General features: G+C 71.7%; 50 protein-coding genes, 3 pseudogenes and 1 riboswitch (1 of these 54 cut by a window edge). Of the genes and pseudogenes, 21 read left to right on the top strand and 32 right to left on the bottom strand.

Annotated features, from left to right (window positions below):
• The 3 genes from ACFY3J_RS09375 to ACFY3J_RS09365 form a co-directional block, all read right to left on the bottom strand.
• On the bottom strand, window positions 1-253 hold the beginning of the coding sequence (locus tag ACFY3J_RS09375; RefSeq protein ID WP_384182348.1) for a methionine synthase. 755 nt of this gene lie to the left of the window's left edge; the window shows 253 of its 1,008 coding nt (coding positions 1-253); it begins with the start codon at window positions 251-253; its stop codon lies off the left edge, out of view.
• 79 nt (window positions 254-332) lie between these two features.
• Entirely contained in the window at window positions 333-1,031 is a 699-nt protein-coding gene (locus ACFY3J_RS09370; RefSeq protein WP_384182346.1) for an SDR family oxidoreductase, read from the bottom strand.
• Between the two features lie 15 nt (window positions 1,032-1,046).
• Window positions 1,047-1,586 (bottom strand): TIGR00730 family Rossman fold protein, encoded by a 540-nt coding sequence (locus ACFY3J_RS09365; protein WP_384182344.1) that lies wholly within the window; start codon window positions 1,584-1,586, stop codon window positions 1,047-1,049.
• A gap of 74 nt (window positions 1,587-1,660) precedes the next feature.
• Here ACFY3J_RS09365 and ACFY3J_RS09360 point away from each other — a divergent pair, with 74 nt between their 5' ends.
• The 4 genes from ACFY3J_RS09360 to ACFY3J_RS09345 all read left to right on the top strand — a co-directional run bounded on the left by ACFY3J_RS09360 (window position 1,661) and on the right by ACFY3J_RS09345 (window position 4,680).
• A complete protein-coding gene (locus ACFY3J_RS09360; protein ID WP_384182341.1) occupies window positions 1,661-1,984 on the top strand; it encodes a DUF427 domain-containing protein in 324 nt (107 codons plus the stop codon).
• Window positions 1,985-2,031: 47 nt separating this feature from the next.
• The gene (locus tag ACFY3J_RS09355; protein WP_384182338.1) at window positions 2,032-2,811 is read left to right on the top strand and encodes an alpha/beta fold hydrolase; all 780 of its coding nucleotides are present in this window, start codon (window positions 2,032-2,034) and stop codon (window positions 2,809-2,811) included.
• A 309-nt stretch (window positions 2,812-3,120) separates the two neighbouring features.
• Complete coding sequence (locus ACFY3J_RS09350; RefSeq protein ID WP_390840650.1) at window positions 3,121-4,059, top strand: ketopantoate reductase family protein; 939 nt, start codon at window positions 3,121-3,123, stop codon at window positions 4,057-4,059.
• A gap of 87 nt (window positions 4,060-4,146) precedes the next feature.
• Window positions 4,147-4,680, top strand: a complete 534-nt coding sequence (locus ACFY3J_RS09345) for an SRPBCC family protein (RefSeq protein ID WP_384182333.1) — start codon at window positions 4,147-4,149, stop codon at window positions 4,678-4,680.
• Window positions 4,681-4,721: 41 nt separating this feature from the next.
• Here the strand turns inward: ACFY3J_RS09345 and mnmA are convergent, their stop codons facing one another.
• Complete coding sequence (gene mnmA, locus ACFY3J_RS09340) at window positions 4,722-5,858, bottom strand: tRNA 2-thiouridine(34) synthase MnmA (protein WP_390840649.1); 1,137 nt, start codon at window positions 5,856-5,858, stop codon at window positions 4,722-4,724.
• Window positions 5,859-5,917: 59 nt separating this feature from the next.
• Here mnmA and ACFY3J_RS09335 point away from each other — a divergent pair, with 59 nt between their 5' ends.
• Entirely contained in the window at window positions 5,918-6,598 is a 681-nt protein-coding gene (locus tag ACFY3J_RS09335) for an N-acetylmuramoyl-L-alanine amidase (RefSeq protein WP_384182327.1), read from the top strand.
• A gap of 440 nt (window positions 6,599-7,038) precedes the next feature.
• Here ACFY3J_RS09335 and ACFY3J_RS09330 read toward each other — a convergent pair whose 3' ends face one another.
• Genes ACFY3J_RS09330 through ACFY3J_RS09320 form a run of 3 tightly spaced genes read right to left on the bottom strand, consistent with a single transcriptional unit; the run spans window position 7,039 to window position 8,747 of the window.
• On the bottom strand, window positions 7,039-8,208 hold the full coding sequence (locus tag ACFY3J_RS09330) for a cysteine desulfurase family protein (RefSeq protein WP_384182324.1): 1,170 nt from the start codon (window positions 8,206-8,208) through the stop codon (window positions 7,039-7,041).
• A gap of 58 nt (window positions 8,209-8,266) precedes the next feature.
• Window positions 8,267-8,533 carry a DUF4190 domain-containing protein gene (locus tag ACFY3J_RS09325; protein ID WP_390840648.1) on the bottom strand — a complete coding sequence of 89 codons (267 nt, stop codon included), beginning with the start codon at window positions 8,531-8,533 and terminating at the stop codon, window positions 8,267-8,269.
• 49 nt (window positions 8,534-8,582) lie between these two features.
• Complete coding sequence (locus ACFY3J_RS09320; RefSeq protein WP_361423655.1) at window positions 8,583-8,747, bottom strand: hypothetical protein; 165 nt, start codon at window positions 8,745-8,747, stop codon at window positions 8,583-8,585.
• Window positions 8,748-8,860: 113 nt separating this feature from the next.
• On the opposite strand from ACFY3J_RS09320, the gene ACFY3J_RS09315 reads away from it, so the two are divergent.
• Window positions 8,861-9,487, top strand: coding sequence for a TetR family transcriptional regulator (locus ACFY3J_RS09315; protein ID WP_390840647.1), 627 nt, complete (start codon window positions 8,861-8,863; stop codon window positions 9,485-9,487).
• Between the two features lie 33 nt (window positions 9,488-9,520).
• Here ACFY3J_RS09315 and ACFY3J_RS09310 read toward each other — a convergent pair whose 3' ends face one another.
• Window positions 9,521-10,390, bottom strand: coding sequence for a thioesterase family protein (locus ACFY3J_RS09310; protein ID WP_384182314.1), 870 nt, complete (start codon window positions 10,388-10,390; stop codon window positions 9,521-9,523).
• A 152-nt stretch (window positions 10,391-10,542) separates the two neighbouring features.
• Here ACFY3J_RS09310 and ACFY3J_RS09305 point away from each other — a divergent pair, with 152 nt between their 5' ends.
• Window positions 10,543-11,781 (top strand): alpha/beta hydrolase, encoded by a 1,239-nt coding sequence (locus ACFY3J_RS09305; RefSeq protein WP_384182311.1) that lies wholly within the window; start codon window positions 10,543-10,545, stop codon window positions 11,779-11,781.
• Here ACFY3J_RS09305 and ACFY3J_RS09300 read toward each other — a convergent pair.
• From ACFY3J_RS09300 to ACFY3J_RS09260, 9 genes are all read right to left on the bottom strand, one after another.
• Window positions 11,690-12,346 carry a trimeric intracellular cation channel family protein gene (locus ACFY3J_RS09300; protein WP_384182308.1) on the bottom strand — a complete coding sequence of 219 codons (657 nt, stop codon included), beginning with the start codon at window positions 12,344-12,346 and terminating at the stop codon, window positions 11,690-11,692. The two genes, ACFY3J_RS09305 and ACFY3J_RS09300, sit on opposite strands and share 92 nt — an antisense overlap.
• Before the next feature lie 125 nt (window positions 12,347-12,471).
• Entirely contained in the window at window positions 12,472-13,983 is a 1,512-nt protein-coding gene (locus ACFY3J_RS09295; protein WP_384182306.1) for an ABC transporter ATP-binding protein, read from the bottom strand.
• Between the two features lie 23 nt (window positions 13,984-14,006).
• Window positions 14,007-15,104, bottom strand: a complete 1,098-nt coding sequence (locus tag ACFY3J_RS09290; RefSeq protein WP_384182303.1) for an ABC transporter ATP-binding protein — start codon at window positions 15,102-15,104, stop codon at window positions 14,007-14,009.
• On the bottom strand, window positions 15,101-16,099 hold the full coding sequence (locus tag ACFY3J_RS09285) for an ABC transporter permease (protein WP_384182300.1): 999 nt from the start codon (window positions 16,097-16,099) through the stop codon (window positions 15,101-15,103). The genes ACFY3J_RS09290 and ACFY3J_RS09285 overlap by 4 nt, the downstream gene beginning before the upstream one ends.
• Before the next feature lie 110 nt (window positions 16,100-16,209).
• Complete coding sequence (locus ACFY3J_RS09280; protein ID WP_384182298.1) at window positions 16,210-18,015, bottom strand: ABC transporter substrate-binding protein; 1,806 nt, start codon at window positions 18,013-18,015, stop codon at window positions 16,210-16,212.
• Window positions 18,016-18,082: 67 nt separating this feature from the next.
• Window positions 18,083-19,090: an ABC transporter permease gene (locus tag ACFY3J_RS09275; RefSeq protein WP_384182295.1), complete on the bottom strand. Its 1,008-nt coding sequence runs from the start codon at window positions 19,088-19,090 to the stop codon at window positions 18,083-18,085.
• 319 nt (window positions 19,091-19,409) lie between these two features.
• Window positions 19,410-20,204, bottom strand: a complete 795-nt coding sequence (locus ACFY3J_RS09270; RefSeq protein ID WP_384182292.1) for an enhanced serine sensitivity protein SseB C-terminal domain-containing protein — start codon at window positions 20,202-20,204, stop codon at window positions 19,410-19,412.
• A gap of 198 nt (window positions 20,205-20,402) precedes the next feature.
• Window positions 20,403-21,194: an enhanced serine sensitivity protein SseB gene (locus tag ACFY3J_RS09265; protein WP_384182289.1), complete on the bottom strand. Its 792-nt coding sequence runs from the start codon at window positions 21,192-21,194 to the stop codon at window positions 20,403-20,405.
• 710 nt (window positions 21,195-21,904) lie between these two features.
• A complete protein-coding gene (locus tag ACFY3J_RS09260) occupies window positions 21,905-22,525 on the bottom strand; it encodes an AAA family ATPase (RefSeq protein WP_384182286.1) in 621 nt (206 codons plus the stop codon).
• A 148-nt stretch (window positions 22,526-22,673) separates the two neighbouring features.
• Window positions 22,674-22,770, top strand: a riboswitch (glycine riboswitch).
• Window positions 22,771-22,927: 157 nt separating this feature from the next.
• Between ACFY3J_RS09260 and gcvT the strand changes: the two genes are divergently transcribed.
• The 4 genes from gcvT (at window position 22,928) to ACFY3J_RS09240 (ending at window position 27,293) form a co-directional block, all read left to right on the top strand.
• Complete coding sequence (gene gcvT, locus ACFY3J_RS09255; protein WP_390840646.1) at window positions 22,928-24,055, top strand: glycine cleavage system aminomethyltransferase GcvT; 1,128 nt, start codon at window positions 22,928-22,930, stop codon at window positions 24,053-24,055.
• A gap of 111 nt (window positions 24,056-24,166) precedes the next feature.
• Window positions 24,167-24,544, top strand: coding sequence for a glycine cleavage system protein GcvH (gcvH, locus tag ACFY3J_RS09250; RefSeq protein WP_225079556.1), 378 nt, complete (start codon window positions 24,167-24,169; stop codon window positions 24,542-24,544).
• A 17-nt stretch (window positions 24,545-24,561) separates the two neighbouring features.
• Complete coding sequence (gene glyA, locus ACFY3J_RS09245) at window positions 24,562-25,824, top strand: serine hydroxymethyltransferase (protein WP_384182280.1); 1,263 nt, start codon at window positions 24,562-24,564, stop codon at window positions 25,822-25,824.
• Window positions 25,825-25,925: 101 nt separating this feature from the next.
• On the top strand, window positions 25,926-27,293 hold the full coding sequence (locus ACFY3J_RS09240; protein ID WP_376549197.1) for an L-serine ammonia-lyase: 1,368 nt from the start codon (window positions 25,926-25,928) through the stop codon (window positions 27,291-27,293).
• Between the two features lie 31 nt (window positions 27,294-27,324).
• On the opposite strand, the gene ACFY3J_RS09235 is transcribed toward ACFY3J_RS09240, so the two are convergent.
• Window positions 27,325-28,425 carry a hypothetical protein gene (locus ACFY3J_RS09235; RefSeq protein ID WP_384182277.1) on the bottom strand — a complete coding sequence of 367 codons (1,101 nt, stop codon included), beginning with the start codon at window positions 28,423-28,425 and terminating at the stop codon, window positions 27,325-27,327.
• Window positions 28,426-28,444: 19 nt separating this feature from the next.
• Window positions 28,445-29,548, bottom strand: a complete 1,104-nt coding sequence (locus ACFY3J_RS09230; RefSeq protein ID WP_390840645.1) for an SPFH domain-containing protein — start codon at window positions 29,546-29,548, stop codon at window positions 28,445-28,447.
• A gap of 183 nt (window positions 29,549-29,731) precedes the next feature.
• On the opposite strand from ACFY3J_RS09230, the pseudogene ACFY3J_RS09225 reads away from it, so the two are divergent.
• Window positions 29,732-30,762, top strand: a pseudogene (locus ACFY3J_RS09225) (phosphatidylinositol-specific phospholipase C domain-containing protein).
• Between the two features lie 92 nt (window positions 30,763-30,854).
• A complete protein-coding gene (locus tag ACFY3J_RS09220; RefSeq protein WP_390840644.1) occupies window positions 30,855-31,409 on the top strand; it encodes a glycoside hydrolase family 25 protein in 555 nt (184 codons plus the stop codon).
• A gap of 34 nt (window positions 31,410-31,443) precedes the next feature.
• On the opposite strand, the gene ACFY3J_RS09215 is transcribed toward ACFY3J_RS09220, so the two are convergent.
• From ACFY3J_RS09215 to ACFY3J_RS09180, 8 genes are all read right to left on the bottom strand, one after another.
• Window positions 31,444-32,106 carry an NADPH-dependent F420 reductase gene (locus tag ACFY3J_RS09215; protein WP_390840643.1) on the bottom strand — a complete coding sequence of 221 codons (663 nt, stop codon included), beginning with the start codon at window positions 32,104-32,106 and terminating at the stop codon, window positions 31,444-31,446.
• Window positions 32,107-32,219: 113 nt separating this feature from the next.
• Window positions 32,220-33,140, bottom strand: coding sequence for a MerR family transcriptional regulator (locus ACFY3J_RS09210; RefSeq protein WP_384182263.1), 921 nt, complete (start codon window positions 33,138-33,140; stop codon window positions 32,220-32,222).
• A gap of 57 nt (window positions 33,141-33,197) precedes the next feature.
• The gene (locus tag ACFY3J_RS09205) at window positions 33,198-33,437 is read right to left on the bottom strand and encodes a hypothetical protein (protein ID WP_384182260.1); all 240 of its coding nucleotides are present in this window, start codon (window positions 33,435-33,437) and stop codon (window positions 33,198-33,200) included.
• Window positions 33,438-33,534: 97 nt separating this feature from the next.
• Complete coding sequence (locus ACFY3J_RS09200; RefSeq protein ID WP_384182257.1) at window positions 33,535-34,719, bottom strand: hypothetical protein; 1,185 nt, start codon at window positions 34,717-34,719, stop codon at window positions 33,535-33,537.
• On the bottom strand, window positions 34,719-35,513 hold the full coding sequence (locus tag ACFY3J_RS09195; protein ID WP_390840642.1) for a polysaccharide deacetylase family protein: 795 nt from the start codon (window positions 35,511-35,513) through the stop codon (window positions 34,719-34,721). Before ACFY3J_RS09195 ends, ACFY3J_RS09200 begins: the two co-directional genes overlap by 1 nt.
• A gap of 83 nt (window positions 35,514-35,596) precedes the next feature.
• Window positions 35,597-36,100, bottom strand: a complete 504-nt coding sequence (locus ACFY3J_RS09190) for an ATP-binding protein (RefSeq protein WP_172632834.1) — start codon at window positions 36,098-36,100, stop codon at window positions 35,597-35,599.
• Window positions 36,101-36,372: 272 nt separating this feature from the next.
• Window positions 36,373-37,140: an enoyl-CoA hydratase/isomerase family protein gene (locus tag ACFY3J_RS09185; protein ID WP_390840641.1), complete on the bottom strand. Its 768-nt coding sequence runs from the start codon at window positions 37,138-37,140 to the stop codon at window positions 36,373-36,375.
• 88 nt (window positions 37,141-37,228) lie between these two features.
• On the bottom strand, window positions 37,229-38,473 hold the full coding sequence (locus ACFY3J_RS09180) for an Ig-like domain-containing protein (RefSeq protein WP_384182249.1): 1,245 nt from the start codon (window positions 38,471-38,473) through the stop codon (window positions 37,229-37,231).
• A 553-nt stretch (window positions 38,474-39,026) separates the two neighbouring features.
• Here ACFY3J_RS09180 and glgX point away from each other — a divergent pair.
• Window positions 39,027-41,288 (top strand): glycogen debranching protein GlgX, encoded by a 2,262-nt coding sequence (gene glgX, locus ACFY3J_RS09175; protein WP_390840640.1) that lies wholly within the window; start codon window positions 39,027-39,029, stop codon window positions 41,286-41,288.
• Here glgX and ACFY3J_RS09170 read toward each other — a convergent pair.
• From ACFY3J_RS09170 to ACFY3J_RS09155, 4 genes are read right to left on the bottom strand one after another with little or no spacing between them, the layout of a single operon-like run.
• Window positions 41,272-41,937: a response regulator gene (locus tag ACFY3J_RS09170; RefSeq protein ID WP_384182245.1), complete on the bottom strand. Its 666-nt coding sequence runs from the start codon at window positions 41,935-41,937 to the stop codon at window positions 41,272-41,274. The genes glgX and ACFY3J_RS09170 overlap by 17 nt on opposite strands.
• Window positions 41,927-43,177: a sensor histidine kinase gene (locus ACFY3J_RS09165; RefSeq protein ID WP_390840639.1), complete on the bottom strand. Its 1,251-nt coding sequence runs from the start codon at window positions 43,175-43,177 to the stop codon at window positions 41,927-41,929. Before ACFY3J_RS09165 ends, ACFY3J_RS09170 begins: the two co-directional genes overlap by 11 nt.
• 25 nt (window positions 43,178-43,202) lie before the next feature.
• Entirely contained in the window at window positions 43,203-43,952 is a 750-nt protein-coding gene (locus ACFY3J_RS09160; RefSeq protein ID WP_390840638.1) for an ABC transporter permease, read from the bottom strand.
• Window positions 43,949-44,851, bottom strand: coding sequence for an ABC transporter ATP-binding protein (locus ACFY3J_RS09155; protein ID WP_390840637.1), 903 nt, complete (start codon window positions 44,849-44,851; stop codon window positions 43,949-43,951). The genes ACFY3J_RS09160 and ACFY3J_RS09155 overlap by 4 nt, the downstream gene beginning before the upstream one ends.
• 208 nt (window positions 44,852-45,059) lie before the next feature.
• Here ACFY3J_RS09155 and ACFY3J_RS09150 point away from each other — a divergent pair, with 208 nt between their 5' ends.
• From ACFY3J_RS09150 to ACFY3J_RS09125, 6 genes and pseudogenes are all read left to right on the top strand, one after another.
• Window positions 45,060-47,012 carry an ABC transporter ATP-binding protein gene (locus ACFY3J_RS09150; protein WP_390840636.1) on the top strand — a complete coding sequence of 651 codons (1,953 nt, stop codon included), beginning with the start codon at window positions 45,060-45,062 and terminating at the stop codon, window positions 47,010-47,012.
• Window positions 47,009-48,868 (top strand): ABC transporter ATP-binding protein, encoded by a 1,860-nt coding sequence (locus ACFY3J_RS09145; protein ID WP_390840635.1) that lies wholly within the window; start codon window positions 47,009-47,011, stop codon window positions 48,866-48,868. The genes ACFY3J_RS09150 and ACFY3J_RS09145 overlap by 4 nt, the downstream gene beginning before the upstream one ends.
• Before the next feature lie 21 nt (window positions 48,869-48,889).
• Window positions 48,890-49,236, top strand: a pseudogene (locus ACFY3J_RS09140) (ABC transporter ATP-binding protein); the annotation flags it as partial.
• 31 nt (window positions 49,237-49,267) lie between these two features.
• Window positions 49,268-49,648 (top strand): annotated as a pseudogene (locus ACFY3J_RS09135) (ABC transporter ATP-binding protein); the annotation flags it as partial.
• Window positions 49,649-50,027: 379 nt separating this feature from the next.
• A complete protein-coding gene (locus ACFY3J_RS09130; RefSeq protein ID WP_384182228.1) occupies window positions 50,028-51,686 on the top strand; it encodes a M4 family metallopeptidase in 1,659 nt (552 codons plus the stop codon).
• Window positions 51,687-51,758: 72 nt separating this feature from the next.
• Window positions 51,759-52,277: a DUF1990 family protein gene (locus ACFY3J_RS09125; protein WP_384182225.1), complete on the top strand. Its 519-nt coding sequence runs from the start codon at window positions 51,759-51,761 to the stop codon at window positions 52,275-52,277.
• A 124-nt stretch (window positions 52,278-52,401) separates the two neighbouring features.
• Here ACFY3J_RS09125 and ACFY3J_RS09120 read toward each other — a convergent pair whose 3' ends face one another.
• Window positions 52,402-55,020, bottom strand: a complete 2,619-nt coding sequence (locus ACFY3J_RS09120; protein ID WP_384182222.1) for a glycosyltransferase family 1 protein — start codon at window positions 55,018-55,020, stop codon at window positions 52,402-52,404.
• 346 nt (window positions 55,021-55,366) lie between these two features.
• Here ACFY3J_RS09120 and ACFY3J_RS09115 point away from each other — a divergent pair.
• The coding region (locus ACFY3J_RS09115; RefSeq protein ID WP_390840634.1) for a maltotransferase domain-containing protein at window positions 55,367-56,089 on the top strand (723 nt) is incomplete at its 3' end.

The raw sequence follows: 56,089 nt of genomic DNA, 5'->3' as shown, positions 1-56,089 counted from the left end.
CCCGCCTGGTGTCCCGGCCCGGGCGGTCCCCGAGCCGCCAGCCGCTGGGCTCCACGCGCGCGTACAGCTCGACGAGCATCCCCGCGGTGCGCCCGATCATGTCGGCACCGGGGCCGCGTGCGGGCAGCTCGGGCAGGAAGGGGAAGTCCTCGAAGGTGCCCGTGACGGTCTTGGCGGCCTCCCGGGCGTCCCCACCGGGCATGGACCCGACGCCGGTGGCGGCACCGAACCTGAACTGGCTGTTCTCGCTCACCCGGGAAGACTACGCAACCCCGCGGGGACAGGACCGCCTCAGGGGGCGGCAGCCTTCGGGGACCGCCCCCGGCCGTCCGTCACAGGCCCGGGCGGACCGTCAGGTCGTTGACCTCCGCGTCGCGCGGCAGGTCGAGCGCCATGACGATGGTCGTGGCGACGGAGTCGGGGGCGATCCACTTCCCGGGGTCGTACTCCTTGCCCTCCTGCTGGTGCACCTTGGCCTGCATACGGCTGGCGGTGCGGCCCGGGTAGACCGAGGTGACCCGGACGCCGTTGGCGTGCTCCTCGTGGCGCAGCGAGTCCGCCAGCGCCTTCAGGCCGTGCTTGGAGGCGGCGTACGCGGACCAGTCGGCGTGGGCGCTCAGGCCCGCGCCCGAGTTGACGAACACCACGTGGCCGCGCGAGGCGCGCAGTTGGGGCAGGAAGTGGCGGGTCAGTTCGGCGGGGGCGATCAGGTTGACGTCGAGCTGGTGGCGCCAGGTCTTCGGGGTGAGCTCGCCGACCGGGCCGAGGTCGACCACGCCCGCGATGTGGAGCAGGGAGTCCACCTGGTCGGGCAGCGTCTGGTGCGAGAACGCCCAGCTCAGCCGGTCGGGGTCGGCGAGGTCGCCGACGAGCGTCCGGGCGCCGGGGAACGCGGCGGCCAGTTCCTTGGCCCGCCCGGCGTCGCGCGCGTGCAGCACGAGCTCGTCCCCGCGCGCGTGCAGGCGGCGGGCGACGGCCGCGCCGATGCCGGAGCCGGCCCCGGTGATCACATGAGTAGCCATGCCCGCCATGCTCGCACCACCGGCTCAGCTGCCGTCGAGCGCCTCGTCCAGATACGCCATCGCGCCCGCGGGCTCCTCGGCGAAGAACACCAGCTCGGCCAGCGGCCGGGGCAGGAACCCGTCCTCCTCCATGCGGCGGAACTGCTGCTCGAGACCGTCGTAGAAGCCGTCGGTGTTCAGCAGCACCACCGGCTTGCCGGTCCGGCCGTGCTTCTTCAGCTCCAGGATCTCGGTGGCCTCGTCGAGCGTCCCGGTGCCGCCCACCATGATCACGACCGCGTCGGCCTTCTCCAGGAGCAGCTTCTTGCGCTCGGCGAGGTCCCGGGCGATCACCATCTCGTCCGCGCCGGGCCGCGCCTTCGCCGACAGGAAGTCGACCGACACGCCGACGAGCCGGCCGCCCGCCTCCTGCACACCGTCCGCGACCACCTTCATCAGCCCGGTGTCGGATCCGCCCCAGACCAGGCTGTGCCCGCCCTTGCCGATCAGCCGGGCGAAGTCCCGCGCGGGGCGGGTGTAGCGGTCGTCGAGGTCGGCGGCGGAGAGGAAGACGCAGATGTTCATGCGCCCACGGTACGCGGCGGGGCAACCGGCCCCGTGGACGGGAAGAAGCGGGGGCCGGCGGGTGCTGTACCGGTATGACCCAAGGACACACGATCACGATCGACAAGAGCGACGAGCACGTGCGTGTGGTGCGCGGCGGCCAGGTGCTCGCGGAGAGCGACCGCGCACTGGTACTGCGCGAGACGGGGTGCCCCCCGCGCTACTACCTGCCGCCCGAGGACGTGCGCCTCGACCTCCTGACGGCGTCCGACACGCACACGTACTGCCCCTTCAAGGGCACGGCGTCCTACTGGTCCCTGCCTGACGCGGCGGACCTGGTGTGGGCCTACCCCGCCCCGAAGCAGGACGTCGCCGAGATCAAGGACCATCTGTGCTTCTACGAAGTGGAAGTGTTGTGACCCGATGAGGCCGCCGCGGCGTGGCAGTCTTCACTGGCATGACTGGCATGGACAAGAAGACCGTCTCGCGTGACGGCACACCCCTCGTCTACCGCGGTACCGGACAGGGCCCGGTGGTCGTCCTCGTCAGCGGTGCGATGTCGACGGGTGCCACGCTGGCGCCGCTGGCGGCGGCGTTGCCGGACCGCTTCGACGCCGTCGTCTACGACCGCCGGGGCCGCGGCGGAAGCGGGGACACGGCGCCCTACGCGGTGGAACGCGAGGTCGAGGACCTGGCCGCACTGATCGACGCGGTGGGCGGCGAGGCGGCGCTGTACGGCGTCTCCTCCGGCGGCGCGCTGGCCCTCAGGGCGGCGGCGGGCGGACTGCCGGTCCGTCAGGTCGCCGTGTACGAGCCGCCGTTCGCCGTGTACGAGGGCGGCGAGCAGGAGCGCGCCGAGTACACCGGCAAGCTGACCGCGGCGCTCGCCGAGGACCGGCGCGGGGACGCGGTGGAGCTGTTCCTGCTCCTGACCGGGCTGGCCCCGCAGATGATCGCCAGCGCCCGCCAGTCCCCCATGTGGGCGGGCATGGAGGCGATCGCGCCCACGCTCGCCCACGACGACGCGGTGATGGGGGACGGACTGGTCCCCCGCGACCTGCTGGCCTCGGTGACCGTGCCGGTCCTGGCCGTGGCCGGCAGCGCGAGCCCGGCCTGGCTGCGCGAGGCGGCCAGGGCGGTCGCGGAGGCCGCGCCCCGGGGCACGTACCGGGTCCTGGAGGGCCAGACCCACGCGGTGGAACCGGAGGCACTGGCACCGGTGCTGGCGGAGTTCTTCGCGTCCTGAACAGGACGCTTCCTGAACTGCACAGGACGTTGCCAGAGGTCCTCACGCCCGCCGTCCTCCCGAGCCGTCGCGGCCGTGCGGTGTTCTCGCACCGGACAGCCGGGCGCCGGCCAGGACGGCCGTGTCCCCGGTCGCGGCCGGCCTCCGCGTCCGCGCGGCCCGGCCCGCTCACGGTCCCGGCGCGGTCCCCCGCCGGCGGCGCGATGGGCCGGGGCCGGAAATGCGCCGGGCCCCGTCTTTGTTGGCGCCCACCGAGACGGCGGCCCGCCCGACGGGTGCCGCCCCGCGACCGGAAGGGATGTCCCAACCATGCCCAGCACCACTCCCGACATCACCGAAGCCGCTTCCGCTCCGGATGCTCCCCGCCCCTGGACCGTGGCCGTGCTCGGCCCCGGCGGCGTCGGCGGGCTGCTCGCCGCGCTGCTGTCCCGGGCGGGTCACCGAGTGATCTGCCTGGCCGGGGACGCGACGGCGCGGTCCCTGCGCGAGGGCGGGGTACGGGTGCACAGCGGTCAGTTCGGGGACTTCACCGCCAAGGTCGAGGCGGACACCGAGCTGCGGGAACCGGTCGACCTGTGCGTGGTGGCCGTCAAGCACACCAGCCTGGACGCCGCGCTGGACCGGGTCCCGCCGGCCATGCTCGGCGCGGACGCCCTCGTCCTGCCGCTCCTCAACGGCGTCGAGCACCCCGAGACCCTGCGCCGCCGCTACGGCGACGACCGGGTGGCCGCGGGCGTCATCCGCGTCGAGTCGACCCGCGTCGCGCCCGGTGTCATCGAGCACGGCAGCCCGTTCACCGAGATCGATCTGGCCGGGACGACCGCGCGCCCGCTCAGCGACCTGGCCGCCGTGCTGGAGTCCGCCGGGGTGCGGACCCGCGTGGCCGAGTCCGAGACCGCCGTCCTCTGGGCGAAGCTGGCCTTCCTCGCCCCCTTCGCCCTCCTCACCACCCGCTACGACGCCCCCATCGGCACGGTCCGCACCGGCCACCGCGAAGAGCTGGTCGCCCTCGTCGACGAGATCACCGCCGTCGGCCGCGCCACCGGGGCGCCGCTCGACGCGGACCGGACCCTGGCGATGTACGACGCGTTTCCGGCCGGGATGAAGTCCTCGATGCAGCGCGACGCCGAGGCGGGCCGCGCCCTGGAGCTCGACGCGATCGGCGGTGCCGTGCTGCGCGCCGCCGAGCGGCACGGCGTTCCGGCGCCGACGGCGGCCCGGCTGGTGTCCGAACTGGCACCCCTGTGACCGACTCAACATCTTTCAGGGGGAGTTGGCGACTCTAGACTCCCCGTGCGGGAGCGGCGAACGACCGCGCCCGCACGGGGAGCAGCCATGCGCTACGCCGATCAGCCCGGCACGGACCGCGAGGTGCACATCGCGGCGGAACCCTCGCGGGTCTGGGAAGTCGTCACCGACGTCGAGGCCATGGCCGGGTTCAGCCCCGAGCTGGTGCGCGTGGAGTGGCAGGGCGGTGCCGACCGGCCGGCGCCGGGAGCCCGTTACCTCGGGCACAACCAGAATCCGTTCGTGGGCGAGTGGCGGACCCTCTCCCACATCACGGAGGCCGCCCCGGAGCGCACCCTCACCTGGTGCGTGCTGGACCCGGACGGACGGTACGGCAAGGCCTCCGAGGACCCGGCGGACCGGATGGCCACCTGGTCCTTCGCGCTCTCCCCGGCGCCGGAGGGGGGCACCGTGCTGCGCCAGTCGGTCACGGTCGGCCCCGGCCGCTCCGGCCTGAGCGCGTACATCGACCGTGCCCCCGACCAGGAGGAGGCGATCATCGCCTACCGCCTCGACGAACTCGGCAAGGGCATGGACGCCACCCTGACCGGCATCAAGGAGACGGCGGAACGCCGGTCCTAGCCGGGCGACCGGCGCCGCCCGCACCGTCGGCGGTCCGTGCGTCAGACCGCCGTGGTCGGCTCCTTCGCCCGGACCGTCGCGGCGATGGTCGCCGAGCCCACCACGCGCGTCCCGTCGTACAGCACGACCGCCTGGCCGGGGGCCACGCCGCGGACCGGCTCGGTGAAGGTCACCCGGAGTTCGTCGCCGACGAGTTCGGCGGTCACCTCGGTCTCGCCGCCGTGGGCGCGCAGTTGGGCGGTGTAGGTGCCGGGGCCGGACGGGGCCGTGCCGCACCAGCGGGGCTTGATCGCGGTGAGGCCGGTGACGTCCAGGGCGGAGGCCGGGCCGACCGTCACCGTGTTGGTCACCGGGGAGATGTCCAGGACGTAGCGCGGCTTGCCGTCGGGTGCCGGGGTGCCGATGCGCAGGCCCTTGCGCTGGCCGATGGTGAAGCCGTACGCGCCCTCGTGGCTGCCGACGACCGCTCCCGACTCGTCGACGATGTCGCCCTCGGCCTTGCCCAGGCGGCGGGCCAGGAAGCCCTGGGTGTCGCCGTCGGCGATGAAGCAGATGTCGTGCGAGTCGGGCTTCTTGGCGACGGCCAGGCCCCGGCGCTCGGCCTCCGCGCGGATCTCGTCCTTGGTGGTGAGCGTGTCCCCGAGCGGGAACATGGCGTGTGCGAGCTGCTTGTCGTCGAGGACGCCTAGGACGTACGACTGGTCCTTGGCCATGTCGGAGGCGCGGTGCAGCTCGCGGGTGCCGTCCTCGTTCACGATCACCTTGGCGTAGTGGCCGGTGCAGACCGCGTCGAAGCCGAGGGCGAGCGCCTTGTCCAGCAGCGCGGCGAACTTGATCTTCTCGTTGCAGCGCAGGCACGGGTTCGGGGTGCGGCCGGCCTCGTACTCGGCGACGAAGTCCTCCACGACGTCCTCGCGGAAGCGCTCGGCGAGGTCCCACACGTAGAAGGGGATGCCGATGACGTCCGCGGCACGGCGGGCGTCGCGCGAGTCCTCGATGGTGCAGCAGCCCCGCGCGCCCGTACGGAAGGACTGCGGGTTCGCGGAGAGCGCGAGGTGGACGCCGGTGACGTCGTGGCCGGCTTCCGCGGCGCGCGCGGCGGCGACGGCGGAGTCGACCCCGCCCGACATGGCGGCGAGGACGCGGAGGGGGCGGGAGCGCTGCGGGGTGTCAGTCATAGCCCTTCCAGGGTACGGGGCGCGGGAACCGGGGCCGCCCGACGTGCGTTGAAGATCGCATGGGGGCGAAGAAGACGAACGCGACGGGCGCGACGGATGCGCGGGGGCGGCGGCTGGGACGGCGGGCCCTGCTGATCGGCGGGGCCGCGGTGGTGGTGGGCGGGGCCGCGCTGGAGCGCAGTGGGCTGGCCCGGCTGTGGTGGCGGCTGCCCGGCGCGCAGAAGCCGCGGGTGGCGGGCGCGGTCGACTTCGTGGACGCGCGGTGGGTGGCGGCCTCCCCGGCGAACTACCGGCCGGCGGACCGCCCGGACGACTACCGGATAGACCGGGTCGTCATCCACGTCACGCAGGGCAGCTACGCGAGCGCGGTGAAGGTCTTCCAGGACCCGGGGCACGGGGCCGCCGCGCACTACATCGTCGGCGCGGACGGGCATGTCACGCAGATGATCCGGGAGCTGGACGTGGCCTTCCACGCGGGCAACCGGACGTACAACGAGCGGAGCGTCGGCATCGAGCACGAGGGCTTCGTCGACGACGCCTCGTCGTTCACCGACGCGATGTACGCCGCCTCGGCGCGGCTGACGGCCGGGATCTGCGACCGCTACGGCATATCGGTCGACCGGGAGCACATCATCGGCCACGTGGAGGTTCCGGGCGCCGACCACACGGACCCGGGCCCCCACTGGGACTGGGACCGCTACATACGCCTGGTCCGCGCAGCCCGGACCTCCCGGGCCTGAACCACCGCACCTGCCCGCCGCACGGACCCGAAGCACGGGCCCCGCCCCGCCGCACGGACCCGAACCGCTGGGGCCCGGTCATCGCACGGCCCCGAAGCACAAGGGTTCGCCCGGCCGCACGGACCCGTAGCTCTGGGCCCGCCCACCGCACCAACGCGAAGTGCCGGGCCCGGCCCGCCGCCCGAAGAACCGGGACTCGCCCCGCCGCAGGGACCGGCACCACTGGGGCCCGCCCCGCCGCACCGACCGCAGCCGCTGGGGACAACCCGCCGCACGAACCCGAAGCACTGGGCTTCGGCCCGCCGCACCGACCCCGAACCACTGGACCGCTCCCGCGCGAACCTGAACTCCCGGGGCCCGCCCGGCCGCACGGACCCGAGGTAGCGGGCCCGCCCGCCGCACCGACCCGAACCTGGGGCCCGTCCCGTGGTCCCGTCGCGCTACGTCAGGCCGGCCGCGCGGGCCCTTTCCACCGCCGGGCCGATGGCCTTCGCGACCGCGTCGATGTCGGACTGGGTGGAGGTGTGGCCGAGGGAGAAACGGAGGGTGCCGCGGGCCAGGTCCGGGTCGGTGCCGGTGGCCAGCAGTACGTGGCTGGGCTGGGCGACGCCCGCCGTGCAGGCGGAGCCGGTCGAGCACTCGATGCCCTGGGCGTCCAGCAGGAGCAGCAGGGAGTCGCCCTCGCAGCCGGGGAAGGTGAAGTGGGCGTTGGCCGGGAGGCGGCCCTCCGGTGCCGGGTCGCCGCCGAGGATCGCGTCCGGGACGGCCGACCGCACGGCGGTGATCAACTCGTCGCGCAGCGCCCCGATCTCGCGGGCGAACCACTCGCGCCGCTCGGCGGCGAGCCGGCCGGCCACGGCGAAGGAGGCGATCGCGGGCACGTCGAGGGTGCCGGAGCGGACGTGCCGTTCCTGGCCGCCGCCGTGCAGCACGGGCACGGGGGTGTACTCGCGGCCCAGGATGAGCGCGCCGACGCCGTACGGGCCGCCGATCTTGTGGCCGGAGACCGTCATCGCGGCCAGTCCGGAGGCGGCGAAGTCGACCGGGACCTGCCCGAGGGCCTGCACCGCGTCGGCATGCAGCGGGACACCGAACTCGGCGGCCACGGTGGCCAGTTCGCGCACCGGCAGCAGCGTGCCGATCTCGTTGTTGGCCCACATGACGGTGGCCAGGGCCACGTCGTCGGGATTGCGGGCGACGGCCTCGCGCAGCGCCTCGGGGTGGACGCGGCCGTAGGAGTCGACCGGAAGGTACTCGACGGTGGCGCCCTCGTGCTCGCCGAGCCAGTGCACGGCGTCGAGGACGGCATGGTGCTCGACGGGACTGGAGAGGATGCGCGTGCGGGCCGGGTCGGCGGCACGGCGGGACCAGTACAGGCCCTTGACGGCGAGGTTGTCCGCCTCGGTGCCACCGGAGGTGAAGACGACCTCGCTGGGACGGGCGCCGAGAGCCTCGGCGAGGGTTTCGCGGGCCTCCTCGACCCTGCGGCGGGCCGCGCGCCCGGACGCGTGGAGGGAGGAGGCGTTGCCGGTGACACCCAGTGCCGCGGTCAGCGCCTCTGCCGCCTCCGGGAGCATCGGGGTGGTCGCGGCGTGGTCGAGGTAAGCCATGGTGAGGCCGATTCTACGGGCGCCCGCGGCCGGGCCGGAGATCAGGATGGGCCAGGTGTCACAAGCTCCAGGACAGCGTGTTGTCCGCCTGCACGAAGGCCAGCAGGACCACGAGGTCGGCGATGCCCAGGGTCAGGCCGAGCCAGGCGCGGCCGCGGCGGTCGGTGCCGCGCCACAGGGCGACGCCGGCCAGGACGATGGCGACGGGGCCGAGGAACAGGTTGAGGACGAGCAGGCCGAGCAGGCCGAGGACGAAGGACGCGACGGCCATGCCGTCGGCGTCCTGCGTACCGGTGCGGTGTGCGGCCGGTGCGGTGAGTTGCATGGCGGATCTGCTCCAGACGGTCGTGGGAACGGGCCGGGCGGGTGAGGCGTCAGCGGGACGTGCCGCGCCTGCGGCCGTGACGCTCGCGGAGCGCGAAGACGCCGAGCCAGACGGCGATCACCACGGCCGCGGCGACCGTGAAGTCGAGCGGCGCGTGGGCCACCGTGCCCAGGACGACGCCGAGCAGCAGCAGTGCGGCGACGAGGAACAGCATGAGATCGGATCCCCCTTGTCGGTGAACGTTTGTAGTTACACTTGTTCACTGACTGCTCAGTCTAGCGCGCCTCCGGCTTGGACAATCCGGAGAACACTTGTTGACTGAATGGCATGAGTCACACTCCCGGCGCCCGGCAGGCCCAGAAGCAGCGGACCCGACAGGCCCTGATGGACGCGGCGTTGGGGCTGCTGGAGGAGCAGAGCCTGAGCAGCCTCGGCCTGCGCGAGGTCACACGCGCCGCCGGTGTCGCCCCGACCGCCTTCTACCGCCACTTCCACTCCACCGCGGATCTCGGCGTGGCCCTGGTCGAGGAGGCGCTGAGCAGCCTGCACCCGATGATCCGGTCGACGGTGTCCCAGGCGGACGACAGCGAGCAACGCATCACGCGCGCGGTCGGATTGATCGCGCGTCATGTCGAGGCGTACCCCGCCCACGTCCGCTTCATCGCCCGGGAGCGCCACGGCGGGGTGCAGCAGGTCCGGGAGGTGGTCGGCGAGCAACTGGCCAGGTTCGCAAGCGAGGTGAGGGACGAACTGGCCAAGGACCCCCAGTCCGCGGGGTGGAGCGAGGACGACCTGCTCATGCTCGCCCATCTGTACGTCGATCAGATGCTGATCACCGGCTCGCTGTTCCTGGAGGCGCTCGACGCCCCCGAGGAGGAGCGCGAGCGCGTCACCCGGGTCGCGACCCGGCAGCTGCGTCTGATCAGCATCGGCCGCCGGCACTGGCTGGACTGACGGCGCGGCCCGTCGCGCCGGTGCGGCACTCCCTCAGTCCAGCCTGACCCGTGCGAGCTGCCGGGACTGCGCCACCAGCCGGTCGGCGCCGTCCCAGACCTCGGCGTCCTCCTCCAGGAAGCCGCCGGCCAGGTTGCGGGTGGTGATGGACACGCGCAGCGGGCCCGGCGCGGGACGGCAGCGGACGTGCACCGTCAGCTCGACGGTCGGCACCCAGCCCTTGATGCCCAGCTCGAACGCGGTCGGGGGCAGTGCGTCCACCGCGAGCAGCAGGGACAGCGGGTCGTGGTCCCGGCCGTCGGCGAGGCCGAACCAGGCGCGCATCTCCCCGTTCCCGGAGGGCGAGCCGAGCGCCCAGCCGAGGGTGGCGGGGTCCAGCTTCAGCATCAGGCGGTCGGTGATGGCCGAGCTGCCGGGTACGGGCGCGGGGACGCCGGCCGCGTCCTGGGGGCCGAAGCACTGCTCCATGGGTGGGATCGCGGGCGGCTTCGCCGAGGTGCGCACGTCGTCGGGCAGGGTGCCGAGGTCGCCGTAGGAGGCCAGGACGCGGATGCGCTCCACCTCGCGGCCGTCGTCGTCGCACTGGAAGAGGGAGGCCTGGCCGGTCGACAGGGTGCGGCCGGTGCGGACCACGTCCGTGCGGACGACGGCGGGACCGGGCCGGGACGCGGTCAGGTAGTGGGCCGAGATCGTGAACGGGTCCGGGTGCGGCAGGGCGTCCGCGAGCGCGCGGCCGAGGACGGCCAGCAGATAGCCGCCGTTGACGGCGTTGATGATCGTCCAGCCGGCGGAGAGGTCGATGCCGTAGACGCCGGGCTCGCTCCGGGTGACCGCGGTGTCCCGGTCGAACTCGCTGTCGCCGATCGTGGCCCGCGCGGCCGCGGCGGTGGCTGCTTCTGACATGTGTGAACGGTACATCAGGGCACTACTAAGCGGTAGCTTTCGTCCGTTGTGTTCGTATGACGAGCATTCCGCGGGGTGAGACGCAGGCAATTTCTTGGTAAGTGTCCGCACTTGCCCGTAACCCCGGGGCCCCGTTCCCCCTCTATCGGGACATGAGCCTCACCGGGACTCCGTTCCTGTACACCGCCATCGTGCTGGCCGTGGTCGCCCTGGCCCTGCCGTTCGTCCTGTGGACACGACTCAGGGGCCCCAGGTCGCTGCGTGCCGCCCTCCGGGCACTGATGCTGCTGTTCGCCCAGGTCACGGCCATCACCCTGGTCTTCGTGCTGGTGAACAACGCCAACAACCTGTACGACAACTGGGCCGACCTGCTCGGCACGGGCAACCACGTGCAGCAGGCCGCCAACCTGGGCGCCGACGGCACCGGGGGCATCGCCTACCGGAAGCTGCCCAGGGTCGTGCAGAAGTTCACCCCGGCCGACGGGCCCGGGATGCACGCGGCCGGCGGGGTCAGGGTCACCCAGCTCAGGGGCCGGGTCTCGGGGGTGAACGCGGAGGTCTACGTATGGCTGCCGCCGCAGTACGACGACCCCGCCTACAAGAACAGGAAGTTCCCGGTGGTCGAGCTGCTGTCGGGCTACCCGGGCTCGGCGAAGGCCTGGTTCGGCTCTCTGAAGGTGCACCAGCAACTGGAGCCGCTGATGCGGAGCGGACGGGTCGCGCCGTTCATACTGGTGGCGCCGCGCACGAACCTGATCGCCAAGATCGACACGGGCTGCGCCAACATCCCGGGCACCGTGAACGCGGACACCTGGCTGAGCATCGACGTACCGAAGATGGTCACGGACAACTTCCGTGCCGCGACCGGCCCGAACGGCTGGGCCACCGCCGGCTACTCGGCCGGGGCGCACTGCGCGACCAAGCTCGCCGTCGCCCACCCCGACCGCTACCGGGCCGCGGTGAGCCTGTCCGGGTACAACGACCCGATCGGCGAGCGCAATTCGCTCGCCAGCCAGAACCTCCGGCTGCGGCGCGCGAACAACCCCTACATCCTGCTGAAGAACTACCGCACGCCGCCGCCCGTCGCGCTCTACCTCTCGGGCCAGACCGGCGACGGGTACCAGGCGGGCGTCGCCCTGGAGCAGATCGCGAAGCCTCCGACCACCGTGCACGTGGTCTTCGTGCCGCGCAGCGCGGGCGGCCACAGCATGGCGCTGTGGCGCCCCCAGGTCCCGACGGCGTTCCGCTGGCTGACCAGGGTGATGGGGCAGAGGCCGCCCCACCGCCTGCGGACGGCCCTCACTCCTCCTGTACCGTCGACCGGCGGTTCCAGGCCCGCGGAGCTCGCCAGTGGTACCGCATCGCGAGCAGCCGCAGGACGAAGGCAGTGACCACCGCCAGCCCGGTGGTGAACGGGTTCAGCGCGTCGTAGTGGATGCACAGCACCACCATGGTGGCGCCGACGATCGCCGGGACCGCGTACAGGTCGCGGTCCCAGCGCAGCAGCGACGGCACCTCGTTGGCGAGCACGTCCCGCAGCACACCGCCGCCCACGGCGGTGGCCATGCCCAGCGTCGCCGACGCGGTGAGGTTCAGCCCGTAGGCGTACGCCTTCGTGGTGCCGGCCACGCAGAACAGGCCGAGGCCGGCCGCGTCGAACACGTACACCGCGGTCTGGATGCGCTCCATGTGCGGGTGCAGGAAGAAGACCACGAGCGCGGCGAGCAGGGGGGTGAGGAAGTACCCGAGGTCGGTGAAGGCGGCCGGGGGCACGGCCCCGATGACGATGTCACGGAACAGCCCTCCGCCCAGCGCGGTGACCTCGGCGAGGACGGCGATGCCGAAGACGTCGAAGTTCTTGCGGACGGCCAGCAGCGCGCCGGAGATGGCGAAGACGAAGATGCCGACCACGTCGAGCGTGTGCTGGACGGAGGGGCTGAACAGTTGCTGAAGCACGCCACATTGTTACTCGGGGCCGGTTCGCCCCCGAACACGACGGAGCGGGAGAGTGCGACCGCCGGGGCCGCCGGCTCCGCACTCTCCCGCTCCATCACGCGCGCGGCTTCACCGAGCCGCCCCGCCTACTTCTCGGTCGGCTCCTGGCTGCCGGAGCCGTCGGTGCCGGACTCCGAGGACTCCGAGGTCTCGGCGGACCCGGCGGACCCGGAGGTCTCCGCGGTCTCGGCGGACCCGGCGGACCCGGAGGTCTCCGCGGTCTCGGCGGACCCGGAGGTCTCGGAGGTCTCCGCGGTCTCGGCGGACCCGGAGGTCTCGGCGGACCCGGCGGACTCGGAGGTCTCCGAGGCCTCGGCGGACCCGGCGGACTCCGAGGCCTCGGCGGACCCGGACGACTCGGAGGTCTCCGCCTCGGCGGACTCCGAGGCCTCGGCGGACCCGGACGGCTTCGCCGTCTCGCCGACCTCGGCGGCCACCGCCGCCGACGTAGCCGCCGACTCCGCGAGGACCTCGTCGGCCACGAGCTCCGCGGCCTCCTTGGCGGCCGTGAGCAGCACGGTGTCCTGCGGGGCCTGGTCCTCGAAGTTCTCCGGGTGGTGGCAGGCCACCTGCTGACCGGGCTTCAGCTCCTTGAGCGGAGGCTCGGTCGTACGGCAGATCTCCGTCGCCTTCCAGCACCGGGTGTGGAAGCGGCAGCCGCTCGGCGGGGCGATCGGCGAGGGCACGTCGCCCTTGAGCAGGATGCGCTCGCTCTTGGCGCTCTTGCGGCTGGGGTCCGGGATCGGGACGGCCGACATGAGCGCCTTGGTGTACGGATGCATCGGCGCCTTGTAGAGCGACTCGCGGTCGGCCAGCTCCACGATCTTGCCGAGGTACATCACCGCGATCCGGTCCGAGACGTGCCGGACGACCGACAGGTCGTGCGCGATGATCACGTACGTCAGGCCGAGCTCCTGCTGGAGGTCGTCGAGCAGGTTGACGACCTGCGCCTGGATCGACACGTCGAGCGCGGAGACCGGCTCGTCGGCCACGACGAGCTTCGGGTTGAGCGCGAGCGCCCGGGCGATGCCGATGCGCTGGCGCTGACCGCCGGAGAACTCGTGCGGATAGCGGTTGTAGTGCTCGGGGTTGAGACCGACCACCGACAGCAGCCGCTGCACTTCCTTCTTGATCCCGCCCTCGGGCTCGACGCCCTGGAGCCGGAAGGGAGCGCCGACGATCGTGCCGATGGTGTGGCGCGGGTTCAGCGACGAGTACGGGTCCTGGAAGATCATCTGCACATCACGGCGCAGCGGGCGCATGCCGCTCACCCCGAGGTGCGTGATGTCCGTGCCCTCGAACTCGATGCTGCCCGCGGTCGGTTCGAGCAGCCGGGTGATCAGCCGGCCCATCGTCGACTTGCCGCAGCCGGACTCGCCCACGACACCGAGGGTCTCGCCGGAGCGGACCTCGAAGTCGAGACCGTCGACCGCGCGCACCGCTCCGACCTGGCGCTGGAGCAGGCCCTTCCGGATGGGGAAGTGCTTCTGCAGGCCGGTCACCTTGAGCAGGACCTCGCCCGGGGCGGCGTCCTTGGTGAGGGTGGCCGTGCCGGAGGCCTTGTCCTCGGCGCCGTCGCTCTGTGCAGGGATGCTCACTGCCTTGTCCTCTGCGTTCTCACTCACAGCTTCGGCGCAATCTCTTCGGTCCAGATCCGCTCCCGCTGCTCCTGCGTCATGTGGCAGGCGGCCCAGTGCTGGCTGCCGACCTCGGTCAGCTCGGGGCGGACCGTGCGGGTGACGTTGTCCTTCGGGACGTCGGCGTACGGGCAGCGCGGGTTGAACGCGCAGCCGGACGGAACGTTGATCAGGGAGGGCGGGGACCCCTTGACCGGGATGAGCCGGTCCTGCTGGTCGCGGTCCAGACGCGGCATCGAGCCGAGCAGGCCCCAGGTGTAGGGGTGCCGGGGCTCGTAGAACACCTTCTCGGCCGGTCCGCGCTCGACGCAGCGGCCGCCGTACATCACCAGGAGGTCGTCGGCCAGTTCGGCGACGACGCCCAGGTCGTGGGTGATGATGATGACCGCGGAGCCGAACTCCTTCTGCAGATCGCGGATCAGGTCGAGGATCTGCGCCTGGACGGTGACGTCCAGGGCGGTGGTCGGCTCGTCCGCGATGAGCAGTTCGGGGTTGTTCACCAGCGACATCGCGATCATCGCGCGCTGGCGCATACCGCCGGAGAACTCGTGCGGGTAGTTGTCCACACGCTTGTCCGGCTGCGGGATGCCCACCCGGTCGAGCATTTCGACGGCCCGCTTGCGGGCGGTCTTCTTGTCGACGTTGTTGTGGATCCGGTACGCCTCCACGATCTGCTGACCGATCGTGTAGTACGGGTGCAGCGCGGACAGCGGGTCCTGGAAGATCATCGCCATCTCGCGGCCGCGCATCTTCCGCACGTGGTCGGGATCGGCGGACAGCAGTTCGGTGCCGTTCAGCCAGATCTCTCCGGAGATGCGTGCCTTGCGCTTGCCGTACTGGCCGGCGGTGTGCAGGCCCATGATGCCGAGCGAGGTCACCGACTTGCCGGAGCCCGACTCGCCCACGATGCCGAGGGTCTTGCCCTTCTCCAGCTTGAAGCTGAGCCCGTCGACGGACTTCACCAGGCCGTCGTCGGTCGGGAAGTGCACCTTCAGGTCGCGCACTTCCAGGAAGGCGCTCGGAGTGGGCGAGGCGGCGGTGGGTTCGCCCACGGCGGCGTCGCTCTTGCTGAGTTCGGTCATGCGAGCCTCACTCGGGGGTCGATCACGGCGTACAGGACGTCCACCACGAGGTTGGCGATGAGCACCGCGAGAGAGGTGATCAGAACGACACCCAGGATGATGGGCAGGTCCTGGGTCTTGATGGCGTTGAGCACCGCCTGGCCGAGGCCGGGCAGGCTGAACGTCGTCTCGGTCAGGATCGCGCCGCCGATGAGGGCGCCGAGGTCCATGCCGAGCATGGTCAGGATGGGCGTCATGGTCGAGCGCATCGCGTGCTTGCCGATGACGGTCTTCTCCCGCAGGCCCTTGGCACGGGCCGTGCGGATGTAGTCCTCGCCCAGGATCTCCAGCATGGTGGCGCGGGTGATTCGGGCGTACATCGCCGCGTAGAGGAACGCCAGCGTGATCCAGGGCAGGATCATGCCGCCGAGCCAGCCGGTGAAACTGTGGCCGAGGGGTACGAACTCCCCGTCGATCCAGTTCAGACCGAACGCGAAGATCGCCAGGCTGAGCATGCCGGTGAAGTAGATGGGGAGCGAGACACCGCCGAGGGCGACCAGCATCGCACCCCGGTCCCAAAGGCTGCCCCGCTTGAGCGCGGAGAGCACACCCGCGGCGACACCGAAGAGCAGCCACAGCACGGCGGCACCGAGCGCCAGTCCCAGGGTCACCGGGAAGCGGTCGGTCAGCACCGGCCAGACGGCCTGCTCGCTGCGGAAGGAGTAGCCGAAGCACGGCGCGGCGCAGTGGGTGACGTCGCCACCGGCCGCGTAGGTGCGGCCGACGAAGATGCCCTTGAAGAACTCCCAGACCTGGGCGTAGACCGGTTCGGCCAGACCCAGCTTCTGCCGCACCGCCTCGATGGCGGCAGGGTCGGCCTGCTTGCCTATGAAGTTGGTGGCCACGTCGACGCCCGCCCACTTGGGGACGAGGAAGAAGATGCTGAAGACCACCAGGATGATGACCACCAGCATCACGGCGGCGGCGAACAACCGCCTGATGAGGTAAGCGAGCACAGCTTACGGCCCGCCGCGGGACCGCGGACCTCCGGATGTTTTCCGGGGTCCGCGGTCCCGCCGCGCCGGCCTTCACCTGCCTTTCGTGCCGTACGGCGGGTGTGCCGGGTTTACTTCGAGGACTTCAGGCCGAGGTTGACGAAGTCGTACTGGCCGCTGTAGCCGGCCGACGTGTAGACGTTCGCCAGCCGGTCGGAGCGCCAGTTGATGAACCGCTCGAAGACGAAGGGCAGGTAGTAGCCGCCCTCCATGACCTTGTGGTTGATCTGCGTGGCGATCTCGGCCTTCTTGGCGTCGTCGAGCGAGTTGACGTAGTCGTCGAACAGGCCGTCGATCGCCTTGTCCTTGATCAGAGCGTAGTTGTTGTTACCGCTCTGCAGGATGTACTTGCTGTTCCACAGCGGCAGACCGTAGCCCTGGACGGACGGGAAGTCCGGGCCCCAGCCCATGATGATGATGCCGTAGCCCTTCTTCTTCACGTTCGAGGGGCTGCCGATGATGCCGGCGGTCTGCGAGCCGTCGTACTGGTCGATCTGGACGTCGACGCCGATCTTCTTCAGCGACGCCTGGAGCGACTCGGCCGTGGCCACCTCGACCGGCTTGTTGTTGCGGACGGCGATGGTGGTCTTGAAGCCGTTCGGCTTGCCGCAGGCCTTCAGCTCTTCCTTGGCCTTCTCGACGTTGCCGTTCTTGTTGGCGCCGGCCAGCTCGAACGGGTCGTACTTCTGGCCCTCGGCGCCCGGCACCGACGGGGGCAGCATGTTGGTGCCGATGTCACCGCCGGCGACCGGGCCACCGCGCGCGGTCTGGAGCGACACGTGGTCCGCGCCGTAGATCACGGCGTTGCGGCAGTGGATGTTGTCGAACGGCTTCACGCTCTGCGGGAAGACCGCGTAACGGACGTAGCCGGAGACCGGGTTGTCCAGGTTGCCCTTGTACTTCTTCAGGGCGGTCTGGCGGCCCTGCGGCGACATACCGGTCTGGTTCAGGTCCAGGTCGTAGTCACCGGCGATCAGGCGCTGGTCGAGGTCGTTGGCGTTCGAGAAGAACTTGATGGTGATCTCGTCCGGGTACGCCTTGCGGATGGGGTCCGAAGCCTGCTTCCACTCGGTGTTGCGGACCAGCTTCAGGTCCTTGCCCGGGCTGTACGACTCGAACTTGTACGGGCCCGAGGAGAACGGGTGCAGACCGTACTTGGACTTGGTGTCCATGTCCTGGCGGACCGGGGACGCCGAGATCAGGGACAGCATCTGCTCGAAGTCCGAGTTGGCCTTCGGCAGGCGGAAGACGATGGTCTTGTCGTCCGGCGTCTCGATCGCCTTCAGACCCAGGTGGTCCTTGTCCTTGTCCTTGTAGGGGCCCTGGTACTTGCCGTCCGGGTCCAGGACCTCCTTCAGGTAGGTCGGACCGCCGGACAGCACGTCCTGCGCCCACACACGCTCGATGCCGTACTTGACGTCCTTGGAGGTGATCGGCTTGCCGTCCTCCCACGTCACACCGTCGCGCAGCGTGTACGTGTAGGTCTTGCCGCCGTCGCTGACCTTGGCGAGACCCGTGGCGAGGTCCGGAGTCAGCTCGGCGCCGGCCGCGCCGGGCTCCGTCTTGTTCGTGACCAGCTGGCGGCTGTAGTAGCGGGCGAAGTTCCACATCATGCCGTAGTAGCCGCGCGTGGTGTCCCACGAGTCGGCGTCCTGGGCCGCGCCGAACTTCAGCGTGCCGCCCTTCTTGGCCAGGGAGGCCTGGGCGACCTTGTTGTTGGCTGCGTCGAAGCCGGCCGCGCCGCTCTTCGAACCGCCGCCACCACCGCCGTTGCCGTCGTTGCCGCCGCCGCACGCCGCCGTGGTCAGCAGCGCGGCGACCACGGCCGCAGCGGCCATGGCCTGCTTGCGCCGCCCTGAGGTGCGTTGGGTAGTCACGTTCTCGGATCCTCCGGATAGATGAGAGACCCCGTGTGAGTGCACGGGTCGCTGGGGGTAGGGCAGTTCAGCGAGAGCCCTTGGGGTCGAGCGCGTCGCGCACGCCGTCGCCGAAAAGGTTGAAGGCAAGGACGGTGATGAAGATCGCCACACCGGGGACCACCATGTACATGGGGTCCGCTTCGTAGTAGTCGATCGCGTTCGAGAGCATCTGACCCCAGGAGGCGGTCGGCGGCTTGACGCCCACGCCGAGGAAGCTCAGCGCGGCCTCGGTGAGGATGTTGGTCGGGATCATCATCGTCGTGTACACGATGATCGGCGCCACGAGGTTGGGCAGCAGCTCCTTGAACAGGATGTAGAAGCGGCCGGCGCCGAGCGAGCGTGCCGCCTCGACGTACTCGCGTTCGCGCAGCGACAGCGTCTGGCCGCGCACCACGCGGCCGATGTAGGGCCAGCCGAAGAATCCGATGACCAGGATCATCACGAAGACGCGCACACCCGTGCCGGTCAGGCCGAGCATCTCGTTCGGCATGACGGAGACCAGCGCGATGATGAACAGCAGCTGCGGGAAGGCGAGCAGGCCGTCCATGACCCGGCTGATGGCCGCGTCCACCCAGCCGCCGAAGAAACCGGCGAGGATGCCGAGGATGGTGCCCAGGATGACGGCGACGACGGCGGACAGGAAGCCCACGAGCAGCGAGATCTGGGCGCCGTAGACGATGCGGGCGAAGATGTCGCGGCCGCTGACCGGCTCGACGCCGAGGAGGTGGTCGCCGCTGATGCCGCCGAGGGAACCCTTGGGGGTGCCGAAGAGCGGGTCGATCAGGTCCTCGTGGTGCAGCTCGGGATCCTGACCGACCAGGTGCGCGATCACGGGCGCGAGCAGCGCGACCAGGATGAGGAGAAGCACGACGATGCCGCCCGTCAGGGCGAGCTTGTCCCGCTTGAGGCGCTCCCAGGCGATCCGGCCCAGGGAACGCCCCTGTACGGCCTTGGCAGCGACGCTGGCGGCCGTCGCCTCGTCGGCAGCGCTCGGGGCCGCTTCCGCGGTCGGCTCGTGCAATGGTGCCGTCATCTGGCAGGGACCCCTCTCAACCGGCGGTGGCCGGCCCGCGCTTGCCGCTGTGGCGGCTGTTCAGTCCGTCGTACACAGGGGCGAACGCCCCCTTGGAGCGGGAGTCTTCAACGCCATGGTGATCTGTTGCCAGTCTTGGCGGTGAATGGATGCGCAAACGTGATGCGGGTTAAGGGGTTCCGTTATCCGGACAGTGGGTAACGGGGTTCGGACATGGACCAGTTGGGACGGCCCACAGCAAAAACGGACCATCCGCATCCATCTACGCGCGCAGAGGATCGCCTGTGCGAGAACCTTGCCGGCGGACGGACCGGACGGATCAGTAGCCGCCGCGCACCGGCGGATAGCCGTAGCCGGCCGCCGGGGCCTGGGCGGGGCCCGCGTGGGTCTCCCGGTCGTAGAACGGCCGGGAGTTGGCGCGCAGCCACATCGCGACCGGGTCGTACTCGTCGGACATCGCGACCGTCGACACCGGCAGCCCGTCGGGGACGGCGCCGATGGACTGCTGCATCATCACGCGCACCGAGTCGACGGCCGGCGGCGAGGTGTCGTACACGTCGAGGCCGATGGCGAGATACGGCGCTCCGAGCGCGGGCTGCACCCAGGCACGGCGCAGCGAGCGCAGGGCCGGGGTACGGTGGGCGTTCTGGGTGAGCAGGGCGTAGAACTGCGAGGCCTCCACGGCGGGTTCGGACAGCCGGAGCGGTCCCGCGGGCTGCCGGTCCAGACCGGTGGCGATACGGCGCAGGTCCAGCCACGGGATGCCGACGCCGCCGCCCGGGGCGTGCGGGTTCAGCCAGAGGCCGTAGTGGTCGGGGTAGAGGGTGCGGGCCACGTCGAGGCCGTCCACGACCTCGTACGAACGGTTCCAGCCGCTCGCCGACAGCTCCTGGGCGGAGGTCACGCAGGGCGCGTAGCCGTGGCCGTCGACCTCCATGTGGCCGTACTGGGCGTCGGGGGAACCTGCCTGGCCGTGCCAGAGCAGCATCCAGACCTGGCCGGAGGAGGGGGTCGCCAGCGCGCGCAGCAGCGCCTCGTAGGCGTCGTGACGCCCGGGCGTCACCTGGCGCAGCGTCTGCTCGACCTGTCCGGCCGTGGTGCCGCTGGCGCTCACTTGTACCGCCCCTCCATACAACCGACGTTTCGACCGAGCCGTGGGTCCGGGTCCTGTCGTCACCTTCCCGTCGTCCGCCCGGCGGGCAGGCGGGAAAGTGACGGCAGGCCTAGCTTAAGCCGCCGTCCGGCGGCCGGGGACTCGCCGTGCGCCGCCGGCTGCGGATCGTGTGCGCTTCCCCGGCGTCCCTGGTCGGACTCAGTGGGCGTGCTGGTAGAACGGGCGGACGTTCTCCCTCATCCAGTCCGCCACGGGATCCTGGGCCACGTCCAGGAGGACCAGGTTGACCGGCCACCTGGCCGGGGTCTTCGTCAGGGCGCGGCCCAGGGCTTCCAGGGGGCCGGCCTGCGGATCGCCCTCCCACTGGGAGAGTTCGACGCCTATGAACATGACCGGTTCGTCCGTCTCGACGGCGGCCAGGCAGCGGCGGGCGGTGCCGACCACGCCGATCTCGGCGAACTCGGCACTGGCGGCGGCGAGGAAGTCCACCGGGTCGTCCTGCCAGTCCGGTTCGAAGAGGCGGACGCGGCCGCCGCTCGACGGGCCGTCCAGCTGGGTGCGCCCCGCCCGGCACAATTCGGCCACGGCGGCCGGTGGCAGCGGGACGCCGACCACGCCGTCCGGGTTGAGCGCGATGCCGGCCTGCGGGGGCAGTCCGCGCGCGAACTCGACGGCGGGCGCGACGGTGTACGCCATGTGCGAGCCCGCGCCCTGACGGAACTGCTCCTCGGAACTGAAGACCGGCACGTACGCCTGGCCGTCGATCTCCAGCGTGGGCAGATCGAGCGGGCCGCTGCGCGGACCGCCGCCGTTGGGCAGGGGCACCCAGACGAGGCTGCGGCCGAGGACCTCGACGATCCGGCCACCGGCGGTCGGGACGCCGAGGGAGGCGGACAGCACCTCCTCCAGCTCGTTGCCGGGCCATCCGCCGTGCGGATGGGATTGCGCCTGTGCCGGAAGGTCCGCGGAGAAGTCCGCCGGGAAGTCCATCTGCTACCGCCTGCTGTGAACACTGCTGTGGCCGAAAGGCTATCGGGTACACGCCCGAACCTCACGGAAAATCCCATGACCGGACCCCACGACTCCCCCCGCGAGCACCCCCGGCGGCCGGCGGCACCACCGGCTCGCGGGCCGACCGGCCACCAGCGCGAGACGCGCCTCGACGCGGTGGCCGAACGGCCGCGCGGGTGGCGCTCCGCGCGCAGGGGCTGTCCACGGCCCTCGGGTCGCGAACTCGGTCCGCCGCGACAGCACCCGCCGCCTCACGGCCCGGCAGAACCGCAACCCCCGACAGGACGGCGGTGGCCCCAGAGGACGTACCGGCGGACACCGCGCCCTGATCCGGTCAGCGGTCCGCGTGCTGCGCGCCGCGTCGCCGGGCCCGGGGGCCGGGTTTCGGCGCGGTGGGCCGGGCGGACCGGAGCCCCGGCGGGAGTGGGCTTCGGTGGTGGGCGGGCTTTCGCGTGCCGGGCGGTGCTGGGTCCTGTCGTCACCTTCCCGTCGTCCGCCTGAAGGGCGGGCCGCGCGGCTTCCGATGCGTGCGATCGCAAGGCGCCGGAGCACCCTCGTGGCGGAGCCACGTGGGCGGTTCGGCAACGCGGCTGGGGGTCCCCCCTGCTCGAAGAGCTCGGGGAATGCGTGCCAGACGCCGCACGGCAGGCGGGAATTCGACGACAGGGCCTGGGAGCCGCGTGTGGTTCTCAGGGGGCGAAGTCGATCCGGCGCAGGCGCGTCGCCGCCTCGCGGTCGAGGAGGACCGCCGAGCCGCAGCCCCTCGGCAGGGTGCTCCGCTCCACCGCGCGGAGCAGGGCGGCGGTGGCACGGCGGTGGCGGTGGAAGGCGTAGCGGGAGACACCGCGGCCCCGTGCGCGCTGGCCGGTCAGGGCGGTGCCCGGGGTGACGTCCAGCAGGACGAGGTGCAGGGTGCCGCCGCGGCGGCGGGCGGTGCGGGCCAGCCAGGCGCGGACCCAGGGCTGCGTGCCGCAGTCGTGGACCACGAGCGCCGCCCCGGAGCGCAGCGCGCGGCGCAGCCCCGCGAAGTGGGCGAGGCGGACCAGGGGGCGGTACAGGGCGTAGGGGAGGTGCGCCGCCAGGCGCGCGTCCCAGCGGTCGCGGGTGTCCTGGGAGTCGATGCGGACGCCGTGCACCGCGCGCCGCATCAGCGTGGACTTGCCGCTGCCGGGCAGGCCGGTCACCACGACCAGGTCGCGCGGGCCGAAACGCAGCACGCGCGGGCCGCGGTCGGACCGGTCTCGCAGGTCGCGCACCAAGAGGGCGGGGGCCTGGGCCGTCGCGTACAACGGGGTCCTGTGCGCCGTCATCATTCCTCCCCACAGATCGTAAAGAGAAGGTAATGTGCGGCGCCCGGCGTTTCCGTGCACGTCCTGCCACAGGACGGTCACAGATGCCGCCCTGCCGCGAAACGGGCCGGGCGTGCAATGATGTGCGCGCAACTGCATATCGGCCGCTTGAATCCGCGCGGGAGAGTCCCCAGCCGTCTCGCTGGGGCGCCGAAGGAGCAAGTACCTCCCTTGAATCTCTCAGGCCCCGTTACCGCGCGGGCGAGGCACATCTGAAAAGCGGGCCGCTGGCGCAGTGGCTCCACCCAAGGTGCAAGCCGTGCACCGTCCGTCCGACGGCGGTCATGGCGAACCTCTCAGGTTCCGATGACAGATGGGGAGGACATGATCCGTCCTCGCCTGTCATGCCTTGGAGACCGTCCGATGAGCAGTACCGAACCCGATCGACCCCGCCGCACCGCGCTCGACGCGCTGCACCGCTCGCTCGGCGCGACGATGACCGACTTCGCCGGCTGGGACATGCCCCTGCGCTACGGCTCCGAGCGCGACGAGCACAACGCCGTCCGGACGAAGGCCGGCCTCTTCGACCTGTCCCACATGGGCGAGATCACCGTCACCGGCCCGCAGGCCGTCGCGCTGCTGAACCACGCCCTGGTCGGCAACATCGCCACCGTCGGTCTCGGCCGCGCCCGCTACACCATGATCTGCCAGGCCGACGGCGGCATCCTGGACGACCTGATCGTCTACCGGCTGGGCGAGACCGAGTACCTGGTCGTCGCCAACGCCTCCAACGCCCAGGTCGTGCTCGACGCGCTGACCGAGCGGGCGGCGGGCTTCGACGCCGAGGTGCGCGACGACCGGGACAGCTACGCGCTGCTCGCCGTGCAGGGCCCCGAGTCCGCCGGCATCCTGAAGTCCCTCACCGACGCCGACCTGGAGGGCCTGAAGTACTACGCCGGGCTCCCCGGCACCGTCGCCGGCGTCCCCGCGCTGATCGCCCGTACCGGCTACACCGGCGAGGACGGCTTCGAGCTGTTCGTGGCCCCGGGCGACGCGGAGAAGCTGTGGCAGGCGCTGACCGAGGCCGGCGCGGACGCCGGGCTGGTCCCGTGCGGCCTGTCCTGCCGGGACACGCTGCGCCTCGAGGCGGGCATGCCGCTGTACGGGCACGAGCTGTCGACGTCGCTGACCCCGTTCGACGCGGGCCTCGGCCGGGTGGTCAAGTTCGAGAAGGAGGGCGACTTCGTGGGCCGCGAGGCGCTGCTGGCCGCCGCCGAGCGCGCCGCCGCCGAGCCGCCCCGGGTGCTCGTCGGCCTGGTCGCCGAGGGCCGCCGGGTCCCGCGCGCCGGGTACGCGGTCGTCGCGGGCGGCGAGGTGATCGGCGAGATCACCTCCGGCGCCCCCTCCCCCACCCTGGGCAAGCCGATCGCCATGGCGTACGTCGACGCCGCGCACGCCGCTCCGGGCACCGCCGGTGTCGGTGTGGACATCCGGGGCAACCACGAACCGTACGAGGTCGTGGCGCTGCCCTTCTACAAGCGGCAGAAGTGACACCTTCATAGCCGGCACGGAGGCGACGTGAGACACGTCACCCCTGGTCACGCACGCCTTTCGCAGTCCCTCATTCATCACCATTGACCCGCGTACAGGAGAATTCTGGCCATGAACAACCCTCAGCATCTGCGCTACAGCAAGGAGCACGAGTGGCTGTCGCCCGTCGAGGACGGCGTGGCGACGGTCGGCATCACGGAGTTCGCGGCCAACGCGCTCGGCGATGTCGTCTACGCCCAGCTCCCGGAGGTCGGCGACACGGTGGCCGCGGGCGAGACCTGCGGTGAACTGGAGTCGACCAAGTCGGTGTCCGACCTGTACTCACCCGTCAGCGGTGAGGTCACCGAGTTCAACGAGGACGTGGTGAACGACCCGTCGCTGGTGAACTCCGCGCCCTTCGAGGGCGGCTGGCTGTTCAAGGTGCGCCTGGCCGAGGAGCCCGCCGACCTGCTCTCCGCCGACGAGTACGCCGCCGAGACGGCCGGCTGAGAATCGGACGCACGCACATGACTGTTCTCAACACACCCCTGCACGAGCTCGACCCGGACGTTGCCGCCGCGGTCGACGCCGAGCTGCACCGCCAGCAGTCCACGCTGGAGATGATCGCCTCCGAGAACTTCGCCCCGGTGGCGGTCATGGAGGCGCAGGGCTCGGTCCTCACCAACAAGTACGCCGAGGGCTACCCCGGCCGCCGCTACTACGGCGGCTGCGAGCACGTCGACGTGGTCGAGCAGATCGCCATCGACCGCATCAAGGAGCTGTTCGGCGCCGAGCACGCCAACGTGCAGCCGCACTCCGGCGCGCAGGCGAACGCGGCCGCGATGTTCGCGCTGCTCAAGCCCGGTGACACGATCATGGGTCTGAACCTCGCCCACGGCGGGCACCTGACCCACGGCATGAAGATCAACTTCTCCGGCAAGCTCTACGACGTCGTCGCCTATCACGTGGGTGAGGACGGCCGGGTCGACATGGCCGAGGTGGAGCGGCTGGCGAAGGAGTCCAAGCCGAAGCTGATCGTGGCCGGCTGGTCCGCGTACCCGCGGCAGCTGGACTTCGCCGCCTTCCGCCGGATCGCGGACGAGGTCGGCGCGTACCTCATGGTCGACATGGCGCACTTCGCCGGCCTGGTGGCGGCGGGCCTGCACCCGAACCCGGTGCCGCACGCCCACGTGGTCACCACCACCACCCACAAGACGCTGGGCGGCCCCCGCGGCGGCGTGATCCTGTCCACCGCCGAGCTGGCGAAGAAGATCAACTCCGCGGTGTTCCCCGGTCAGCAGGGCGGCCCGCTGGAGCACGTGATCGCCGCCAAGGCGGTGTCCTTCAAGGTCGCCGCGAGCGAGGAGTTCAAGGAGCGCCAGCGTCGTACCCTGGAGGGCGCCCGCATCCTGGCCGAGCGCCTGGTCCAAGACGACGTCCGGGCGGTCGGCGTGGACGTCCTGTCCGGCGGCACGGACGTGCACCTGGTCCTGGTCGACCTGCGTGACTCCGAGCTGGACGGTCAGCAGGCCGAGGACCGCCTCCACGAGATCGGGATCACCGTCAACCGCAACGCGATCCCGAACGACCCGCGCCCGCCGATGGTCACCTCGGGCCTCAGGATCGGCACGCCGGCCCTGGCCACCCGTGGTTTCACGACCGAGGACTTCACCGAGGTCGCGGACGTGATCGCCGAGGCGCTGAAGCCGTCCTACGACGCCGATGCCCTCAAGGCCCGGGTGCGCACCCTGGCCGACAAGCACCCGCTGTACCCGGGTCTGAACAAGTAAGTCCCGTTCCGAGGAGTGCCGTGTGCGGGCCGGAGAACCCGGCCCGTGCGCGGCGCCCCGCCCCTGGCACCCCCAGCACCACCCCGTCTTGAGGAGTCACCGTGGCCATCTCGGTCTTCGACCTGTTCTCGATCGGCATAGGCCCGTCGAGCTCCCACACGGTCGGCCCGATGCGGGCGGCCCGCATGTTCGCCCGCCGGCTGCGCAACGAGGACCTGCTGGAGCGGGCCGCCTCGGTCCGCGCCGAGCTGTACGGCTCCCTCGGCGCGACGGGCCACGGCCACGGCACGCCGAAGGCGGTGCTGCTCGGCCTGGAGGGCGCCTCCCCGCGCACAGTGGACGTGGAGACGGCCGACGAGCGGGTCGAGACGATCAGGACCTCCGGCCGGCTGAGCCTGCTCGGCGAGCACGAGATCGCGTTCTCCTACGACGACGACATGGTCCTGCACCGCCGCAAGGCGCTCCCCTACCACGCCAACGGCATGACCCTGTGGGCGTACGACGCCTCCGGCGCCGAGCTGCTGGCCAAGACGTACTACTCGGTGGGCGGCGGCTTCGTCGTGGACGAGGAGGCGGTGGGCGCCGACCGCATCAAGCTGGACGACACGGTGCTGAAGTACCCCTTCCGCTCGGGCGACGAGCTGCTGCGCCTGACGAAGGAGACAGGCCTGTCGATCTCCTCCCTGATGCTGGAGAACGAGCGGGCCTGGCGCACCGAGGAGGAGATCCGCGAGGGCCTGCTGGAGATCTGGCGGGTGATGCAGGCGTGCGTGCGGCGCGGTCTGTCCCGCGAGGGCATCCTGCCGGGCGGTCTGAAGGTGCGCCGCCGCGCGGCCGTCACCGCCCGCCAGCTGCGCGCCGAGGGCGACGCGACGGCCCGCGCGATGGAGTGGATCACCCTCTACGCGATGGCGGTGAACGAGGAGAACGCGGCCGGCGGCCGGGTGGTCACCGCCCCGACCAACGGCGCGGCCGGCATCATCCCGGCGGTCCTGCACTACTACATCAACTTCATCCCCGGCGCGGACGAGGACGGCGTGGTCCGCTTCCTGCTCGCCGCCGGCGCGATCGGCATGCTCTTCAAGGAGAACGCCTCCATCTCCGGCGCCGAGGTCGGCTGCCAGGGCGAGGTCGGCTCCGCCTGCTCGATGGCGGCGGGCGCCCTCGCCGAGGTCCTGGGCGGCACGCCCGAGCAGGTCGAGAACGCCGCCGAGATCGGCATGGAGCACAACCTCGGCCTCACCTGCGACCCCGTGGGTGGCCTGGTCCAGATCCCCTGCATCGAACGCAACGGCATGGCCGCGGTCAAGGCCGTCACCGCCGCCCGTATGGCCATGCGCGGCGACGGCTCCCACAAGGTCTCCCTCGACAAGGTCATCAAGACCATGAAGGAGACCGGCGCGGACATGTCGGTGAAGTACAAGGAGACGGCCCGGGGCGGGCTCGCGGTGAACATCATCGAGTGCTGACGAGGTCCGGCCCGTGCCGCCGTACGGGCCGCTACCTCCTGACGCTCAGCCAGACGATCAGCGCGACGACCGCGAGTGCCACGAGCGAGGCGGCGACAATCTTGCCGGCGCTGTACGGGCGCTCGCCGACCACCTCGCCGGTGCGGGCGTTCACCGTGACCTGCCAGGTCCGTCCGGCGTGGAGGTAGGTGAGGAACCACACCGGGAGCAGCATCAGCTTGAAGGTGACGTCGGAGTAGTGGGTGTCGACCGATTCGACCCGCTGCTCGTCGCCCCCGATGTCGCTGCGGCAGTCGCCCTCGATGACCGCGGCCATCCGCTGCTTGGCCGTCTCCAGGCCGGCCTCGGGCTCGATGTCGTAGCGCACCGTCTGGAAGCCCGCCAGGTACTCCTCCTGGTAGGGCCTGGCCTCCTCCAGCGGCCAGGGCGTGAGCTTGTCCAGCTGCTTCGCGGTGACGTGACCGGTGCCCGGCACCAGGACGTCGTCGAAGTCCCGGGACACCGTTCCGGAGGCCGGGTACCAGCGGGTGTGCCGCACCTGCTCGGTCACGGTGCGGGTCTCGCCGTTCTCGGTGACGGTGCGCGTCACGGTCTCGTAGTAGTACTCACCGCGCCGGCCCCGGTAGCTGGAGTCGGTGGCCGCGTCGTACGTCCAGTGCGGCAGGTAGCTGCCCTTGAAGGACTCCGCCTCGGTGACCTTCTTCAGGTCCTTGGGGGCGAACCAGCGGGAGGACGTCCACGTGCGCAGCGCGTCCCGGGCCGCGTCGCGGTCCAGCCCGAAGGGGACGACGGCCTCGGGGACGACCCGCTCGGTGGCGTTGGCGTCGGCCACCAGGGGCGTGGCGCAGAACTGGCACCGCACGGAGAGCGTGTCGCTCTCGGTGCGGGCCCCGCAGCCCGGGCAGACGAAGGTGTTCACGGAGCCGGGCCCGGCCTGCGGCTTGGCGGGGAGGGCCGCCAGTTCCTGGATCGGATGCTCCCGCACCGCCCGCGGAACGGGCACGATGGCCTGCTGGTGCCCGCAGTAGGGGCAGCGCAGCGCGTCGGTCCCCGGGGCGTACTCCACGGTGGCACCGCAGGCCTCGCACGGGTACGAGCGGGCGGAGGCCGCGGTGGCCTGGTCCTCGGTCATGGTCGTCGTCCCCGCCCGCTCAGGCCTGGGGCGGCAGCGGCGGCGGGACGCTGCCGAAGAGGCGTTCGACCTCCGGGACCTGTTCGGCGGGGAGCCAGCCGGACATGCCGTTCTGCCAGACCAGGGTGGTCCGGGTGAGGGTGCCGGCGCTGATCAGGCCGGTCAGCGCGGCACTGTCGTACGGGCCCTGCTGGGCGCCGCCGACACCGATGAACCACTGCTGCTGAGGCAGCGGCGGCGGGGTGGCCGCGGGCGCGGGGGCTGCGGCGGCGGGCTGCTGCGGGGTGAGGCCCTCCGCCATGCGCCGGCCCAGGGCCATGCCGACGCCCAGTCCGACGCCCTCGCCCGCGGCGCCGGGGTTGCGCGCGGCGTCACCGATAGCGTCGGCCGCCTGGAGCTGGGTGTACTGGTCGAGGTTGCCCACGATCCCCATCCGGGAGCGGGCGTCGACGGCGGCCTCGACCTCGGGCGGGAGCGAGATGTTCTCGATGACGAACTTGGGGACGGCGATGCCGACCGGGGCCAGCTCCTCGGTGAGGGCGCCCGCCAGCCTGGCGCCGAGCCCGTCCTGCCGGGTGGCCAGGTCCAGCATCGGCACCCCGGCCGTGGCCAGGACGGTGGCCAGCCGGCCGACGATCAGCTGCCGCAGGTACTCCTGCACCTCCTCGGTGCGGAACTGCGGGTCGGTGCCGGCCAGTTCGCGCAGCAGCGCGGCGGCGTCCACGACACGGGCGGCGAAGGCGCCGAAGGCCCGCAGCCGGACCATGCCGAACTCGGGGTCGCGGACGATGACGGGGTTCTGGGTGCCCCACTTGAGGTCGGTGAACTGGCGGGTGGTGACGAAGTAGACCTCGGCCTTGAAGGGCGAGTGGAAGCCGTACTTCCAGCCCTTCAGGGTGGACAGCACCGGCAGGTTCTGCGTCTCCAGGGTGTAGGTGCCGGGCGTGAAGACGTCGGCGATCTGGCCCTCGTTGACGAAGACCGCCGTCTGCGACTCGCGGACGACGAGCTTGGCGCCCATCTTGATCTCGTTCTCGTAGCGCGGGAAGCGCCAGACGATGGTGTCGCGGCTGTCGTCGGTCCACTCGACGATGTCGATGAACTCACCACGTATACGGTCCATCAGTCCCATGGCCCGTCCCCCCGTTTCCTCTGCGTACGGCTCACTCCGCGACCGCACGATAGCAATCGCCTCCGGTCCGGAGATCCGACACCTGCGCGAACCTGTTCCCCCGGGGGCTACCGCACGGTAACCGTCCTTCCCTACGCTTCCGCTCAACTCAACTACGGGCAAAGGGAGTTGGTCATGCGTAGGACGAGAGGGCCGGCGGCCTTACTGGGTGCCGTCGCGCTGCTGACGGCGGTTCCCGGCAACGCCGGTGCGGCGGAGCCGCCGTTCTCGGGGACGACGGCGATCGGTACGCACAACGCGTACGAGAAGGCCAAGTACACCTACTTCGCGCAGGCGCTGGACTCCGGCGCCTCGCTGCTCGAAATCGATGTCTACACCGACCCGTTGACCCGGCGCTGGCGGGTCAGCCACAGCAACCCGCTGGGCAACGACAACAACTGCGAGGCCGCGAAGACCCCTGGCGAGCTGTACGGCAAGAGCCGAACCAGGACCTCGGCAGCTGCCTGGACAACATCGCCGCATGGCACCAACTGCACCCCGACCACCGGCCGATCGTCTTCAAGATGGAGATGAAGAACGGCTTCAACAACACCATCGGCCTTGGACCCGCCGCGTTCGACACCCTGGTGCGGCAGAAGCTCGGCGACATGGTCTACAAGCCGTCCGACCTGCTGGGCGGGAAACACCCCTCGCTGGACGCGGCCGCGAAGGCCGATGCCTGGCCGTCCCGGGACGCCCTGACCGGCAAGGTCCTCTTCGAGCTGATCCCCGGCACGGTGGAACAGGCCAACCCCTTCGACCACTACTGGACCGACCAGGAGTACGGCGACCACCTGCGCGACCTGTACGCGGCCGGGAACATCGCCTCCGCCCAGGCCTTCCCCGCCGTGCTCGGCGCCGCCGCCGGCGACCCGCGCGCGAGTCGTTACGACGCCTCGATCCGCCCCTGGTTCGTGTTCTTCGACGGCGACGCGGCGACCTACGTCGGCCAGGGCTACGACACGTCCTTCTACGCCCGGAACCACTACATCCTGATCACGACGGACGCAGCCGGCGTGGCCCCGGCGATCTCCTCGACCGACCCCACGGACGCCGAGGTGGCCGCCCGCCTCTCCCTCCTGGCCGGGCACCACGCCAGCGTGATCACCTCGGACTGGTCGGCCAAGCCGGCCGCCGTACTGGGTTCGGTGGTCCCCCGGAGCTGATGTTCGAACGCCCTGAAGGGATCGTCCGTACCAGTTGTGGGGCAGAACTCGACCAATGACTCCTCCCCCCACGGCACCTTCAGGGAGTGTGCATGCTGCAGGGCATCGACGTGAGCGCCTACCAGTCCTCCACCTACGGCACGAGCGGCCTCTCCTTCGTCTTCATCAAGGCGACGGAGAGCCGTTCGTACGTCAACTCCAAGCTCAGCGCCCAGACCAAGCACGGCCGCGACGCCGGTCTCGTGCTCGGCTTCTACCACTTCCTGTGGCCGGGCGACATCACCGCGCAGGCGGAGTACTTCGTCTCCCACGCACCCGAGACGGCCGGGGACGTCCTCGCCGTCGACTGGGAGACGACGGGCCAGGGCACGCACGCGAGCAACGCGGAGAAGGACGCGTTCATCCGCGAGGTCAAGGCCCTGCGCCCGCACAACCGGGTCGTGCTCTACACGAACAGGAACTTCTGGCTGAACATCGACACCACCTCCTACGCGGGCGACGGCCTGTGGATCGCCGACTACGTCGCCGCGGGGCAGCCCCGGATCAAGGCCAAGTGGCTCTTTCACCAGTACACCGACGACCCGCTGGACAAGGACGTGGCGAACTTCGGCAGCAAGACGGCGCTGCGGCAGTGGGCGGCCGTCTGATCCGGGGCGACGCAGCGGACCGGGACCGGACGGGCTACCCCCGGAACTCCGCCAGCCGCTCGGGCGACGCCTCGGCCAGCGCCTTGGCGACGGTGTCGGTGCCCGCCTGGAGCCCGTAGACCGGGGTGCCGGGCTGCTGGCGCCAGGAGTCGTCGATACCGCCGGTGTCCACGGTGTCGAAGCCGAGCTGGTCGATGAGCGCCCGCACCTTCGCCTTGGCCGCCTCGTCGTCGCCCGCCACCGGGAGCGCCATGCGGTCGGGGGCACCGGCCGGGCGGGGACGTTCGAGGAGGTCGCGGGCGTAGGTGCCGTTGAACGCCTTGATCACCGGGTGGCCGATCACGCGTTCGGTCCAGCGGCTCTCGGTGAGCCCCTCGTCCTCGATCCCGGCGATCCTGCCGTCCCGCTCCCGCGGGTAGTAGTTGCCGGTGTCGATCACCGTCACGCCCTCGGCCGCTCCGTCGAGCAGCCCGGACGGCAGGTTCGGAACCGCCTTGACGGGGACGGTGACCACGACGACCTCGGCGCCGCGCGCCGCCTCCTGTGCGGGTACGGGTGTCGCGCCGGTCTCCTCGGCCAGCGCGGTGAGTGTCTGCGGGCCACGGGAGTTCGCCACGGAGACGTCGTGCCCGAGGGCGGTGAGCCGCCGGGTGAGGTTGCCGCCGATGTTGCCCGCACCGATGATGCCGATCTTCATGTCCTGCTCGCCTTGCCTTTCCGTGGTCGGTGTCCGGCACAGCTTTCGCAGGTCGGTTGAAACCCCCGGACGGCGCCGGCTATTCCGATCCGGCGCCGGCCGAGTGCTCCGCGTCACCTGTTCCGTTTGCTCACGCGGGCCCGCAGGGCGGCGATCACCCAGGCGAACTCCGTCTCGTACGTCGGAGCGGACGTGCCCTTCAGGGTCGCCAGCAGCTCGCGGTAGCGGGCGAGCCTGGTGTTGTGGGACGCCTCCAGGCGGGCGAGGACGGCCGCGTGGTCGGCGTTGCCGAGGAGGTCGTCCAGTACCTCGTCGGCTTCGGGTGCCTCCGGGGCCAGGCCGCGTTCCAGGGCCTGGCCGGTCAGCTGGACGAGCCGCTTGACGAACCACATGGACGTCCCGGCGGGCGTCTCGTGGCCGCGGTCGGAGGCGTTGAACTCGGCCGCGCTGCGCATCCGGGCCCGGAACTCCGGGTCCCGCACCAGCTCCGCCAGCTCCACCCAGGCGTCGACCTGCTCGGGTGTCGGGTCCTCGGGCAGGTCCATCGCGGTGCGCCGCATACGTTCCCGGATCTCGGGATCGGCGGTGTCGAGGCCGTGGAACACCTCCTCCACGAACTCCTCCATGATCCGCCTGCGTTCGGCCGCCGACAGCCGGGCCAGTTTGTTCATCAGGGTCATCTCCTCCGCACTCGAGCCGCGCCGGGCCACGGTCGACAGCACCGCCCGGGTCACCTTCAGGGAGCGGATCTGCGCGTCCAGCGCGGCCACGTGGGCTGCCGCGACCTCCGCGACCGTCCGCTCCCCCGCGAGCACCCTGCGCACGTCGGCCAGGCCGAGGCCCAGCTCGCGCAGGGTGCGGATCAGCTCCAGGCGGGCGACGGAGGCCACGTCGTAGAGGCGGTAGCCGCCCGTGGAGCGGGTCACCGGGGGCAGGGCGCCCTCGTCCGACCAGTAGCGGATGGTGCGTACGGTCAGTCCGGTGACCCGGGCCAGCTCGCCGATGGTGAGAAGGCCGGTGCCGTCTTCGGTCATGTCGGCGAGTGTGGACCCTCCAGCGGCTGGAGACTCAAGACGAGCGGTGGGCGGGGATCAGTGCCACGGCTGGTAGGACGGGTTGCTCTCGCAGCCGTTCAGGATCTCGGTCTTCGTCGTCCTGTCCACGGGGCACGCGCCGCTGTCGTCGAACCGGGGGCAGGCGGACGCGGCGGCCCGGGCCGCGGTCCGTGCCGGGGCCGCGGTCGCGGGGGCGGTCGCGGCCGTGGTGGCGAGGACGGCGGAGAGGGACAGCGGGGCGGCGGTGGTCCGCCGCCGCAGACGAGTGGCGATCACGCGCAGCACGATCCCGGTTCCGCGGCGGCGGACGGCGGATCGTCACCCGGTCGTGTCGTGTCCAATCCGTGTCCGACCGGTGCCAACCCGCCGCGGGTCAGCGGAAGACGCCCGTGTGACCCAGGGAGTAGCGGCCCGGCTGGGGGTACACCGCGAGGCCGTGCGGACCGCTGCCGACCTTGATGCGGGCGAGCTGGGCGCCGGTTCGGGTGTCGATGGCGTACACCTCGGAGTTGTAACGGCCCGACAGCCACAGCACCTTGCCGTCGGTGGAGACGCCGCCCATGTCGGGGCTGCCGCCCCGCGGAAGGCGCCACTTCTTGGTCAACTTGCCCTGGGCGAAGTCGAAGACGGAGACGGTGCCCTCTCCGCGGTTGGAGATGTACATCTCGCGGGAGTCGCGGCTGACGTACAGGCCGTGGGCGCCCTTGCCGGTGGGCAGGAAGCCCGGCTTTCCGAAGGTGTCGCCGTTCAGGATCCACAGCCCGTTGGCCACCATGTCGGCGACGTAGAACTTCTTGCCGTCGGGCGAGATCTTCACGTCCTGCGGCATGGCTCCGCGGAAGTCCAGCTTCTGCTGTCCGACGACCTCCATCTTCGCGGTGTCGACCTTGAGCAGTTCGGCGCTGAACTCGCAGGAGACGATGAAGTAGCGGCCGTCCAGGGAGAAGTCGGCGTGGTTGACGCCGGCGCAGGTGACCGGGACGGCCTTGACCGTCTTCATGGTGTGCGCGTCGCGGAAGACGAGCTGGTGGTCCTTGGAGGCCATGACGACGGCGTACTTTCCGTCGGGCGTGAAGTAGAGGTTGTACGGGTCGTGCACGTCGACCGGCTTGCCCGCCTTGCCGGTTCTCGGGTCGATGGGGGTCAGGGAGTTGCCGAGGTCGTTGTTGACCCACAGTGTCTTCAGGTCCCAGGACGGCACGACGTGCTGGGGCTGGCGGCCCACCGGGATGGTCTCGATGACCTCGTACGTCTCGGGGTCGATGACCGTGACGGTGTTGGAGTTGGTGTTGGGGACGTAGACGCGGGACGGGAAGTCCTTGACCACCGGGGAGAGTTTGCCCGGTCGGTCGGCGGAGTAGACGTCGGTCGGGTCGAGGACCGGCGGCATGCCGGGCAGCACGTCGACGACCTGCTGCTGCGCGGGCCGGGCGGGCTCCTTGCTGCCGAGGGATTCGTCGGCGTGGTTCTTCGAGCCCCCGGTGCAGGCGGGCAGCGCGGTGAGCGCGAGGCAGGCGGCGCCGGCGGTCAGGGCCCGGGCGATGGAAGTGGGTGGCATCAGCTCAGCAGCTCCGTGGTGGTGACCGCGTGCAGGCCGCGGCGGTCGAGTTCTGTGAGTACGTCGGGGAGGGCGGTGACCGTGTCCGGGTATCCGAAGTGCAGGCTCACCACGGATCCGTTGCGGACCTCCGCCAGGACCTTGCGGGTGACGGCCGGGGCGCCGGGCCGGGTGTAGTCGAGCGAGTCGACGTCGTAGGACAGCACGTGCGGGTACCCGGCTGCCCGGGCCAGCCGCTGGACCAGCGAGGAGGCGGTCGGGGCGCGCGAGGGGCGGAACCAGGTGCCGATCGAGCCGGTGAGCCGCTTCAGCCGGTCCGCGCAGCCGGTGATCTCCGCGCGGGCGTCGGCCTCCGCCATGGCGTTGACGGCCACATGGTGCTGGGTGTGGTTGCCGAGGTCGTGGCCGCCGTCGAGGATCCGGCGGGCCAGCTGCGGATACTGGTCGAGCCAGGTGCCGACGGCGAGCACGGTGAGGCGGGCGCCGTGTTTCTCGGCCTCGGTGAGCAGGCTGCGGGCGATCCCGGGGTCGCCCTGGCCGTGGAAGGTGAGGGCGACACGGGGCCGGTCGCGCGGGCCGTGGGTGATCTGCGCGGGCTGCCGGGGAAAGGGGCGCGGCGTGGGCGCGGCCTGCGGGGTGCCGGCGGGCGGGGACTCGGCGGCGGAGGCCGAGGATGCGGTGGCGGACGGGGCGGCGCCGGTGGTGGAACAGCCGGCGGCGAGCGCGCCCCCGGCGACGAGCCCGGCACCGGCCCGCAGCACGCCGCGGCGATCGGTCGTGGTCACCCGCACCATTTAAGAGGGGAAGAGCAAGAAAACGGGCGATTCACACGTATTGATACGAGATGAGCGTCAGTCCGCCATGGCGGCCGGCGCGGTCAGCGGTCGGCCACGCGCATCTCGAACCATGTCGTCTTGCCCCGCGGCAGCAGGTCGACCCCCCAGCGGTCGGACAGCTTGTCGACGAGGAACAGGCCGCGCCCGCTGATGTCCAGCTCCTGCACGGGCATCAGGCAGGGCAGCCCTCGGGAGGGGTCGCGGACCTCGACGCGGAGCCAGCCGCGGCGGCGGCGCATCCGCAGGCCGAAGACGCGGGCGCCGGTGTGCCGCACGGCGTTCCCGACGAGTTCGGAGACGAGCAGAACGGTGTCCTCGGCCAGTTTCGGGGACAGTCCCCACTGGCGCAGGACGACGACCTGGGCGAGCCTGCGGGCGGTGGCGGCGGATTCGGGGCGGGACGGGAGCGGAACCTCGGACTCCGTCGGATTGCCGTACAGCTCCAGCGCCTTGAGCGCCCGTTCGTCCTCGACCGCGGGCGACCAGCGCGCCGCGGTCGCACGTGACTGTTCCCGCGGCTGTTCGATGCCTTCCAGCCCCGCCATGCCCCCATCATGGCCGCCCACGGCATCCCTCGGGGGCGTTCCGGCGGAATACGCCCCTCGGGGGGCCTCGGCCCTCGGGATTCGAACGGCATATGCCGGTGACACGTCGGGCCCGTCAGCGGCCCCGTTGACCTGGGCGGACGGATCGGTTGGAGGCAATCGACCGGCTCCCTCGGCAAGGCAGGCTCACGGCTGGCTCAAGGCTGCCACAAACCGCCCGCCGAGGGGCGCGAATCAGACGTCACGTCAATTGCAAGGCCACGGGCGAGGATTCACAGGAACTTCGCCTTGCCGGGGCCCTCCTCGACGAAGCTGCGCATGCCGCGCTCGCGGTCCTCCGTGGCGAACAGGCCGGCGAACCAGTTGCGCTCGATGGCGAGCCCGGTCTCGAGGTCCGTCTCCAGGCCGGCGTCGATCGACTCCTTGGCGGCGCGCAGCGCGATCGCGGGTCCCTGCGCGAGCCGGGCGGCCCAGGCGTGCGCGGCCTCGTACACCTCGGCGGCCGGGACCACGCGGTCCACCAGGCCGAAGGTGAGGGCCTCGTCGGCCTTGACCTGACGGCCCGTGAAGATGAGGTCCTTGGCCCGGGAGGGGCCGATCAGCCGGGACAGCCGCTGAGTGCCGCCCGCGCCGGGGATGAGGCCGAGCAGGATCTCCGGCTGGCCGAGCTTGGCGTTGTCGGCGGCGATGCGGTAGTCCGCGCAGAGCGCGAGCTCGCAGCCGCCGCCCAGCGCGTAGCCCGTGACCGCGGCGACCACCGGCTTGGGGATGCGGGCCACGGCGGTGAAGGAGTCCTGCAGGGCGCGGGCCCGCACGACCATCGCCGCGTGGCCCATCACCTGCATCTCCTTGATGTCCGCGCCGGCCGCGAACACCTTCTCGCCGCCGTAGATCACCACGGCGCGCACGTCCTCGCGGCGGGTGGCCTCCTCGGCGAGTTCCTTGATCCGGTCCTGCGTCGCGACGTCGAGCGCGTTCATGGGCGGGCGGTCCAGGCGCAGCGTGCCGACGCCCTCGGCGACTTCCAGAGATACGGTCATGAGTGCAGGTTAACCGGCGCTAACGGCAACCCGCCCGGTGCGGTCGATCACACCGGGCGGAGCCGTCTGCGGAGCCGTCGGGGAAGGGTCAGGCCTTCCAGTCCTCCCAGGACATGTTCCAGCCGTTCATCCCGTTGTCCGGGGCGACGGTCCGGTCCTGGGAGTTCTTCACGACGACCACGTCGCCGATCATCGAGCGGTTGAAGAACCAGGCGGCCGGCACCCCGCTGTCGTAGCCGCCGCGCACGTCGCGCAGGCCGATGCAGCCGTGGCTGGCGTTGTAGTTGCCGAAGGCGCCGCCGCCCCAGTAGTTGCCGTGGATGAAGGTGCCGGAGGTGGTCAGGCGCATGGCGTGCGGGACGTCCTTGATGTCGTACTCGCCGCCGAAGCCGACCGTCTCGCCGTTCATGCGGGTCACCGTGAGCTTCTCGGTGATGACCATCTGGCCGTTCCAGGTGGCGGTGCCCGGCGCTCCCGCGGTGATGGGGAGGGTCTTGACGACCTTGCCCTCCCGCATGACCTTCATCGTGTGCTTCTTGGCGTCGACCACGGAGACCTGGTTGCGGCCGATGGTGAAGGAGACGGTCTTGGTCTGCTTGCCGTAGACGCCGGGGCGGCCCTCGACGCCGTCGAAGTTGAGCTTGACGGTGACCTTGGTGCCGGCCTTCCAGTACTGCTCGGGCCGGAAGTCGAGGCGGTCGTTGCCGAACCAGTGGCCGGCGACCTCGACGGCCGGCTCGGTCTTGATCTCGATCGCCTTCTCGACGGCCTTCGGGGCCGTGATGCCCCGGGTGAAGCGGAGGGAGAACGGCATTCCGACGCCGACGGTGGAGCCGTCCTCGGGAGTGAAGTAGCCGACGAACGTGTTCTGCGGCGTCAGTGTGGTGAAGCTGGAGTCCTCGGCCGCCTCACGGCCCTCGGAGTCCTTGGCGAGGGCGTGCACCGTGTACCTGGTCGAGGCGGCCAGGTGGATGTCCGGGGTCCACGCGGAGCCGTCGGCGGATATCCGCCCGGCTATCGCGGTGCCCTTGGTGTCCTTGACGACGACCTGGGTCAGCTTGCCCTTGGTCGCACCGACCTTGAGGGCGCCGCTGGTGTCGACGGACTTGGCGCCGTTCTCGGGCGCGATGGTCACGACCGCCTGCGACTGCTCGCTGCGGGCCGTCTCGGACCCCTTGCCCTTCCCCCCACTGGACGCCGGCCCCTGGGCGCCCCCTCCGCCGCACGCGGTGACGGCGAGAAGCAGCACCCCGGAGGCCAGCGCCAGCAGCCCCTTGCTTCCCCGTCGTCCCCGCGCATCCACCGACGCCCCCGATATCGGCCGCACGTTCACTTGTACTCCCCTCCCCGGGCCGGCCCGACCCGTAACCCCAGCGCGCCGTACGCGCTCTGGCGCATATTAACCACAAGGTCAGAGGCGAGTTGTCAGGCGATTGTCACTGTTCCGTCCCAAGTTCAACAGCTACCGTCAACACCGCCCGCGCCTCGACGCCGTCTCCCACCCGGTTACTTGACCGCGCTGTGCGTCTTCCATTCCTCCTCGACGCCCTTCAGACGTGGCTGGACGCTGATTTGGGGGCCCGGAGTCCGGAACTGGCGTGGCCGGACGTCGAGTCGGGCCCTGCCGAACCAGTGCCGCCCAAGTCGGTACGGCGGTCGGCGCCGCCCCGTGCGCCGTGCGCGCCCGCTTACGTGCCTCATGGGCTGTCCGACGACCGGCCCGCCCCCGTGAAACGTGAGTGCGAGGCAAGCTCTGGGCAGAACAGTGGGGAGAACCGCGCGACGGGGAGCCGCGACCGGGGGTCAGCCGCAGGGGGCGGGCCGGAGGCGGACACGAGCCGGAAGAGCCGCACAGAGCCGCACAGCCGAAAAGAGGGGCCGCCCTGGTGTCCAGCGCAGCCGAGCAGGAGGCGGTGGCGGGCGGGCGCGCCACCGAGGAGGGGCGGCCGTCCGCCGCCGTGAACGGCGCGCACCGCGCGGCGCCGCCACCCGCCGTGCCCGTGTGGCCGGGTGCGCCGACGCCGCTGGGCGCCCGTTTCCGGGCCGGCCCGGACGGGGCGGCGGGCACCGGCTTCGCGCTGTGGGCGGGCGGGGCGGAGGCGGTCGAACTGTGCCTGTTCGACGGGCCGGGCCCGGAAGCGGAGGAGACGAGGGTCGCGCTGACCGAGCTGACGCACGAGACCTGGCACGGTTTCGTGCCCGGCGTCATGCCGGGGCAGCGCTACGGCTACCGGGTGCACGGCCGCTGGGACCCGTGGACGGGCGCCCGCTGGAACCCGGCGAAGCTGCTGCTCGACCCGTACGCGCTCGCGGTGGACGGTGAGTTCCGGCTGCCGCCGGAGGTCTACGGGCACGTGCGCGACTGGCCGGACCAGCAGGTCGCGGACACCGTGCGCGACGAGCGGGACTCGGCGCCGTACGTGCCCAAGGGCGTCGTGGTCCACGATGACGACGACTGGTCGGACGACCGCCGCCCCAGGACGCCGTGGGCGGACTCGGTGATCTACGAACTGCATGTGCGCGGCTTCACCAAGCTGCACCCGGGGATTCCCGGGGAGCTGCGGGGGACGTACGCCGGTCTCGCCCACCCGGCGGCGATCGAGCACCTGGTGAAGCTGGGCGTGACGGCGGTGGAGCTGCTGCCGGTGCACCAGTTCGCGCACGAGGACCATCTGCTGCGCCGCGGCCTGCGCAACTACTGGGGCTACAACTCGATCGGCTACTTCGCCCCGCACGCCGGCTACGCCTCCTCCGGCACCGCGGGGGCCCAGGTGGGCGAGTTCAAGCGGATGGTGCGCGCACTGCACGCGGCCGGTATCGAGGTGATCCTCGACGTGGTCTACAACCACACGGCGGAGGCCGGCGAGTACGGCCCGACGCTGTCCCTGAAGGGCGTCGACAACCAGCGCTACTACCGCCTCCAGCGGGACGCCCGCAGGTACGCCGACTACACCGGTTGTGGCAACACCCTGCACGTGGTCCAGCCGAACGTACTGCGCCTGATCACCGACTCGCTGCGGTACTGGGTGACGGAGATGGGCGTGGACGGCTTCCGCTTCGACCTCGCCGCCGCGCTGGCCCGCTCCATGCACGACGTCGACATGCTCTCGCCGTTCCTCGCGGTCATCGCGCAGGACCCGGTGCTGCGCCGGGTCAAGCTGATCGCCGAGCCGTGGGACGTCGGCTCCGGCGGCTACCAGGTGGGCGCCTTCCCGCCGCTGTGGACGGAGTGGAACGACCGCTACCGCGACACGGTGCGGGACTTCTGGCGGCACGCGCTGCCGGACGTGCGGGAGATGGGCTACCGGCTGTCGGGTTCCAGCGACCTGTACGCCTGGGGCGGGCGCCGCCCCTACGCCTCCGTCAACTTCGTCACCTCGCACGACGGTTTCACCCTGCGCGACCTGGTGTCCTACGAGCGCAAGCACAACGAGGCCAACGGCGAGGACAACCGGGACGGCACCGACGACAACCGCTCCTGGAACTGCGGGGCGGAGGGCGAGACGGACGACGAGCGGGTGCGGGCGCTGCGGCGCGGGCAGCTGCGCAACCTCATGACCACCCTGCTGCTGTCGACGGGTGTGCCGATGCTGGTCGCGGGCGACGAGCTGGGACGCACCCAGGGCGGCAACAACAACGCCTACTGCCAGGACAACGAGACCGGCTGGCTGGACTGGAGCCTGCTGGAGGACCCCGGCTGGCGGGAGCTGGCGGAGCTGACCGCCCGTCTGATCGCGCTGCGCCACCGGCATCCGGTGCTGCGCCGCCGCGCGTTCTTCTCGGGGCGCGCGCACTCGGCGGACGGGCTGCGGGACCTGGCCTGGTTCACCCCGTGCGGCACGGAGATGACGGAAGGGGACTGGTACGCGCCCGCGGCCACCCTGGGGATGTACCTGTCCGGCCGGGACATCCCGGGCCGCGACGAGCGCGGTGCCCCGATCGTCGACGACAGCTTCCTGGCGGTGCTGCACGCCGGGGACCGCCCGGTGGGCTTCGTCCTGCCGGGGCCTCCGTGGGCCCGGCGGTACGAGGTGATCGTGGACACCTCGCGTGAGGAGCAGGCCCGGGCGCCGGGCGTGGCCCACGTCTCGGGCGTCGCGATCACGGTGCCGGCGAGGTCCGTACTCCTGCTCAGGGTGGCGGAATAGAAAGGTCCTGGCCGAGGATGCCCCGGTCGTACGCGACCGCGACCGCCGCCGCGCGGTCCTTGACGCCGAGCTTGGCGTACAGGTGGGTGAGGTGGGTCTTCACGGTGGCCTCGCTGATGAACAGCTCGCGGGCGATCTCCCGGTTGGAGGTGCCCTTGGCGACCAGGGCCAGCACCTCGCGCTCGCGGGCGGACAGCGGCTCGTTGCCGGGGGCGGGCGCGCGGACCGCGGAGACCAGCCGGGAGGCCACGGCCGGGGAGAGGACCGTACGGCCCTCGGCGGCGGCGCGGACGGCGGTGAACAGCTCGTCGCGCGGGGCGTCCTTGAGCAGGTAGCCGGTCGCGCCCGCCTCGATCGCGGGCAGGGTGTCGGAGTCGGTGTCGTACGTCGTCAGGACCAGCACCTGGGCGCGGGCGCCGCGGCGGGTCAGCTCGCGGATGGCGTCCACGCCGGAGCCGCCCGGCATGCGCAGATCCATCAGGATCACGTCCGGGTCGAGCGCGGCGGCCTTGCGGACCGCCTCGACGCCGTTCGGGGCCTCGCCGAGGACGGTGAATCCGGGCGCGGACTCGAACATGCCGCGCAGGCCGTCGCGCACGACGGGATGGTCGTCGACGATCAGCAGGGAGATCACGGCGTCATCGGTCATGGCGTACCAACGGTACGCGAGCGGAGACCGCGGTGCCGAGCCCCGGCTCCGACTCGACCGTGAGGGAGCCCGCGATGCGCTCGGCGCGGGCGCGCATGCCGTCGAGGCCGAAGCCGCCGGCGCGGGTGCGTTCGGGCACGGCGAGGGGGTCGAAGCCCTGGCCGTCGTCGCGGATGTCGAGGGAGACCTCGTCGCCCATGAAGGACAAGGTGACGCCGACCCGGTGGGCGCGGGCGTGCCGGGCCGCGTTGGACAGCGCCTCCTGGGCGATGCGCAGCAGGGTCGCCGAGACCTCGTCGTGCAGTTGCGCGCTGGTTCCGGTGACGGTGAAGTCGGCCCGTACGCCAGTGCGTTCGCCCCATTCGGCGACCGTCTTCTTCAGCGCCTCCGGCAGCCCGTCGGCGGCGAGGGCGACCGGGGCGAGGTTGTGCACCGAGCGGCGGGCCTCGCCGAGGCTGTGCCGGGCGAGGCCGGAGGCACGCTCCAGGTGGGTGCGGGCGGTGTCCAGGTCGGGAGCGTTCGCCACGACCTGGAGCTGGGCGATGATCCCGGTCAGGCCCTGGGCGAGGGTGTCGTGGATCTCGGCCGCGAGCCGGCGGCGCTCGTCGGCGACGCCCGCCTCCCGTGCCTGGACCAGGAGTTGGGCGTGCAGCGCCGCGTTCTCGTCGAGGGCCTGCTGCAACGCCGTGTTGGTGCACTCCAGTTCGGCGATGGTGTCGGCCTGGACGACGGCGCGGGCCTGCTCCTGCTCGGCGTACCGGGTGAACACACTGACCATGCAGATGTTGACGGCCAGGACCAGGAAGAAGCCGAGCCACAGGGTCAGCCCGTGCGGCGGCATGCCGCCGATCTGGCTGCCGGACATGGTGACGGCGGTCAGGAAGAGACCGGGCATCACCAGGCGGCGGGGCAGCTCGCGGCCGGCGGTGTAGTAGCCGGTCACGGCGTAGAAGGCGAAGAACGGGTTGATCCAGGTCAGCACGAAGCCCATGGCCCAGCGCAGGAAGTAGAGGCCGGCACCGGTGCGGCTCGGACCCGGCCGCTTCCGTTTCGCCCTCGCCCAGCCCACCTGGAGCACGACGGCCGCGGCCACGAGCACTCCCGAGACGGCCGTCTCCGACCGGTCCATGCCGATCAGGCGGGCGGACAGGGCCGCCGCGACGACACCGGCGGCCAGCAGCGCCCAGGGCCCCCACATGTCGAAGGAGGCCCGGGGCTGCTGTTGCGCCGCGTCCGTCATCCCACCAGTGTCCGGCACGGCCGGTTCACTCCCAGCGGAACCAGCGCGCGGCCACCGCGGTGAGCAGCACCGCCCACGCGGCCGTCACCCCCAGGTGGGACCAGCCCGGCCAGTGGCCCTCGGCCGCCTGGTTCAGTGCCTGGGCGGCGGCGCCGAACGGGGTCCAGCCGACGATCCTGGCGAGCAGGTCCGGCATGGCCTGCACCGGCAGCCACACACCCGCGCAGAACATCATCGGGAAGAGCGCCGCGGACCCGATCGCGCCCGCGATCCTCGTGGTGCGGGACAGCGCGGAGATCACCGCGCCCAGGGCGAGCGCGGCGAACACCGCCGGCAGCAGGGCGACGACGTAGCCGAACGGCTGCCTCGGCAGGGTCACGTCGAAGGCGAGCCGGCCGACGGAGAGCGAGAGCAGCGCCGAGGTCAGGGCCGCGCCCCCGAACACCACCATGTGCGCGGACAGCAGGGCGGCGGGCCGGACCGGGGTGGTGGACATCCGGCGCAGGATGCCGCGTTCGCGGTAGCCGGTGAGGACCTGCGGCATGCCCTGGAGCCCGCCGAGGATCAGCCCGAGCAGCACCGCGACCGGCACGTAGGCGTCGATGGGGCGCAGGCCCCCGAGGGCCTGGTCGGCCTCCCGGAAGGACGGGATGGAGCCGAGGATCACCAGGAGCAGGGTGGGGAACAGCAGAATCCAGAAGATCGCGCCGGGCTCACGGCCGAACAGGCGGATCTCGGCGCGCAGTACGGCCGGGTCGACCAGGGCGTTGCTCATGCCTCGACCTCCGTCAGATCCAGGAAGGCGTCGTCGAGCGTGGCGTCGGTGACGCGGAGTTGATGGGCCGTGATGTGGTGGCGGGCGAGCAGCGTGATGACGGCGTTGACGGTCTCGTCGGTCCCGGAGAGGGTGATCCGGCCGTCCTTGTACGCCGCGGAGGCGAGTTCGGGCAGCGCGTTCAGATCATGCTCGTCCAGCGGCTCGGACGGGGTGAAGCTGATGACGGTGGCGCCCGCCGAGCGCCGGATCAGGCCGTCCGGGGTGTCCAGGGCGGCGAGGCGTCCCCGGTCGATGACGGCGATCCGGTCGCACAGGCGCTGGGCCTCCTCCATGAAGTGGGTGACCAGGAGGATGGTGACGCCGCGGGCCCGGACGTCCTCGATGAGCTGCCAGGTGTCGCGGCGGGCGCGCGGGTCGAGCCCGGTGGTCAGCTCGTCGAGCACGACGATCCGGGGGTTGCCGATGAGGGCGAGCGCGATGAACAGCCGCTGCTTCTGGCCACCGGAGAGCTTCGCGAAGCGGGTGGTGAGCTTCTGCTCCAGACCGAGGCGTTCGGCCAGCGGCCGCCAGTCGGCCGGACCGGGGTAGAAGGACGCGTACAGCTGAAGCGCCTCGCGGACGGTGAGCTTGGCCTGCAACTCGCTCTGCTGGAGCTGGGCCCCGAGCACGCGGGCGACCTGTTCGTGGTCCGCGACGGGGTCGAGGCCGGTGACGCGGACGCGGCCCGCGTCGGGGACGCGCAGGCCCTCGACGCACTCGACGGTGGTGGTCTTGCCGGCGCCGTTCGGGCCGAGAACGCCGAAGATCTCGCCCTCCTCGACGGCGAAGGAGACGCCGTCGACGACGTTCCGGCCGCCGTAGGACTTGCGCAGTTCGCTGACTTCGATGACGGACATGGCTCAAGAGTCCCGGCGGACGGGGCCCGCGCACATCGGCCGGCGCGCTCGAAGCCGCATCAGCCGATCGGTTGATGCGGCACTACGACCGGACCGGGCCCGGCATGGGTCCCGCGGTCGAACACGCAGGTCGTAGGACCAGCGGCGGAGTCCGGTCCGGTCAAAACTCGGTAGGAGATGTCGGCGCCGGTCCGTAGGCTCGCCCGTGATGCCCACGACACCTGACACCCCCGAGGACCGCACCGACTCCCCCGGTCCGACCGGCCGTTCGGCCGTCCGTGCCCTGCTGCGCCTGTGGCCGTACGTGCGGCCCGTCCGCGTACGGCTGTTCACCGCCGCGTTCATCGCGGTCGTCGCCTCCTGTGTGGGGCTGGTGATCCCGCTCGTCCTGAAGTGGATGGTGGACGGGCCGATCGCCGACCGTGATCCGCGCGGCGTGTGGCTCGGCGCGCTGTACCTGCTGCTGCTCGGGGTGGGCGAGGCGCTGCTGTTCGGGCTGCGGCGGTGGCTGGTGGCGCGGCCGCTGTCGAACGTCGAGGCGGAGATGCGGGCGGACCTGTACCGGCATCTGCAGCGGCTGCCGGTCGCCTTCCACGACCGGTGGGCGTCCGGGCAGTTGCTGTCCCGGGGCACGACGGACCTGATGCTGCTGCGCATGTTCCTCGCCTTCCCGTTGACGTTCCTGCTGGTCAACGGGGTCACGATCCTCGTGGGCGTGGTCATCATGCTGATGCAGGACTGGACGCTGGGGCTGGTGATGCTGGCGCCCGCCGTGCCGCTGATCGCGTTGAGCGCGGTCTTCGAGAAGCGGTACGCGCATGTGGCGCGACTGGCGCAGGACCAGGTCGGGGACCTGACGACGGTGGTCGAGGAGAGCGTGCTCGGCATCCGCGTCATCAAGGGGTTCGGCAGGCACCGCAGTCAGGCGCGGGCGTTCCGCGACCTGTCGCGGACCCTGCGGGGCACGGAGCTGCGCAAGGCCCGGCTGCTGGCGGCCATCTGGGCGGTCATCATGACCCTGCCGGAGGTGGCCATCGGGGCCACGCTGGTGGTGGGCGCGGTGCAGGTCGCCTCGGGCGCTCTCTCGGCGGGGACGCTGGTCGCCTTCCTGTCCACGGCGCTCGCCCTGCGCTGGCCGGTGGAGTCGATCGGCTTCCTGCTGGCGATGAGCCAGGAGGCGGCGACCGCGACCGAGCGGTACTTCGAAGTGATGGACGAGGAACCGGAGTCCGGGGAGCCGGCGGTGCGCGGCGCGCGTACGCCCGTGCCGGGCGGCGGCTCGCGCGGCCCGGCGACGCCGGACCCGGCGCGCGAAGGGCTCCGCTTCGACAACGTCCGCTTCCGTTACCCCGACGCCCCGCCCGGCTCCCAGCCCCTCCTGGACCGTATCGACCTGCACATCCGCCCCGGTGAGTCGATGGCCCTGGTCGGGGCGACCGGAAGCGGCAAGACGACACTGACGGCGCTCGTCCCCCGCCTCCACGAGGTGACCTCGGGGCGGATCACGCTGGACGGCGAGGACATCACCGCGATGTCCCGCGAGGAACTGCGCTCGATGGTCGCGGTGGCCTTCGAGGAGCCGACCCTGTTCTCGGCGAGCGTCGGCGACAACGTCCTGATGGGCACCGACGGCAGCGCGGGGGACGCCGAACTGGACCGCGCGCTGTCCGTCGCCCAGGCCGGCTTCGCGCACGCCCTCCCCCAGGGCACCGCGACCCAGGTGGGCGAGCAGGGCCTCAGCCTCTCCGGGGGCCAGCGGCAGCGCCTCGCACTGGCCCGTGCCGTCGTCGGGCGGCCCCGGTTCCTGATCCTGGACGACCCGCTGTCCGCCCTGGACGTGCACACCGAGGCGGCCGTGGAGGCGGCCCTGCGCCAGGTCCTGTCCGACACCACCGCCCTGATCGTGGCGCACCGCCCCTCCACGGTCCTGCTCGCCGACCGGGTCGCCCTGCTCTCCGACGGCCGGATCACCGCCGTGGGCACCCACCACGAACTGCTCAGCACCAACGCCGAGTACGCCCACCTGATGTCGGGCGGACGCTCGCCGGAAGCACCACAAGAAGCGGGAGAGCCGGGAGAGCCGGGAGAACCGCAGGAACCGCAGGAACCGCAGGAACCGCAGGAACCGCAGGAACCGCAAGAAGAGGACGACGAGCGATGACGGCCCCCACGAAGCCCGTACCGGCCGCCGGGGACGAGCAGGACCCGCCGCGCCCCGAGGACACCGGCGACCCCTTCGACCGCGACGTCCTGCCCACTCCCCCGGGCGCCACCTCCGCCCTGCTGCGCTCCCTGCTCGCGCCCATGAAGGCCCGGGCCGCCGGCACCACGCTCCTGCTACTGCTCCAGCAGGCGGCCGTCCAGGCGGGCCCGTTGCTGGTGGCGTACGCGATCGACACCGCCGTACCGGCGTTCCGCGACCACGACCGCGGTCCGCTGGTCGCGGTGGCGGTCGGCTATCTGCTGTGCGCGCTCGCCTCCGGCGCACTCCAGTGGGCGTTCGTCATCGCCTCGGCCCGGGTCAGCCAGGACGTGCTGCTGGATCTGCGGGGCCGGATCTTCCGCCACGGGCAGGCGCTCAGCGTGGACTTCCACGAGCGCTACACCTCGGGCCGGCTGATCTCCCGCTCCACCACGGACGTGGAGTCGCTGCGCGAACTGCTCGGCGAAGGGCTCGACGAGCTCGTCTCGGTCGTGCTGTCCTTCGTCTGCATCTCGGCGATGCTGCTGTGGCTGGACCTGGGGCTCGGCGCGGTGGCGGTGGCGTCCTTCGTGCCGCTGCACCTGCTGATCCGGGCGTACCGGCGGCGCGCGGGGCGGGTGTTCCAGGAGCGGTCGACCGCGATCGCCGCGGTGATCGTGAAGTTCGTGGAGACGATGAACGGCATCCGGCCGGTGCGCGCGTTCCGCCGCGAGGCCGCCAACGACGCCGGTTTCCGCGTCCTGAACCGGCGCCACGAGCGCACCAACGGCGACGCCCTGCTGGAGATGGCCCGTTATGTCGTCGGCTCCCGGCTGGTGGCCAACACGACGGTCGCGGTGATCGTGCTGTGGGGCGCCTACCGGGTGGCGGACGGCTCGCTGGAGCTGGGGGTGCTGGCGGCGGCGGTGCTGTACCTGCGCCGGCTGTACGACCCGATCGACCGGCTCGGCATGTTCCTCAACTCCTACGAGTCGGCGGCCGCCTCGCTGGAGAAGATCGCGGGTTTGCTGGCGCAGACGCCGTCCGTGCCCGAGCCGCCGGCGCCCCGGCCGCTCCCGGCGCCGAGGTCGGGGCTGCCCGGCCGCGAGGTGGTCTTCGACGGGGTCGGCTTCGGCTACCGCACCGGCGGCGAGGTGCTGCCCCGCTTCGAGCTGGTCGTCCCGGCCGGGCAGACCGTCGCCGTGGTCGGCTCCACCGGCGCGGGCAAGTCCACCCTGGCCAAGCTGCTGGCCCGCTTCTACGACCCCTCCGCCGGGCGCGTGCTGCTCGACGGGGTGGACCTGCGCGAACTCGGCGTGTCCGAACTGCGGCGCGGGGTGGTCATGGTGACGCAGGAGGCCTTCCTGTTCTCCGGCACGGTCGCGGAGAACATCGCGATCGGCCGCCCGGAGGCCACCCGTGAGGAGATCGAGCAGGCGGCGAAGGCGATCGGCGCGCACGACTTCATCAGCGCCCTGCCCGACGGCTACGACACGGACGTACGCAAGCGGGGCGGCCGCATCTCCGCGGGCCAGCGGCAACTGGTCTCCTTTGCGAGGGCGTTGCTCGCCGATCCGGCGGTGCTCATTCTCGACGAGGCGACCAGCTCGCTGGACATCCCGGGTGAACGGGCGGTGCAGACGGCGATGGCCACGGTGCTGCGGGGGCGTACGGCCGTGGTGATCGCCCACCGCCTGTCCACCGTGGAGATCGCCGACCGGGTGCTGGTGATGGAGCACGGCCGGATCGTGGAGGACGGCGCCCCGGCCGAACTCATCGCGGGCACGGGCCGCTTCGCCGACCTGCACCGCGCCTGGCGCGACAGCCTGGCCTGAGCGGAGAGGACCGGGGAAGCGGTGATCGACGCCTACGAGGATCCCGGGACACCCGACTGCCGGGGCGGCCGGCGGTACCTGTGGTGGCTGGTGCTGCGCCGGCCGGGCCGGCCGGCGGCCGGGGCGGTGCCGGCCAGTGTGTGGATGGTGCTGCTTGCGGCGACGCCCTGTCTGATGTCCCGGGCGATCGACGACGGGCTCCAGCCGGGGAACATGGCCGCGCCGGCCGGCTGGACCGGGCTGCTGTGGTCGGGGCGTTCAACGCCTGGCTGAGCGTCATGCGGCACCGCACGACGACCCGGGTGCGGATGGACGCCAACTTCCGCACCGTCAAGGTCGTCGTGGCCCGTCCGGCACGGCGAGGGGCCCGGGAGAGCCTCCCGGGCCCCTCGCCGCCACCTGGACACCGGGCTGGGTGCGGCCGGTCACCGCACCGACGGCTCGCAGGCCCAGCAACTCGCCCTCGCCCGTGCGGTACTGGCCGACCCGCACACCCTGGTCCTGGACGCGGCCACGGCGTTGCTCGGCCCGGCCACGGCGCGCCACACCGAGCGGGCCCTCACCGCCGTGCTCCGGGGCCGCACGGTCATCGCCATCGCCCACCGCCTCCACACCGCGCACGACGCCGACCGGGTCGCCGTCATGGAGGACGGCCGTCCGACCGAACTGGGCACCCACGACGACCTGGTGGCCTCCGGCGGGGCGTACGCAGCCCTGTGGCACACCTGGCACGGGAACGGCGCGACGCCGCCGGGTGAGGGCGGCGGCGCGGTCTCGTAGCGGCCTCCGCGGGTCACCCGCGGCCGCGACAGGCCGCACGAACCCTCGGGTTTCGGTCGACATCGGGCCCTCCCGGCGCGGCGACCTCCGCATCGATCCGGCCGTCCCGATGGCTGAAAACCACCTCGCCCTTGACCCACCCCGGGGCCGGGACCTCGGGCGCCACCGCCGAGGTCCAAGCGGCTTGCCGAGGTCCGTTCATGACGCCGCAACATTTACCGGACAGTCATTTTTCGGCCAACATCACTTCGGGGCACTGACATGTACGCGTCGTTGGTGCCACTCTTCCTCCACCCGCCGCACGAGCACAGCACCCTCACCCCCGATCCGGGCCGGCAGCCCCACGCCGTACCGGATCACCCCCACATAAGGAGCTTGTGTGACTCCCCGCTACGCGCGTCACAAGCGCATCACTCTGGCCGCCGCCACCGCTGTCGCCGCCGGAGCCCTCCTCAGCACCGGTCTGACCACCAGTGCCTCGGCCCAGACCACGGCCGAATCCACCGGCGCGGCCCACCTCGCCGCCGCCCCCACCTTCCTGACCAACGCCGCCCGCACCTCGCTGATCCAGCAGGCGCAGGCCGACGCCTCCGGAACCGCCCAGGAGATAGGCCTCGGCGCCAAGGAGGAGCTGGTCGCCAGGGACGTCGTCCAGGACGCCGACGGCACCGTGCACACCCGCTACGAGCGCACCTACGCCGGGCTGCCCGTCCTCGGCGGCGACCTGGTCGTCCACACCTCCAAGGCCGGCAAGACCCAGGGCGTGACCAGAGCGACCAAGGCGACCATCAAGGTCGCCACGCTCACCCCGAAGGTCGCCACCGCCAAGGCCGAGAAGCAGGCGGTGACCCTGGCGCAGGCCGCCGGCTCGGAGAAGACCACCACCGACCAGGCCCCGCGCAAGGTCGTCTGGGCGGGCGACGGCACGCCGGTCCTCGCCTACGAGACGGTCGTCGGCGGCTTCCAGGAGGACGGCACGCCGAACCAGCTCCACGTCATCACCGACGCGGCCACCGGCGAGAAGCTCTTCGAGTACCAGGGCATCGAGACCGGCACCGGCAAGACCCTGTACGCGGGCACCGTCAGCCTCACCACCACCCTGTCGGGGTCGACGTACCAGCTGTACGACACCACCCGCGGCGGTCACAAGACCAACAACCTGGCGGGGAAGACCTCGGGCACCGGCACCCTGTTCACCAACACCACCGACGTGTGGGGCACCGGCACCGCCTCCAGCTCCACCACCGACCAGACGGCGGCCGCGGACGCCGCCTACGGCGCCCAGACGACGTGGGACTTCTACAAGAACACCTTCGGCCGCAACGGCATCAAGAACAACGGCACGGCCGCCTACTCCCGGGTCCACTACGGCAACAACTACGTCAACGCCTTCTGGGACGACAGCTGCTTCTGCATGACCTACGGCGACGGGGCGGGCAACGTCAAGCCGCTGACCTCGCTGGACGTCGCCGGCCACGAGATGAGCCACGGCGTCACCTCCAACACCGCCCGGCTGAACTACTCGGGCGAGTCCGGCGGCCTGAACGAGGCCACCTCCGACATCTTCGGCACGGGTGTGGAGTTCTACGCCAACAACGCGTCCGACCCCGGTGACTACCTCATCGGCGAGAAGATCAACATCAACGGCAACGGCACCCCGCTGCGCTACATGGACAAGCCCAGCAAGGACGGCGGCTCCGCGGACTACTGGTCCTCCACCGTGGGCAGCAAGGACGTGCACTACTCGTCCGGCGTCGCGAACCACTTCTTCTTCCTCCTCGCGGAGGGCAGCGGCGCGAAGACGATCAACGGCGTCAGCTACAACTCGCCGACGTACAACGGCGCCACGGTCACCGGCATCGGCCGCGCCAAGGCGCTCCAGATCTGGTACAAGGCGCTGACCACGTACATGACGTCGACCACCAACTACAAGGCCGCCCGCACGGCGACCCTGAACGCGGCGTCGGCGCTGTACGGCTCCGGCAGCACCGAGTACAACACGGTCGCGGCGGCCTGGACCGCGGTCAACGTGACCTGATCTCCGGCTCGTTGAACGACGGCGGCCCCCGGGAGGACAGCCCTCCCGGGGGCCGCCCTACGCTTGGGTCGCATGTCGACGGCACATTTCACCTACGAGGAGGTCGGCGCGACCCGCGAGCAGGGTCACTGCCCGCCCGGCTTCCAGCCTCTGCACGTGCGCACCCGCATAGGCGAGGGCGAGGAGGTGTTCCGCCGGGCCTCCGAGGCCGTGATGACGTGGGAGATGCACCGCGCCCTGGGCGTCGGCATCGAGGCGAGCGCCGACCGGGCCGCCCCCGGCGTCGACGTCACCGTCACCCTCGCCGGGGTCGTCAGGGCCCCCTGCCGCGTGGTCTGGACGGAGCAGGAGCCCCGCCGCACCGGGTGGGCCTACGGCACCCTGCCCGGCCATCCGGAGTGCGGCGAGGAGTCGTTCCTGGTGGACCGCACGGGCGACGGCACCGTCTGGCTCACGGTCACCGCGTTCAGCCGCCCGGCCAAGTGGTACGCCCGAGCGGCCGGCCCGGCCGCCCGCGGCCTCCAACACGCCTACGCCCGCCGCTGCGGCACGACCCTGCGCAAACTGTGCGCCGACATCCCGGAGCCATGACCCGCCCCGCCCATCCCACCGCGGCACACACCGCCCCACGCGCCTCGTGGTGCGGCCCAGGCGATCGGCTGCCGGGCCCGCGGGCACCCGAAGGGTCACGGGGAGCCGGGGCCCGGCGGCCCGGTCAGCGCAGGAGCACCCCCGCCTGCTCACCGGCCTCCTCCGGTGGGGTGGTCACCAGGCCCAGTTCCGCGTTGGAGGCGAGGAAGCGGTGGGTGGGGAGGATGCGGACCGTGTAGCCGTAGGGGCCGGTGCGGTCCAGGGACAGAGGGCCCTCGTACACCCAGCGGCCGTCGGAGTCGGGGGCGCCCGCGGGTTTCAGCGGGACGGCGGTGGCGTCGGTGATGCGGTCCTCCTCGTCCACCCGGCCCGAGACGGCCTGCACCTCCACGTCGTCCGGGCCGAGGCTGCCCAGCCCCACACGCACCCGCAGGCCGAGGGTGGCACCGAGTTCGGCGGTGGCCGTACTGGCCGAGGTCTCCACGTGGTCGACGGTCACCTCGTGCCACGCCGAACGCACCCGTGCCTTCCACGCCGCGAGCTCACGCGCCGCGTCCGGGCCGAGAGAACGGTGGGCCTGGGCGGCGGGAGCGTACAGCCGCTCCACGTACTCGCGGACCATGCGGCCCGCCAGCACCTTCGGGCCGAGCAGGGACAGGGTCCGGCGGACCATCTCGATCCACCGCTCGGGCAGCCCGTCCCGGCCGTGCTCGTAGAAGCGGGGCGCGACCCGCTGCTCCAGCAGGTCGTACAGCGCGGCGGCCTCGACGTCGTCGCGGTGGTCCGGGTCGGTGCCCGCCCCGTCCGCGGTCGGGATGGCCCAGCCGAAGTCCGGCTGGAACCACTCGTCCCACCAGCCGTCCAGCACGGACAGGTTCAGACAGCCGTTGAGCGCGGCCTTCATCCCGGAGGTCCCGCACGCCTCCAGCGGCCGCAGCGGGTTGTTCAGCCAGACGTCGCAGCCGTGGTAGAGCTTCTGCGCCATCGCCATGCCGTAGTCCGGCAGGAAGACGATCCGGTGACGCACCCGCGGGTCGTCCGCGAAGCGGACCAGCTCCTGGATGAGCCGTTTGCCGCCGTCGTCCGCAGGGTGCGCCTTGCCCGCGACCACGATCTGCACCGGCCGCTCGGGGTGGAGCAGCAGGTCCATCAGCCGGTCCCGGTCACGCAGCATCAGCGTCAGCCGCTTGTACGACGGGACCCGGCGCGCGAAGCCGATCGTGAGCACCTCCGGGTCGAGGACGCCGTCGATCCAGCCCAGCTCGGCGGTCCCGGCGCCGCGCTGCTGCCAGGCGGCCCGCAGCCGGCCGCGCACCTCCGTCACCAGTTGCTCGCGCAGTTCCCGGCGCAGCTCCCAGACCTCCAGGTCGGAGATGCCGGCGACGGCGTCCCAGCGGTCGGAGCCGCCCACGGTCAGCGCGTCCTCGGTGCGCTGGGCGCCGACCTGCCGGGCGCCGAGCCGGAACACCTCCGGGGCCACCCAGGTCGGAGCGTGCACTCCGTTGGTCACCGAGGTGATCGGCACCTCCTCGGGGTCGAATCCCGGCCACAGTCCGGCGAACATCTCCCGGCTGACCCTCCCGTGCAGCAGCGAGACGCCGTTGGCGCGCTGGGCCAGCCGGAGGCCCATCACCGCCATGTTGAACAGGTTCGGCTCGCCACCGGGGTACGTCTCCATGCCCAGCCGCAGGATCCGCTCGACGTCGATGCGGGGCAGCTCGGCGTCGGGCCCGAAGTGGCGGGCGACCAGCTCCCGGTCGAAGCGGTCGATCCCGGCCGGAACGGGTGTGTGGGTGGTGAAGACGGTCCCCGCGCGTACCGCCTCCAGGCCCGAGTCGAAGTCCAGTCCCCGGTCGCACAGCTCGGCGATGCGCTCCAGGCCGAGGAAGCCCGCGTGGCCCTCGTTGGTGTGGAACACCTCCGGCTCGGGATGGCCCGTGAGCCGGCAGTACGTCCGCACCGCCCGCACCCCTCCTATGCCCAGCAGCATCTCCTGAAGGAGCCGGTGCTCGCTGCCGCCGCCGTAGAGCCGGTCGGTCACCCCGCGCTCGCCGAGGTCGTTCTCCTCGACGTCGGAGTCCAGCATCAGCAGCGGAATCCGGCCGACCTGGGCGACCCAGATCCGGGCGTGCAGGGCCTTGCCGCCGGGCAGCGCCAGCGAGACCCGCGCCGGGGCGCCGTCGGACTCCCTCAGCAGGGTGACGGGCAGCTCGTTGGGGTCCAGCACCGGGTAGTGCTCCTGCTGCCAGCCGTCCCGGGACAGGGTCTGCCGGAAGTAGCCGTGCCGGTACAGCAGCCCCACCCCGATCAGCGGCACACCGAGGTCGCTGGCCGCCTTCAGATGGTCGCCGGCGAGGATGCCGAGGCCGCCGGAGTACTGCGGCAGCGCGGCCGTGATGCCGAACTCGGGTGAGAAGTAGGCGACCGCGGCGGGCAGGCCCTCGGACCGGTCCTGGTACCAGCGGTCACCGGTCACGTAGTCGTGCAGGTCGTCGGCGGCGGCGGTCAGCCGGCGCAGGAAGCGGCGGTCGCCGGCCAGCTCGGTCAGCCGCGCGGCACGCACACTGCCGAGCAGGCGTACGGGGTCGCCGCCCGAGGAGGCCCAGCGCTCGGGGTCGACGGACTGGAAGAGGTCACGGGTCTCGGCGTGCCAGGACCAGCGCAGGTTGCGGGCCAGCTCGCTGAGCGGGCGCAGGGGCTCGGGGAGAACGGGACGGACGGTGAACCGACGGATCGCCTTCACATGCCACCTCGGCGCGTTCGCTGGATGGACGCACTGCGCTGTGCGCCCCGTCACACAAAACCGTACCGGTCCGAGTGCGGGCACCGCTGGGTTCGGACACTGTCCGACATCGACCTGAACAGACCGGTTCGACCCCCGTGGCGTCCGTGTCCGGACTGAACCGGTCTTGTGTGCGGAGATACGCGCGAGTAGTTAACAAAGTGCCGGATTGCTCACCCGAATAGGGTGGGAAGGCTCCTCCGGTACACCGACAGCAGCACCACACGCAGGACCCCGCAGAACCCCGCAGGACCCACCTCCCCACACACATCCGCCCACACCCTCGTTGACGCGGACAGGAGCGGTCATGCCCGCCACGCACCACTCGGCAACACCACGGACAAACAGCAAGGGCAGCACCGGCGACGCCTCCGGCCGGCCCGGCGCCGACGCGCCGCCGGCCCGCCACCAGGACGCCGCCCGGCAGAACCCGCCGGCCCCGCAGCCGTCCCCCACGGGCGGCACCACGGCCGTCGGCCGGATACCCGTCCTCGACGTCCGCCCGGTCGTCCAGCACGGCCGCAGGCCCGCCAAGGCGGTGACCGGAGAATCGTTCGAGATCTCGGCCACCGTCTTCCGTGAGGGTCACGACGCCGTGGCCGCGAACGTCGTCCTGCGCGATCCACGGGGCCGCCCCGGCCCCTGGACGCCGATGCGCGAGCTGGCGCCCGGCACCGACCGCTGGGGCGCCACCGTGACCGCCGGCGAGCCCGGCCACTGGACGTACCAGGTGGAGGCCTGGGCGGATCCGGTCACCACCTGGCGCCAGCACGCGCAGATCAAGATCCCCGCCGGTCTGGACACCGACCTGGTCCTGGAGGAGGGCGCACGCCTGTACGAGCGCGCCGCCTCCGGAGTGCCGCGGGACGACGGTGACCGGGACACCGTCCTGGCCGCCGTGGCGGCGCTGCGGGACGAGAACCGGCCGGCCGCGGCCAGGCTGGCGGCGGCGTTGACGCCGGAGGTGGACGCGGTCCTGGCCCGGCATCCGCTGCGGGACCTGGTCACCGCCTCCGCACCGCTCGCCCTG

Source organism: Streptomyces sp. NPDC001231 (assembly GCF_042896885.1).
Lineage (GTDB): Bacteria > Actinomycetota > Actinomycetes > Streptomycetales > Streptomycetaceae > Streptomyces.
This window is presented reverse-complemented; position numbering and strand designations above follow the sequence as displayed.

What these genes read in the sequence shown, in the direction of transcription:
- ACFY3J_RS09370 (WP_384182346.1), bottom strand. Translation starts at nt 1,031, where the DNA reads ATGGCGGGCATGGCTACTCATGTGATCACCGGGGCCGGCTCCGGCATC.
- ACFY3J_RS09365 (WP_384182344.1), bottom strand. Translation starts at nt 1,586, where the DNA reads ATGAACATCTGCGTCTTCCTCTCCGCCGCCGACCTCGACGACCGCTAC.
- ACFY3J_RS09360 (WP_384182341.1), top strand. Translation starts at nt 1,661, where the DNA reads ATGACCCAAGGACACACGATCACGATCGACAAGAGCGACGAGCACGTG.
- ACFY3J_RS09355 (WP_384182338.1), top strand. Translation starts at nt 2,032, where the DNA reads ATGGACAAGAAGACCGTCTCGCGTGACGGCACACCCCTCGTCTACCGC.
- ACFY3J_RS09350 (WP_390840650.1), top strand. Translation starts at nt 3,121, where the DNA reads ATGCCCAGCACCACTCCCGACATCACCGAAGCCGCTTCCGCTCCGGAT.
- ACFY3J_RS09345 (WP_384182333.1), top strand. Translation starts at nt 4,147, where the DNA reads ATGCGCTACGCCGATCAGCCCGGCACGGACCGCGAGGTGCACATCGCG.
- mnmA (WP_390840649.1), bottom strand. Translation starts at nt 5,858, where the DNA reads ATGACTGACACCCCGCAGCGCTCCCGCCCCCTCCGCGTCCTCGCCGCC.
- ACFY3J_RS09335 (WP_384182327.1), top strand. Translation starts at nt 5,918, where the DNA reads ATGGGGGCGAAGAAGACGAACGCGACGGGCGCGACGGATGCGCGGGGG.
- ACFY3J_RS09330 (WP_384182324.1), bottom strand. Translation starts at nt 8,208, where the DNA reads ATGGCTTACCTCGACCACGCCGCGACCACCCCGATGCTCCCGGAGGCG.
- ACFY3J_RS09325 (WP_390840648.1), bottom strand. Translation starts at nt 8,533, where the DNA reads ATGCAACTCACCGCACCGGCCGCACACCGCACCGGTACGCAGGACGCC.
- ACFY3J_RS09320 (WP_361423655.1), bottom strand. Translation starts at nt 8,747, where the DNA reads ATGCTGTTCCTCGTCGCCGCACTGCTGCTGCTCGGCGTCGTCCTGGGC.
- ACFY3J_RS09315 (WP_390840647.1), top strand. Translation starts at nt 8,861, where the DNA reads ATGAGTCACACTCCCGGCGCCCGGCAGGCCCAGAAGCAGCGGACCCGA.
- ACFY3J_RS09310 (WP_384182314.1), bottom strand. Translation starts at nt 10,390, where the DNA reads ATGTCAGAAGCAGCCACCGCCGCGGCCGCGCGGGCCACGATCGGCGAC.
- ACFY3J_RS09305 (WP_384182311.1), top strand. Translation starts at nt 10,543, where the DNA reads ATGAGCCTCACCGGGACTCCGTTCCTGTACACCGCCATCGTGCTGGCC.
- ACFY3J_RS09290 (WP_384182303.1), bottom strand. Translation starts at nt 15,104, where the DNA reads ATGACCGAACTCAGCAAGAGCGACGCCGCCGTGGGCGAACCCACCGCC.
- ACFY3J_RS09275 (WP_384182295.1), bottom strand. Translation starts at nt 19,090, where the DNA reads ATGACGGCACCATTGCACGAGCCGACCGCGGAAGCGGCCCCGAGCGCT.
- ACFY3J_RS09265 (WP_384182289.1), bottom strand. Translation starts at nt 21,194, where the DNA reads ATGGACTTCCCGGCGGACTTCTCCGCGGACCTTCCGGCACAGGCGCAA.
- ACFY3J_RS09260 (WP_384182286.1), bottom strand. Translation starts at nt 22,525, where the DNA reads ATGACGGCGCACAGGACCCCGTTGTACGCGACGGCCCAGGCCCCCGCC.
- gcvT (WP_390840646.1), top strand. Translation starts at nt 22,928, where the DNA reads ATGAGCAGTACCGAACCCGATCGACCCCGCCGCACCGCGCTCGACGCG.
- gcvH (WP_225079556.1), top strand. Translation starts at nt 24,167, where the DNA reads ATGAACAACCCTCAGCATCTGCGCTACAGCAAGGAGCACGAGTGGCTG.
- glyA (WP_384182280.1), top strand. Translation starts at nt 24,562, where the DNA reads ATGACTGTTCTCAACACACCCCTGCACGAGCTCGACCCGGACGTTGCC.
- ACFY3J_RS09235 (WP_384182277.1), bottom strand. Translation starts at nt 28,425, where the DNA reads ATGACCGAGGACCAGGCCACCGCGGCCTCCGCCCGCTCGTACCCGTGC.
- ACFY3J_RS09230 (WP_390840645.1), bottom strand. Translation starts at nt 29,548, where the DNA reads ATGGACCGTATACGTGGTGAGTTCATCGACATCGTCGAGTGGACCGAC.
- ACFY3J_RS09220 (WP_390840644.1), top strand. Translation starts at nt 30,855, where the DNA reads ATGCTGCAGGGCATCGACGTGAGCGCCTACCAGTCCTCCACCTACGGC.
- ACFY3J_RS09215 (WP_390840643.1), bottom strand. Translation starts at nt 32,106, where the DNA reads ATGAAGATCGGCATCATCGGTGCGGGCAACATCGGCGGCAACCTCACC.
- ACFY3J_RS09210 (WP_384182263.1), bottom strand. Translation starts at nt 33,140, where the DNA reads ATGACCGAAGACGGCACCGGCCTTCTCACCATCGGCGAGCTGGCCCGG.
- ACFY3J_RS09200 (WP_384182257.1), bottom strand. Translation starts at nt 34,719, where the DNA reads ATGCCACCCACTTCCATCGCCCGGGCCCTGACCGCCGGCGCCGCCTGC.
- ACFY3J_RS09195 (WP_390840642.1), bottom strand. Translation starts at nt 35,513, where the DNA reads ATGGTGCGGGTGACCACGACCGATCGCCGCGGCGTGCTGCGGGCCGGT.
- ACFY3J_RS09190 (WP_172632834.1), bottom strand. Translation starts at nt 36,100, where the DNA reads ATGGCGGGGCTGGAAGGCATCGAACAGCCGCGGGAACAGTCACGTGCG.
- ACFY3J_RS09185 (WP_390840641.1), bottom strand. Translation starts at nt 37,140, where the DNA reads ATGACCGTATCTCTGGAAGTCGCCGAGGGCGTCGGCACGCTGCGCCTG.
- ACFY3J_RS09170 (WP_384182245.1), bottom strand. Translation starts at nt 41,937, where the DNA reads ATGACCGATGACGCCGTGATCTCCCTGCTGATCGTCGACGACCATCCC.
- ACFY3J_RS09165 (WP_390840639.1), bottom strand. Translation starts at nt 43,177, where the DNA reads ATGACGGACGCGGCGCAACAGCAGCCCCGGGCCTCCTTCGACATGTGG.
- ACFY3J_RS09160 (WP_390840638.1), bottom strand. Translation starts at nt 43,952, where the DNA reads ATGAGCAACGCCCTGGTCGACCCGGCCGTACTGCGCGCCGAGATCCGC.
- ACFY3J_RS09155 (WP_390840637.1), bottom strand. Translation starts at nt 44,851, where the DNA reads ATGTCCGTCATCGAAGTCAGCGAACTGCGCAAGTCCTACGGCGGCCGG.
- ACFY3J_RS09150 (WP_390840636.1), top strand. Translation starts at nt 45,060, where the DNA reads ATGCCCACGACACCTGACACCCCCGAGGACCGCACCGACTCCCCCGGT.
- ACFY3J_RS09145 (WP_390840635.1), top strand. Translation starts at nt 47,009, where the DNA reads ATGACGGCCCCCACGAAGCCCGTACCGGCCGCCGGGGACGAGCAGGAC.
- ACFY3J_RS09125 (WP_384182225.1), top strand. Translation starts at nt 51,759, where the DNA reads ATGTCGACGGCACATTTCACCTACGAGGAGGTCGGCGCGACCCGCGAG.